Source organism: Synechococcus sp. BIOS-E4-1, assembly GCF_014279995.1.
GTDB lineage: Bacteria > Cyanobacteriota > Cyanobacteriia > PCC-6307 > Cyanobiaceae > Synechococcus_C.
The window spans coordinates 1-55955 of the sequence record NZ_CP047935.1 but is presented as its reverse complement, the minus strand read 5'-3'; the positions used below and the strand labels follow the sequence as shown (position 1 = coordinate 55955).

Annotated in this window: 58 protein-coding genes and 1 tRNA gene; 27 read left to right on the top strand and 32 right to left on the bottom strand. The window is 58.1% G+C overall.

Features of this window, described 5'->3' with window-relative positions; all coding sequences use genetic code 11:
* The first annotated feature begins 106 nt into the window (after nucleotides 1-106).
* From rpmI to SynBIOSE41_RS00285, 3 genes are all read left to right on the top strand, one after another.
* Entirely contained in the window at nucleotides 107-304 is a 198-nt protein-coding gene (gene rpmI / locus SynBIOSE41_RS00295) for a 50S ribosomal protein L35 (RefSeq protein WP_066908876.1), read from the top strand.
* A 68-nt stretch (nucleotides 305-372) separates the two neighbouring features.
* Complete coding sequence (rplT, locus tag SynBIOSE41_RS00290; protein ID WP_186539187.1) at nucleotides 373-720, top strand: 50S ribosomal protein L20; 348 nt, start codon at nucleotides 373-375, stop codon at nucleotides 718-720.
* Nucleotides 721-754: 34 nt separating this feature from the next.
* A complete protein-coding gene (locus tag SynBIOSE41_RS00285) occupies nucleotides 755-1345 on the top strand; it encodes a tetratricopeptide repeat protein (RefSeq protein WP_067327115.1) in 591 nt (196 codons plus the stop codon).
* Here SynBIOSE41_RS00285 and SynBIOSE41_RS00280 read toward each other — a convergent pair.
* Nucleotides 1313-1948 carry a hypothetical protein gene (locus SynBIOSE41_RS00280; RefSeq protein WP_370594161.1) on the bottom strand — a complete coding sequence of 212 codons (636 nt, stop codon included), beginning with the start codon at nucleotides 1946-1948 and terminating at the stop codon, nucleotides 1313-1315. The genes SynBIOSE41_RS00285 and SynBIOSE41_RS00280 overlap by 33 nt on opposite strands.
* Between SynBIOSE41_RS00280 and SynBIOSE41_RS00275 the strand changes: the two genes are divergently transcribed.
* The 4 genes from SynBIOSE41_RS00275 to SynBIOSE41_RS00260 all read left to right on the top strand — a co-directional run bounded on the left by SynBIOSE41_RS00275 (nucleotide 1926) and on the right by SynBIOSE41_RS00260 (nucleotide 5408).
* On the top strand, nucleotides 1926-2735 hold the full coding sequence (locus tag SynBIOSE41_RS00275) for a thiazole synthase (RefSeq protein ID WP_186539186.1): 810 nt from the start codon (nucleotides 1926-1928) through the stop codon (nucleotides 2733-2735). The genes SynBIOSE41_RS00280 and SynBIOSE41_RS00275 overlap by 23 nt on opposite strands.
* Nucleotides 2736-2822: 87 nt before the next feature.
* Complete coding sequence (gene psb34 / locus SynBIOSE41_RS00270; protein ID WP_186539185.1) at nucleotides 2823-2990, top strand: photosystem II assembly protein Psb34; 168 nt, start codon at nucleotides 2823-2825, stop codon at nucleotides 2988-2990.
* A 58-nt stretch (nucleotides 2991-3048) separates the two neighbouring features.
* Nucleotides 3049-4245: an NAD-dependent epimerase/dehydratase family protein gene (locus SynBIOSE41_RS00265; protein WP_066908885.1), complete on the top strand. Its 1197-nt coding sequence runs from the start codon at nucleotides 3049-3051 to the stop codon at nucleotides 4243-4245.
* Between the two features lie 14 nt (nucleotides 4246-4259).
* Nucleotides 4260-5408 (top strand): glycosyltransferase family 1 protein, encoded by a 1149-nt coding sequence (locus SynBIOSE41_RS00260; RefSeq protein WP_186539184.1) that lies wholly within the window; start codon nucleotides 4260-4262, stop codon nucleotides 5406-5408.
* Between the two features lies 1 nt (nucleotide 5409).
* Here SynBIOSE41_RS00260 and mrdA read toward each other — a convergent pair whose 3' ends face one another.
* The 6 genes from mrdA to cbiD all read right to left on the bottom strand — a co-directional run bounded on the left by mrdA (nucleotide 5410) and on the right by cbiD (nucleotide 12269).
* Nucleotides 5410-7215 (bottom strand): penicillin-binding protein 2, encoded by a 1806-nt coding sequence (gene mrdA / locus SynBIOSE41_RS00255; protein ID WP_186539183.1) that lies wholly within the window; start codon nucleotides 7213-7215, stop codon nucleotides 5410-5412.
* A gap of 5 nt (nucleotides 7216-7220) precedes the next feature.
* Nucleotides 7221-7601 carry a hypothetical protein gene (locus SynBIOSE41_RS00250; RefSeq protein WP_186539182.1) on the bottom strand — a complete coding sequence of 127 codons (381 nt, stop codon included), beginning with the start codon at nucleotides 7599-7601 and terminating at the stop codon, nucleotides 7221-7223.
* Nucleotides 7602-7619: 18 nt separating this feature from the next.
* Nucleotides 7620-8231, bottom strand: a complete 612-nt coding sequence (locus tag SynBIOSE41_RS00245) for a hypothetical protein (RefSeq protein ID WP_186540620.1) — start codon at nucleotides 8229-8231, stop codon at nucleotides 7620-7622.
* A gap of 167 nt (nucleotides 8232-8398) precedes the next feature.
* On the bottom strand, nucleotides 8399-9136 hold the full coding sequence (locus SynBIOSE41_RS00240; RefSeq protein WP_222930559.1) for a histidine phosphatase family protein: 738 nt from the start codon (nucleotides 9134-9136) through the stop codon (nucleotides 8399-8401).
* A 322-nt stretch (nucleotides 9137-9458) separates the two neighbouring features.
* A complete protein-coding gene (guaA, locus tag SynBIOSE41_RS00235) occupies nucleotides 9459-11045 on the bottom strand; it encodes a glutamine-hydrolyzing GMP synthase (protein WP_186539180.1) in 1587 nt (528 codons plus the stop codon).
* Nucleotides 11046-11096: 51 nt separating this feature from the next.
* Nucleotides 11097-12269, bottom strand: a complete 1173-nt coding sequence (gene cbiD / locus SynBIOSE41_RS00230; protein WP_255476075.1) for a cobalt-precorrin-5B (C(1))-methyltransferase CbiD — start codon at nucleotides 12267-12269, stop codon at nucleotides 11097-11099.
* A 54-nt stretch (nucleotides 12270-12323) separates the two neighbouring features.
* Between cbiD and SynBIOSE41_RS00225 the strand changes: the two genes are divergently transcribed.
* Both SynBIOSE41_RS00225 and SynBIOSE41_RS00220 read left to right on the top strand, forming a co-directional pair.
* On the top strand, nucleotides 12324-13475 hold the full coding sequence (locus tag SynBIOSE41_RS00225; RefSeq protein WP_186540619.1) for an alanine--glyoxylate aminotransferase family protein: 1152 nt from the start codon (nucleotides 12324-12326) through the stop codon (nucleotides 13473-13475).
* Between the two features lie 53 nt (nucleotides 13476-13528).
* A tRNA-Gly gene (locus tag SynBIOSE41_RS00220) sits at nucleotides 13529-13600 on the top strand.
* Between the two features lie 417 nt (nucleotides 13601-14017).
* Here SynBIOSE41_RS00220 and SynBIOSE41_RS00215 read toward each other — a convergent pair.
* Nucleotides 14018-14263: a hypothetical protein gene (locus SynBIOSE41_RS00215; protein WP_186541441.1), complete on the bottom strand. Its 246-nt coding sequence runs from the start codon at nucleotides 14261-14263 to the stop codon at nucleotides 14018-14020.
* A gap of 38 nt (nucleotides 14264-14301) precedes the next feature.
* A complete protein-coding gene (locus SynBIOSE41_RS00210; RefSeq protein WP_255475878.1) occupies nucleotides 14302-14619 on the bottom strand; it encodes a chemotaxis protein in 318 nt (105 codons plus the stop codon).
* Nucleotides 14620-14737: 118 nt separating this feature from the next.
* Here SynBIOSE41_RS00210 and SynBIOSE41_RS00205 point away from each other — a divergent pair, with 118 nt between their 5' ends.
* The 3 genes from SynBIOSE41_RS00205 (at nucleotide 14738) to SynBIOSE41_RS00195 (ending at nucleotide 16164) form a co-directional block, all read left to right on the top strand.
* Complete coding sequence (locus tag SynBIOSE41_RS00205) at nucleotides 14738-15253, top strand: AbrB family transcriptional regulator (protein WP_066908559.1); 516 nt, start codon at nucleotides 14738-14740, stop codon at nucleotides 15251-15253.
* 63 nt (nucleotides 15254-15316) lie between these two features.
* On the top strand, nucleotides 15317-15733 hold the full coding sequence (locus SynBIOSE41_RS00200) for a DUF6554 family protein (protein ID WP_186539178.1): 417 nt from the start codon (nucleotides 15317-15319) through the stop codon (nucleotides 15731-15733).
* 5 nt (nucleotides 15734-15738) lie between these two features.
* Nucleotides 15739-16164, top strand: coding sequence for a hypothetical protein (locus SynBIOSE41_RS00195; protein WP_255475877.1), 426 nt, complete (start codon nucleotides 15739-15741; stop codon nucleotides 16162-16164).
* Here SynBIOSE41_RS00195 and SynBIOSE41_RS00190 read toward each other — a convergent pair.
* Nucleotides 16119-17627 (bottom strand): DEAD/DEAH box helicase, encoded by a 1509-nt coding sequence (locus tag SynBIOSE41_RS00190; RefSeq protein WP_186540617.1) that lies wholly within the window; start codon nucleotides 17625-17627, stop codon nucleotides 16119-16121. The genes SynBIOSE41_RS00195 and SynBIOSE41_RS00190 overlap by 46 nt on opposite strands.
* 250 nt (nucleotides 17628-17877) lie before the next feature.
* On the opposite strand from SynBIOSE41_RS00190, the gene SynBIOSE41_RS00185 reads away from it, so the two are divergent.
* The gene (locus tag SynBIOSE41_RS00185) at nucleotides 17878-18309 is read left to right on the top strand and encodes an HNH endonuclease (protein WP_255475876.1); all 432 of its coding nucleotides are present in this window, start codon (nucleotides 17878-17880) and stop codon (nucleotides 18307-18309) included.
* A 22-nt stretch (nucleotides 18310-18331) separates the two neighbouring features.
* Here SynBIOSE41_RS00185 and SynBIOSE41_RS00180 read toward each other — a convergent pair whose 3' ends face one another.
* Nucleotides 18332-18568 (bottom strand): serine protease inhibitor, encoded by a 237-nt coding sequence (locus tag SynBIOSE41_RS00180; protein ID WP_255475875.1) that lies wholly within the window; start codon nucleotides 18566-18568, stop codon nucleotides 18332-18334.
* Nucleotides 18569-18598: 30 nt separating this feature from the next.
* On the opposite strand from SynBIOSE41_RS00180, the gene SynBIOSE41_RS00175 reads away from it, so the two are divergent.
* A complete protein-coding gene (locus SynBIOSE41_RS00175; protein WP_186539177.1) occupies nucleotides 18599-19525 on the top strand; it encodes an SDR family oxidoreductase in 927 nt (308 codons plus the stop codon).
* Here the strand turns inward: SynBIOSE41_RS00175 and SynBIOSE41_RS00170 are convergent.
* Entirely contained in the window at nucleotides 19491-19694 is a 204-nt protein-coding gene (locus SynBIOSE41_RS00170; RefSeq protein ID WP_231857105.1) for a 4-hydroxythreonine-4-phosphate dehydrogenase, read from the bottom strand. The two genes, SynBIOSE41_RS00175 and SynBIOSE41_RS00170, sit on opposite strands and share 35 nt — an antisense overlap.
* Here SynBIOSE41_RS00170 and pdxA point away from each other — a divergent pair.
* A complete protein-coding gene (gene pdxA, locus SynBIOSE41_RS00165; protein ID WP_186539176.1) occupies nucleotides 19681-20715 on the top strand; it encodes a 4-hydroxythreonine-4-phosphate dehydrogenase PdxA in 1035 nt (344 codons plus the stop codon). The two genes, SynBIOSE41_RS00170 and pdxA, sit on opposite strands and share 14 nt — an antisense overlap.
* Here the strand turns inward: pdxA and accB are convergent.
* Together accB and efp are read right to left on the bottom strand one after the other, a co-directional pair.
* A complete protein-coding gene (gene accB / locus SynBIOSE41_RS00160; RefSeq protein ID WP_186539175.1) occupies nucleotides 20702-21187 on the bottom strand; it encodes an acetyl-CoA carboxylase biotin carboxyl carrier protein in 486 nt (161 codons plus the stop codon). The genes pdxA and accB overlap by 14 nt on opposite strands.
* A 2-nt stretch (nucleotides 21188-21189) precedes the next feature.
* Entirely contained in the window at nucleotides 21190-21753 is a 564-nt protein-coding gene (gene efp, locus SynBIOSE41_RS00155; protein ID WP_066908590.1) for an elongation factor P, read from the bottom strand.
* Nucleotides 21754-21785: 32 nt separating this feature from the next.
* Here efp and SynBIOSE41_RS00150 point away from each other — a divergent pair, with 32 nt between their 5' ends.
* Together SynBIOSE41_RS00150 and thiL are read left to right on the top strand one after the other, a co-directional pair.
* The gene (locus SynBIOSE41_RS00150; RefSeq protein WP_370594160.1) at nucleotides 21786-22904 is read left to right on the top strand and encodes a peptidylprolyl isomerase; all 1119 of its coding nucleotides are present in this window, start codon (nucleotides 21786-21788) and stop codon (nucleotides 22902-22904) included.
* 5 nt (nucleotides 22905-22909) lie between these two features.
* Complete coding sequence (thiL, locus tag SynBIOSE41_RS00145; protein WP_186539174.1) at nucleotides 22910-23911, top strand: thiamine-phosphate kinase; 1002 nt, start codon at nucleotides 22910-22912, stop codon at nucleotides 23909-23911.
* 52 nt (nucleotides 23912-23963) lie between these two features.
* On the opposite strand, the gene gap is transcribed toward thiL, so the two are convergent.
* Nucleotides 23964-24989 (bottom strand): type I glyceraldehyde-3-phosphate dehydrogenase, encoded by a 1026-nt coding sequence (gene gap, locus SynBIOSE41_RS00140; RefSeq protein ID WP_114990516.1) that lies wholly within the window; start codon nucleotides 24987-24989, stop codon nucleotides 23964-23966.
* 167 nt (nucleotides 24990-25156) lie between these two features.
* Between gap and murC the strand changes: the two genes are divergently transcribed.
* Genes murC through SynBIOSE41_RS00125 form a run of 3 tightly spaced genes read left to right on the top strand, consistent with a single transcriptional unit; the run spans nucleotide 25157 to nucleotide 27882 of the window.
* A complete protein-coding gene (murC, locus tag SynBIOSE41_RS00135) occupies nucleotides 25157-26608 on the top strand; it encodes a UDP-N-acetylmuramate--L-alanine ligase (protein ID WP_255475874.1) in 1452 nt (483 codons plus the stop codon).
* Nucleotides 26584-27516 carry a UDP-N-acetylmuramate dehydrogenase gene (murB, locus tag SynBIOSE41_RS00130; RefSeq protein ID WP_186539172.1) on the top strand — a complete coding sequence of 311 codons (933 nt, stop codon included), beginning with the start codon at nucleotides 26584-26586 and terminating at the stop codon, nucleotides 27514-27516. The genes murC and murB overlap by 25 nt, the downstream gene beginning before the upstream one ends.
* Nucleotides 27517-27540: 24 nt before the next feature.
* Nucleotides 27541-27882, top strand: coding sequence for a YbaB/EbfC family nucleoid-associated protein (locus SynBIOSE41_RS00125; protein ID WP_066908605.1), 342 nt, complete (start codon nucleotides 27541-27543; stop codon nucleotides 27880-27882).
* On the opposite strand, the gene rsgA is transcribed toward SynBIOSE41_RS00125, so the two are convergent.
* From rsgA to grpE, 4 genes are read right to left on the bottom strand one after another with little or no spacing between them, the layout of a single operon-like run.
* The gene (rsgA, locus tag SynBIOSE41_RS00120; RefSeq protein WP_186540615.1) at nucleotides 27857-28738 is read right to left on the bottom strand and encodes a ribosome small subunit-dependent GTPase A; all 882 of its coding nucleotides are present in this window, start codon (nucleotides 28736-28738) and stop codon (nucleotides 27857-27859) included. The genes SynBIOSE41_RS00125 and rsgA overlap by 26 nt on opposite strands.
* Before the next feature lie 19 nt (nucleotides 28739-28757).
* Complete coding sequence (locus SynBIOSE41_RS00115; RefSeq protein WP_066908608.1) at nucleotides 28758-29000, bottom strand: sulfurtransferase TusA family protein; 243 nt, start codon at nucleotides 28998-29000, stop codon at nucleotides 28758-28760.
* Nucleotides 29001-29002: 2 nt separating this feature from the next.
* Nucleotides 29003-30133 carry a molecular chaperone DnaJ gene (dnaJ, locus tag SynBIOSE41_RS00110; protein ID WP_186539171.1) on the bottom strand — a complete coding sequence of 377 codons (1131 nt, stop codon included), beginning with the start codon at nucleotides 30131-30133 and terminating at the stop codon, nucleotides 29003-29005.
* A gap of 42 nt (nucleotides 30134-30175) precedes the next feature.
* A complete protein-coding gene (gene grpE, locus SynBIOSE41_RS00105) occupies nucleotides 30176-30913 on the bottom strand; it encodes a nucleotide exchange factor GrpE (RefSeq protein WP_186540614.1) in 738 nt (245 codons plus the stop codon).
* A 95-nt stretch (nucleotides 30914-31008) separates the two neighbouring features.
* On the opposite strand from grpE, the gene SynBIOSE41_RS00100 reads away from it, so the two are divergent.
* From SynBIOSE41_RS00100 to SynBIOSE41_RS00090, 3 genes are read left to right on the top strand one after another with little or no spacing between them, the layout of a single operon-like run.
* Nucleotides 31009-32745, top strand: a complete 1737-nt coding sequence (locus tag SynBIOSE41_RS00100) for a GspE/PulE family protein (protein ID WP_186539170.1) — start codon at nucleotides 31009-31011, stop codon at nucleotides 32743-32745.
* Between the two features lie 10 nt (nucleotides 32746-32755).
* A complete protein-coding gene (locus tag SynBIOSE41_RS00095) occupies nucleotides 32756-33829 on the top strand; it encodes a type IV pilus twitching motility protein PilT (protein ID WP_186539169.1) in 1074 nt (357 codons plus the stop codon).
* 16 nt (nucleotides 33830-33845) lie between these two features.
* Nucleotides 33846-35123: a type II secretion system F family protein gene (locus SynBIOSE41_RS00090; protein WP_186539168.1), complete on the top strand. Its 1278-nt coding sequence runs from the start codon at nucleotides 33846-33848 to the stop codon at nucleotides 35121-35123.
* Here SynBIOSE41_RS00090 and SynBIOSE41_RS00085 read toward each other — a convergent pair.
* Both SynBIOSE41_RS00085 and msrB read right to left on the bottom strand, forming a co-directional pair.
* Nucleotides 35117-36322 (bottom strand): NAD(P)/FAD-dependent oxidoreductase, encoded by a 1206-nt coding sequence (locus SynBIOSE41_RS00085; protein ID WP_255476072.1) that lies wholly within the window; start codon nucleotides 36320-36322, stop codon nucleotides 35117-35119. The genes SynBIOSE41_RS00090 and SynBIOSE41_RS00085 overlap by 7 nt on opposite strands.
* Nucleotides 36323-36356: 34 nt before the next feature.
* Entirely contained in the window at nucleotides 36357-36866 is a 510-nt protein-coding gene (gene msrB / locus SynBIOSE41_RS00080; RefSeq protein ID WP_186539166.1) for a peptide-methionine (R)-S-oxide reductase MsrB, read from the bottom strand.
* Nucleotides 36867-36935: 69 nt separating this feature from the next.
* Between msrB and dusA the strand changes: the two genes are divergently transcribed.
* Nucleotides 36936-37940: a tRNA dihydrouridine(20/20a) synthase DusA gene (gene dusA, locus SynBIOSE41_RS00075; protein ID WP_186539165.1), complete on the top strand. Its 1005-nt coding sequence runs from the start codon at nucleotides 36936-36938 to the stop codon at nucleotides 37938-37940.
* Between the two features lie 25 nt (nucleotides 37941-37965).
* Here the strand turns inward: dusA and SynBIOSE41_RS00070 are convergent, their stop codons facing one another.
* From SynBIOSE41_RS00070 to SynBIOSE41_RS00040, 7 genes are all read right to left on the bottom strand, one after another.
* Nucleotides 37966-38532, bottom strand: coding sequence for an RNA-binding protein (locus SynBIOSE41_RS00070; protein ID WP_186539164.1), 567 nt, complete (start codon nucleotides 38530-38532; stop codon nucleotides 37966-37968).
* 119 nt (nucleotides 38533-38651) lie between these two features.
* Nucleotides 38652-40064: an argininosuccinate lyase gene (gene argH / locus SynBIOSE41_RS00065; RefSeq protein ID WP_186539163.1), complete on the bottom strand. Its 1413-nt coding sequence runs from the start codon at nucleotides 40062-40064 to the stop codon at nucleotides 38652-38654.
* A 32-nt stretch (nucleotides 40065-40096) separates the two neighbouring features.
* Nucleotides 40097-41506: a PP2C family protein-serine/threonine phosphatase gene (locus SynBIOSE41_RS00060; protein WP_186540613.1), complete on the bottom strand. Its 1410-nt coding sequence runs from the start codon at nucleotides 41504-41506 to the stop codon at nucleotides 40097-40099.
* An 82-nt stretch (nucleotides 41507-41588) separates the two neighbouring features.
* Nucleotides 41589-43214, bottom strand: a complete 1626-nt coding sequence (gene ftsY / locus SynBIOSE41_RS00055; protein WP_186539162.1) for a signal recognition particle-docking protein FtsY — start codon at nucleotides 43212-43214, stop codon at nucleotides 41589-41591.
* Nucleotides 43215-43231: 17 nt separating this feature from the next.
* Entirely contained in the window at nucleotides 43232-43858 is a 627-nt protein-coding gene (gene nusB / locus SynBIOSE41_RS00050; protein ID WP_186539161.1) for a transcription antitermination factor NusB, read from the bottom strand.
* A 28-nt stretch (nucleotides 43859-43886) separates the two neighbouring features.
* Nucleotides 43887-44624 carry a DUF502 domain-containing protein gene (locus SynBIOSE41_RS00045; protein ID WP_067093790.1) on the bottom strand — a complete coding sequence of 246 codons (738 nt, stop codon included), beginning with the start codon at nucleotides 44622-44624 and terminating at the stop codon, nucleotides 43887-43889.
* Between the two features lie 49 nt (nucleotides 44625-44673).
* Nucleotides 44674-45333, bottom strand: coding sequence for an HpsJ family protein (locus SynBIOSE41_RS00040; RefSeq protein ID WP_186539160.1), 660 nt, complete (start codon nucleotides 45331-45333; stop codon nucleotides 44674-44676).
* Nucleotides 45334-45373: 40 nt separating this feature from the next.
* Between SynBIOSE41_RS00040 and queG the strand changes: the two genes are divergently transcribed.
* Genes queG through SynBIOSE41_RS00025 form a run of 3 tightly spaced genes read left to right on the top strand, consistent with a single transcriptional unit; the run spans nucleotide 45374 to nucleotide 49807 of the window.
* Entirely contained in the window at nucleotides 45374-46336 is a 963-nt protein-coding gene (queG, locus tag SynBIOSE41_RS00035) for a tRNA epoxyqueuosine(34) reductase QueG (RefSeq protein ID WP_186539159.1), read from the top strand.
* A gap of 59 nt (nucleotides 46337-46395) precedes the next feature.
* The gene (locus tag SynBIOSE41_RS00030) at nucleotides 46396-47250 is read left to right on the top strand and encodes a tetratricopeptide repeat protein (protein ID WP_369813435.1); all 855 of its coding nucleotides are present in this window, start codon (nucleotides 46396-46398) and stop codon (nucleotides 47248-47250) included.
* Between the two features lie 55 nt (nucleotides 47251-47305).
* Nucleotides 47306-49807, top strand: coding sequence for a DNA topoisomerase (ATP-hydrolyzing) subunit A (locus SynBIOSE41_RS00025; protein WP_186539157.1), 2502 nt, complete (start codon nucleotides 47306-47308; stop codon nucleotides 49805-49807).
* A gap of 44 nt (nucleotides 49808-49851) precedes the next feature.
* On the opposite strand, the gene purF is transcribed toward SynBIOSE41_RS00025, so the two are convergent.
* From purF to dnaN, 4 genes are all read right to left on the bottom strand, one after another.
* Nucleotides 49852-51309 carry an amidophosphoribosyltransferase gene (purF, locus tag SynBIOSE41_RS00020; RefSeq protein ID WP_066908656.1) on the bottom strand — a complete coding sequence of 486 codons (1458 nt, stop codon included), beginning with the start codon at nucleotides 51307-51309 and terminating at the stop codon, nucleotides 49852-49854.
* Nucleotides 51310-51448: 139 nt separating this feature from the next.
* The gene (gene purL / locus SynBIOSE41_RS00015; protein ID WP_186540612.1) at nucleotides 51449-53791 is read right to left on the bottom strand and encodes a phosphoribosylformylglycinamidine synthase subunit PurL; all 2343 of its coding nucleotides are present in this window, start codon (nucleotides 53789-53791) and stop codon (nucleotides 51449-51451) included.
* 51 nt (nucleotides 53792-53842) lie between these two features.
* Nucleotides 53843-54613: an RNA methyltransferase gene (locus tag SynBIOSE41_RS00010; protein ID WP_186539156.1), complete on the bottom strand. Its 771-nt coding sequence runs from the start codon at nucleotides 54611-54613 to the stop codon at nucleotides 53843-53845.
* A gap of 2 nt (nucleotides 54614-54615) precedes the next feature.
* Nucleotides 54616-55782, bottom strand: a complete 1167-nt coding sequence (dnaN, locus tag SynBIOSE41_RS00005) for a DNA polymerase III subunit beta (protein ID WP_066908917.1) — start codon at nucleotides 55780-55782, stop codon at nucleotides 54616-54618.
* Nucleotides 55783-55955: the final 173 nt, after the last annotated feature.

The following is a 55955-nucleotide window of genomic DNA, read 5'->3' as shown; positions in this document are numbered from 1 at the left end:
GCAGCGAGCTTGACAGCGGATCTGAGCATGAAGCTGGACAAAGGGTTTGGCTGAAGGGGGGGGTGAGGTTCTATGTTTGTCGTTTGTGCAACGCGCCGCCAGAGAAATGCCCAAGCTCAAGACCCGCAAAGCAGCCGCCAAGCGGTTCAAAGCAACAGGCACAGGCAAATTCCTGCGACGTCGCGCATTTCACAATCACCTCCTGGATCACAAAAGTCCGAAATTGAAGAGACACCTGAAAACGAAAGCTGTCGTTGATCGCACTGACGAAGAGCGCGTGGCCCTGATGATGCCCTACGCCTGAGTCCTAGCTCGCTTCCAGAGCAGTGACGGATCTGAACACATCTCCCTTAACTCCCTTTCTCAAGACCCATGGCACGCGTTAAAAGAGGCAACGTCGCCCGTAAGCGGCGCAACAAGATCCTCCGCCTGGCTCGCGGCTTCCGCGGCAGCAACGGAACCCTCTTCCGCACCGCCAATCAGCGGGTCATGAAGGCTTTATGCAATGCCTACCGTGACCGGCGCCGGCGTAAGCGTGATTTTCGCCGTTTGTGGATTGCCAGAATCAACGCTGCAGCTCGCTTGAATGGGGTGAGTTACAGCCGTTTGATCGGTGGCCTCAAAAAAGCGGATGTACGCCTGAACCGCAAAATGCTGGCACAAATGGCAGTGGTGGACCCCTCCAGCTTCGCCAATGTGGTGAATGCAACTCAGGCTTGAATAGCGTCCCTTCACGGGCGCTTAACCAGCCTTCATGAATTCCTTCCTGCCGCAGACCTACCTGCTTGGGCTGATCGGCTTGCTTGCAATTGCTGCCGTCATTGCAGGTCGTCAGCTTCTACGAGTGCGTCGTGATGAATTGGAGCTCATTCGTCTCGAGCAGTCCGAAGCCGGATCCTCCAAAGATGCCGGTGATCTTTATGAGCTCGCCTGTGTCCAACTACGCAAGCGTTTGTACCCGAAGGCCACAGCGACATTGCGTCAGGCCGTGAAACGCCTGAACCAAGAACCTCAGGAAGCACGGGCACTGATCCAGAACGCACTGGGATTTTCTCTGGCTGCTCAGAAGGATTTTTCTGGCGCTGTGCGTCATTACAAATTCGCTCTGCAGGCGAAGCAGGATTATCCAGTGGCCCTCAACAATCTCGCCTTTGCACAGGAGCGACTTCTCAACAGGGAGGAGGCAGCTGAGCTGTACCGCAAAGTGCTAACGCTTGACCCCGCGAACAAAACAGCAAAAAACCGACTGAAACGTTTGGAGCGGACAGCCAAAGGTCGAACAAGCAGCTCATTCATTGAACCGCAGAAGAACTCACCAGAGAGCCCTGACGGCAGGGGCTTCTGAACCAGGGCAGCTTGGAGCCAGACTGAGGCTGCCACCACGATTGGTGATTCGTGGAGCCTGCCAACTCGAAAGAGTCATCCCTTGAAGACCGAGGTAACTGCCACCCGGCTCGAGTTCATCCGTGAGCTGGCTAGCGAGAGGCAATAAATCCACCTGATCAGATGAGGCATTGAGATTGCCCTGCACCGGAGTGCTGATCTCGCCGATCTGCATGTTTCCCCTCAGATCAACCATCTGTCCGATGGGCTGAACACTCGCCAAGGTGAGCTTCACATCCACGCTGTTGCCGCTTGTGAAAGACAGATAACTGCCGCACCACTCTCTGGGCATCGACGTTGCGATATTGGCGGCCCTGGCGATCGGATCAAAACGCTGAACCAAACCTTCAATCTCAAGGGGATCCTCCAAGGTGGAGGCATCAAGAGGTAAGGACGGTTCGAACGTCGCCGGAATCTCGATCGGCGCGTTCATGTCCATAGTGATGGGCATGACGAGAACGGATGATTGCCGCAGGGTAGGTCCCTCAACCATGGCCTGTTCGACTTCCGATCCGGTTCCCCACCAGTCCGCAGCTCCTTCAATGGCATCGACCCCGCCCAGCACCGACCCACTTCTGATCGGTGGTCGGCAGTTCAACAGCAGGCTGTTCACCGGCACGGGCAAATATCCCAATCTGGAAGCGATGCAGCAAAGCCTCGTTCGCTCCGATTGCGACATGGTGACCGTGGCCGTCAGGCGCGTGCAAACCGTGGCAGCCGGACATGCCGGCCTGATGGAGGCCATCGACTGGACACGGATCTGGATGCTGCCCAACACCGCAGGCTGTGCCAATGCTGATGAAGCCGTGCGCGTAGCCAGGCTGGGCCGCGAGCTGGCCAAGCTTGCAGGTCAGGAGGACAACACGTTTGTGAAGCTGGAGGTGATTCCTGACAGCCGTCACCTGTTACCTGACCCCTTCGGAACTCTTGAGGCTGCCGAACAGCTTGTGAAGGAAGGATTTACGGTGCTGCCCTACATCAATGCCGATCCGCTGCTTGCACAACGGCTGGAGGAGGTGGGCTGCGCAACAGTGATGCCTCTGGGCTCACCGATCGGATCCGGTCAGGGGCTGCGCAACGCTTCCAACATTGCACTGATCATCGAAAATGCTGGTGTTCCAGTCGTGGTGGACGCAGGGATCGGGGTACCGAGTGAAGCCGCTGCGGCCCTGGAAATGGGTGCTGATGCGGTCTTGGTGAACAGCGCCATTGCCCTGGCGGGCAACCCAGCGGCCATGGCTGAAGCGATGGGTCAGGCCGTTCAAGCGGGTCGCACGGCTTACCTTTCAGGCCGACTTCCGAAACTCGAACAAGCCAGTGCCAGCTCTCCGACCACCGGTCTGGTGAAGTAAAGAGTGGTGAAGTGACATGAAGCAAGCGACATAAAAGAGGTCGTTAAGCAATTGCACTCATAAGGTCCGTCCAGTCACAAAGGACCCATGCAGGTCACAACCGAAGACGGTGGACGTCTGAATGCCTTCGCCAAGGAACCGCGCATGGACGTGATTGCCAAGGAAACCAGCCGCAGCAGTGCCTCCAGAGTGTTGATCATCAGCGGCTCAGTACTGGTGGTGGCACTGATGGCCCTGACCGTGGCGATCAGCTGAAAACCCTGTAGTAGCTTGCACCTCATTGGCGGCTCGCACGCTTCAGCAGGAGTTTGGGGTGAAAGTTCTCGTTCTCGGTGGTGACGGCTTCTGCGGCTGGCCCTGCGCCGTGAATCTGGCGGATCAGGGCCACGATGTTGTGATCGTGGACAACCTGAGCCGGCGCAAGATCGACATCGATCTGGAGGTTGAATCACTCACACCAATTGCGAACATCGGTGATCGCCTCAAAGCCTGGCAGGAGACAGGCGGCAAGCCCATGCGCTTCGTCCATATGGACATTGCGCATGAATATCAGCGCCTGGTGGATCTGCTCAACCAGGAAAAACCCGAAGCTGTGGTGCACTTCGCGGAGCAGCGCGCAGCTCCCTATTCGATGAAAAGCAGCGCAACCAAGCGCTACACCGTTGACAACAACGTCAATGGCACCCACAACCTGCTGGCCGCCATCGTGGAATCCGGCCAAGACATTCATGTGGTCCACCTGGGCACCATGGGCGTCTACGGGTATGGCTCGCACAGAGGCGCCACCATCCCTGAGGGCTATCTGAAGGTGGAGGTCCCCCAACCCGATGGCAGCCGCTTTGAGGAAGAAATCCTTCATCCAGCCAGCCCCGGCAGCGTCTATCACATGACCAAGACGCTGGATCAGTTGCTCTTCCTCTACTACAACAAGAACGACAAGGTGCGCATCACGGACCTGCATCAGGGCATCGTCTGGGGCACGAACACAGAGGCGACGGATCGCGACCCAAGGCTCACAAATCGTTTTGATTACGACGGCGACTACGGAACCGTGCTCAATCGCTTCCTGATGCAGGCGGCCATTGGCTATCCACTCACCGTGCACGGCACAGGAGGCCAGACCCGTGCCTTCATCCACATCCGCGACTCCGTGCGCTGCGTCCAGCTGGCCCTGGACAATCCCCCCGACCAAGGCGAACGGGTCAAGATCTTCAACCAGATGACTGAAAGCCATCAGGTGGGCGAGTTGGCCAACAAAGTGGCCGCACTCACCGGAGCCAAGGTGAACAACCTGCCCAACCCTCGCAATGAAGCTGTTGAAAACGACCTGATCGTGGACAATCGTTGTTTCATTGAGCTGGGGCTCAACCCCACAACACTCGACGACGGTCTGTTGAAAGAAGTGGTGGAAATCGCCACTCGTTACGCCGATCGCTGCGATCGCAACCGCATCCTCTGCACCTCTGCCTGGACCAAAACCCAGGCACAAGCCATCGGCTCCGCCTCCTGAATCAGGCCCTTCCCTTGAAAATCGCCTTCTTCACCGAAACCTTCCTGCCCAAGGTCGACGGCATCGTGACCCGCCTCACCAAAACGGTGAAGCACCTGGTGGACGCCGGCGATGAGGTGATGGTGTTCTGCCCGGAAGGCTGTCCAGAGGACTACATGGGTGCCCGCCTGATCGGTGTGCCCGCGATGCCTCTGCCGCTCTATCCGGAGCTGAAGCTGGCTCTGCCGCGGCCGGCTGTCTCCGAAGCGATCGACAATTTCCAGCCTGACCTCATCCACGTTGTCAATCCAGCGGTGCTGGGGCTCGGGGGAATCTGGCTGGCCAAGACCAAATCCATCCCGCTGGTTGCCAGTTATCACACCCATCTGCCCAAGTACCTCGAGCACTACGGCATGGGCATGCTCGAACCACTGCTGTGGGAACTCCTGAAAGCCGCTCATAACCAGGCCCTTTTGAATCTGTGCACCTCCACCGCCATGGTTCAGGAGCTGAGTGACAAGGGCATTCAGCACACGGATCTCTGGCAGCGAGGGGTAGACACCGAACTGTTCAGTCCTGAACTGCGCAGCAATGCCATGCGTCAACGCCTCACGGGTGATCAAGACGACCGCGGTGCTCTGCTGCTCTACGTGGGCCGGCTTTCCGCCGAGAAGCAGATCGAGCGCATCAAACCCGTGCTCGAAGCACTTCCCGATGCTCGTCTGGCGCTGGTCGGCGACGGACCCCACCGCCAGCAGCTGGAAAAGCATTTCGAAGGCACGGCCACCACATTTGTGGGCTATCTCGCCGGTGAAGAGCTGGCCAGCGCCTATGCAAGCGGTGATGCCTTCCTCTTCCCCTCCAGTACGGAGACTCTCGGACTGGTCCTGCTGGAAGCGATGGCAGCCGGTTGCCCTGTGGTAGGAGCCAATCGCGGCGGCATTCCCGACATCATCACCGACGGCGTCAATGGCTGTTTGTATGAACCCGACGGCAATGATGGAGGTGCTGCCAGCCTGATCACAGCCACGCGTCGCCTGCTAGGCAATGACATCGAACGCCAGTCGCTGCGAAGAGCTGCCCGGGACGAAGCGGAACGCTGGGGCTGGGCTGGTGCAACTGAGCAGCTGCGCGGCTACTACCGCAAAGTTCTCCAGAAGCAGCAAATCAGCGCTGCCGCCTGAATCATGGCTTGCCGCGCGTGCGGTTCCAGACCTCCATCACCTTTTTGGCCATCGGCAGTGCGTGCACTGATCCGCCGCCAGGTGTGTTCTGAGCGAACGCCACGATCACGATCTTCCCCTCCGGATAGGGCGCATACGTAGCGAACCAGGCATGGTCCGGTCCGCCGGTACTGTCTTCAGCTGTACCCGTCTTGCCCCCGGCCGGTGGAATGCCAGGACCATTCAATCCGTAACCGGTGCCATCAGACACCACCTTGAGCAAACCCTCGCGGATCTTGTTGAGGGTGGATGGTTTGATATCCACTTTAGAGCGCCTGGCAGGGTCAGTCCAGTCCAGCCCCTGATCAGCCAGATGAGGCGTGACCAGCCAGCCACCATTCGCGAACACCGAATAAGCCCTGGCCAGCTGCAGGGGAGTGATCTGCACCACCGACTGGCCGATGGAAGCACTGGCCATGTCCTCAGGAATCCACGGGGTTGTTCCGGGGTCGGCCCAGCCCCGACCCGCCGCCGCCCAAGCTTCGTCACCCACCAGGCCCACACTTTCCTCCCAGCCGATCTCGATTCCGGTCTTTTGTTGGAAACCGAGTGCGTCTGCAGCTTTCTTCAGCGCAAGGGATCCCGAGCCAACACCAACTTGGTAGAAGAAGGTGTTGCTGGAAAAACGCAAGGCATCGGCATAGCCAATACGACCGAAGCCTGCACCGTTGTGATCAGGGAAGCAATGACCTCCGTAGGTAATGCAGGCGGTGGTGTTGAGTTTCGTATCGGCAGGAAACTTACCGGACTCCATGCCGGCCATCGCCGTAACGGCCTTCCATGTGCTGCCGGGGTCATAGGCATTCATGGACCGGCTGAGCAGGGGCTTTTTCGGATTGGAAAACAGTGCGTCGTACTCCTTCTGGGTGGTGACGAGCTTGGAAAAGAAATTGGGATCGAACGTGGGTTTGCTGGCCAGAGCAAGAATGGCGCCATTTCTGGGATCCATGGCGACGATCGCGCCACCAGGCTTGTCAGCTAATGCCTGCTCCGCAGCCTTCTGAAGATCCAGATCAAGAGTGAGCTTGAGGTCCTTGCCTGCCACCGAAGGACGATCCCCGAGATGACGCTGCACCTCGCCCATGGCATTCACCTCCAGCATCTGCCCACCCCAGGCACCGCGGAGATGACTTTCATAGGCCGCCTCCACGCCGATGCGTCCAATGCGATCTCGAATTTTGTATCCCTTTTCAGCAAGGGTCTTGTACTCCTCCTCCGTGATTGGCTGGGTGTAACCCAGGGCATGGGCTGCCAGGGTTCCGTGGGGGTAGAAGCGCAGAATGTCCACATCCACCTGGGCACCCTTCAATCCCAGCGACTGCTCACGGAAACGCAGAACCTGTTCAGGCTTGAGGTCCGTAGCCAGATTGATGCGATAACCGTCCCGCGCCTGGCCGCTGCCACGGCGCTGATCCAGCACGGCCGCATCAAGGCTGAGCAAACGGGCCAGACGATCACGCAGGTCGGGCCAGCTGGCATCATCCACCAAACGTGGCTCGACATAGAGGGAATAGGTCAATTTGCTGGAGGCCAAGACCCGCCCTTTGCGATCCAGCAGTCGCCCTCGCGTGGGTGAACGAGGGACAAGGCGAATGCGATTCTCATCAGCCAGTTGGCGGTAGCGGGAACCCTCAAGCAGCTGAAGCCACACCAGACGAGAGACCATCGCCGCACTCACCAACAGCACGAGCGCCAGAAGCACCAGTGGCTGCTGGCGCAAACCAGTTTGACGCTGACCATCTCGTTGCGAGAAACCGGAACCCGCCATCCCAGTCAACTCACCTTGTTCATCAGCGCATCCAACCGCTGGAGACGCCCATCAATCCTTTCCAGGACGTCCTGCAACTGCAAAGAGTCACCCTGATCCGACTCCAGCCGGACCTGCGGCTCCACAGGATCATCCACCTCCACCTGCACTGACACCACAGGATTGCCCAACCCAGGGCTGATCTGATCCAGACGTTCACGGACCTCCCGTGCCGCTGCTTCACCCTGCTGGCGCAGATCACCAAGGGGATCATTGCCCCTGGCAACAGACTCCACCGCCTTGGCAGGACCATCTCTGCGGACGCGATCGACAAACGCCAGTCCCATCGGCAGAACCTCCTGCATCAGCGCCAGGCGCAACGAATCGAGTGGTTGGCTTTCAGCCATAGAGGCAAGCCTGATGATTCAACGCAGTCCAGTCTGCTCCGCAGGGAGAACAAGTGTCGGACAGGCTGAACGAGATGATCCCAATGTCCAGCCGATCACACCTGACAACACAACGATCGCCACGATCGGTACCAAAGCATGATGCGTGGTGTCGAGGGCAATCCACTCGGACCAGCCGCGCCAGAATCGATCGCGTTCGAACCGCCGTTTCTCCCTCGTTTGAAGTCGAGAGCGCCTTCGGTACGACTTCTCCACCCAACGTTCGAAGGAGCGCTTTTTGGTGATCGCCATCTTGCGCTCGACCTCAAGCAGTTGACCGGAAGTGAGCTCGGGATGAAAGGTTCCGATCAGTTCCAGGCTTTTCAGGAACATCTCCACGGCGCCATCCTTGATCTCCTGATCTGTGGGATCCAGCAGAGACCACTCCAACTCTGGATAGAAACGACCACGGTTCTGCTGGATCTGATCCTCATTCAGCTGTCCGGGTTCTCGCAGCCAACGGTCCGTGTTGCTGTCAAAACGTCGCCAGTAGAGGAAAGGGTTGATGTAAATGGTCTTACCAGCAAGCTGGATGCTGTCCTGCTGTAGACGTCGCTGCAGTTGCTGGTCCTGCTGTTGGGCAGCGGTCACATCCTTGATGCCGGGGGCCAAGGATATCGGTGCTGGCATCGACCTACCAGCCCCCTGAAGGGACTCATTGACACTCCACTCTCCAGCCAACGTTGAATGGCATGAAAAAGCGTTGGCTCTTTTCAAAGAACCAACGCTGAACTGATCAGATCAACGCACTGTCTGACTCAGAATTGAGACAGTGCTCTCCACTGCGTGGGAAGAAGTTTGGCCACCAGTTCAAACTGACCGTTGCCCATCGGCTTCACCACATAGGAAACTCCCATTGGATCGGGATAAATCCCATCGGGCGGCACCACTCCCATAGTGACTCCCTGGAAGGGATCGTCATGACCAACGAGAAATGTATTGGTGCCTGAGGCCGGCTTTGCCGAAAGGAGCGGAGCCACCCTGTTGGCATATTCCTTGTAATCCTGAGGCGTGCAATCCACACACGGCAGGAAATTCAGATTTGAATTTTTTGAGTATTTACCAAAGGCAAGCTGAGCGGTGTTGTATGCACGGCAGTAATCGCTGGAAATCACATCGCCAACTGGAACTCTTGCCGCCTTGACGCCCCGACCAATCTCAACAGCCTCTTTTTTGCCGTCCGGGCTCAGACGACGCTGCGTGTTGCAATCAGCGAGATTCAAATTTGGACTGACCTGATCACCCCAGTCCTTGTTGGTTCTTGCGTGACGCAAATAGATCACATATCCACCGCGGCGCAGATCATTGACAAGCTGTTTTGCACCAACACGATTAATGAAATCGGTGTTTCGCTGATCTCCAGAGATCGTCGCGGCATTAATTTCGTAATCCTCAACGGCCGCTTTCGCCGAATGGGTGTTCGTCACGAGTGATGTTGCCAGAAGACCTCCGGCGACCAGAGCCGCAGAAGTCGAAACAAGACGAATGTTCTTCAAGTAATTCATTGCAGAAAGCAATATCAACTTGAACGTAGACATGAGGCCATGCCAGGACAAGTAAAATAAATTACATCAACCCAGGGGAAGACTAGAATGTATCAACAAGCCCTCGATTGATATTAATTTGATACATTTGATCCTTATTCTGCCTGGAAACAAAGTTGTCGAGCAAATAAAAACCATCCCGATCGGAAAATAAATCTGACAAAAGCAGCTTTCAGGCAGTGATCCTCAGATCACAACCGTCTTTCGACCATTACAAATCTAGGGATGGCATGAACAAAAAACATCCAGAGAGCGATTCTCTGGATGTTTTGCACTATTCCCACTCGATGGTGCCAGGCGGTTTGCTGGTGATGTCCAGAACCACACGGTTCACACCTTTCACCTCATTGACAATGCGATTGGAAATGGTCTCCATCAGGTCGTAGGGCAATCTTGACCAGTCTGCGGTCATACCGTCTTCACTGGAAACGCAGCGGAGCACAATCGGCCAGGCATAGGTGCGCTTGTCACCCATGACTCCCACTGACCGCACAGGCAACAGAACGGCGAAGGCCTGCCAGATGTCGTGATACAGACCGGCTTCCTTCACCTCTTCGCGCACGATCAGGTCCGCGTCACGCAGGCAATCAAGTTTCTCCGCTGTGACTTCACCAAGGATGCGAATCGCCAGACCCGGACCAGGGAAGGGATGACGACGCACGATCTCCTCAGGAAGTCCGAGCGAGCGACCGACTTTGCGCACTTCGTCTTTGAACAACTTGCGCAGCGGTTCCACCAGCTTGAACTGAAGATCCTTGGGGAGGCCACCCACGTTGTGGTGGCTCTTGATCTTCACAGCCACCCGCTCACCGGTCTTGGGATCGACATTGGTCCCAGCACTCTCGATCACATCGGGATAGAGCGTGCCCTGGGCCAGATAATCAAAGGGACCGAGGCGACGGCTCTCCTCTTCAAAAACACGGATGAATTCGGTGCCGATGATCTTGCGCTTCTGCTCCGGATCTGTGACGTCCTTGAGTTTGGTCAGGAACCGTTGCCGGGCTTTGATGTACTCAACGTATATATTGAACTTGCGGTCAAAGAAGTCCATCAGGAACTCAGGCTCGCCCTTGCGCATGAAGCCCTGATCAATGAACATGCAGGTGAGCTGATCACCAATGGCCTTCTTGAGCAGAAAGGCCAGGGTTGAGGAATCCACGCCACCTGAGAGAGCAAGCAACACCCTCTTCTCGCCGACCTGGTCGCGAATCTGTTTGACAGCTTCCTCAATGAACGTTGCTGTAGTCCAATCAGGCTCACAGCCACAGATGTGATAGACGAAATTGCGGAGCATCGCCATGCCGCAGGTGGAATGCACCACCTCGGGATGGAACTGCACCCCATACAACTGGCGCTCATGGTGAGCGACGGCCGCCTCAGGAGTATTCGCCGTATGGGCAAGGCGCACGAAGCCCTCCGGAAGAGCTTCCACCGAATCCCCATGACTCATCCACATCGTGGAGCCGTTATCCACATTGGTGAGCAAGTCCGTGGGATCGTCCACCTCGAGCGGTGCTTTGCCGTACTCCGCTTTACCGGTGGCTGCCACCACACGTCCGCCCAACTGCTGCACCATCAGCTGCATGCCGTAACAGACGCCGAGCACCGGAATCCCCATCGACCAGATCTGTGGGTCACAGAGAGGAGCACCATCGGCATACACCGAACTGGGGCCGCCGCTGAGGATGATCCCCTTGGGCGCAAGTTGGCGTAGCTCTTCAACAGAGGTGCTGTATCCCAGCACCACGGAAAACACTTCGGTCTCTCGCACCCGGCGGGCAATCAGTTCGGAGTACTGGGAGCCGAAATCAAGAATGACGATTGCCGGCTGTCGCTGACCTTCAATCGGAACCTGGGACATCTCACACGAAAGCCGTGGAACGGTAGGCCGCGGAAATCGGCCGCCAATAGTTCAGCGTAGAGAAGGGCCTTGACCTGAATCAGCAGCGACGGGATGGAGTTGAAGGCCGCAATGCCGAAGCATCAGTCGTCCTTCAGGGCCTGCCCAATGCAGCTGACGCTCACGATTGAACAGGGCTGCCCCAACGTGCATGCCGGTGCAGCCATAGCGCTTCAGATAAGCCTCACTCCGCCCTTCAACCGCCTCAGCCACCGCCATCCAGAGCGCCATGGCCTGCTCACGATCATGGGCTTGCAGCCAACCCCAGGCCTGTTCGATCGAGGCGGCTTGAAGCAGGGCGCGAATGGATTCCAGACTGAGATCCTGCTGCACGGCCAGAGCAGCCAACACCTCCAGGCGTGCATCAGCGAGGTGGTGGTGGGTGTGAAAGATCCCTCCTGCCAATTTGATCAGTTTTCCGTGGTAACCGAGCACGAGCAGCTGCTGTACTCCGGATTCAGCAGCAGCCACCAACAGGGGCCCGATCCAGTTTCCTGACTTCAATAGCGGCTGCTGATCGGACAGTCCCAGCTGCTGCGCCAGATCCAAACCGTTTTCACCGATGACAAGCGTCAACCGACCTGCGAAACCGGTCTGATCCGTGAGCTCACGCAACCGCTCACGAGCCAACTGCAACTGATCAGGGGAAGCACTGGTCTGCACCTCCGCCTGGGTGCCAATCAAGGCGAGACCCTCAACCACACCGAAAGCGGAATTGCTGGTTCGCAGTGCCAACTCCCGACCACGCGGCAACACCACCTCCACGTCCAGGCCGCCCAAAACCGGCAACAGATCGCTGAGATTGAGCTCAAGCAACTCTCGGGCGAAACCAGAAATACAAAGTGAACCGTCGTCCTCCAGCCGACCAACGCCCTCGCCGGCGCGGATCTGCAATCCCTTTCTGGAGGAGCTTCGGCTTACAAGCACCCAGATCTCCAGGCCGCGGGTGAGATCCAAACCAGCACCGGGATCACAGATGCTGATCGCCAGTGCCTTCTGACTGCCATCCAGCAGCGATGCCGCATGCACCTCCACCCGACGCACTCCTTGCTCAGAAGGGATCCTGAGGTCAACACTTTCGGGTACGGCAGACCCAGCCAGTACAAGCGCCGCAGCGCGCGCCGCCGCCGCCACCCAGACAGGCAGAGTCAACCCGGTTCCGGGAAAGGCGGATGTTGTGGCGATGGGAGGCCATGCAGATCATTTTTTAGAATGAACGATTGGCACCCCCTTGCGCCCGTGCAGGAAAAGCTCACCCTGATGATCCCGGGACCCACTCCGGTGCCCGAAACAGTGCTCAAGGCCATGGGCCGTCACCCGATTGGCCATCGCAGCAGCGAATTCCAGGCCGTGGTGGAACGCACCAATGCGCAGCTGCGCTGGCTGCATCAGACCAGCAGCGATGTGCTCGTGATCACCGGTAGCGGCACTGCCTCAATGGAGGCGGGCATCATCAACACGCTCAGCCGTGGAGACAAGGTGCTCTGTGGTGATAACGGCAAGTTCGGTGAACGCTGGGTGAAAGTGGCAAAGGCCTACGGCCTGGATGTGGAAGTGATCAAAGCCGAATGGGGTCAACCCCTCGATCCAGACGCATTTCGCAGCGCACTGGAAGCCGACACTGCCAAATCGATCAAGGCTGTGATCCTCACCCACTCCGAAACCTCCACCGGAGTGATCAATGACCTTGAGACCATCAGTGGCCATGTAAGAGCCCACGGCACGGCCCTCACCATTGCTGACTGCGTCACCAGTCTTGGAGCTGCCAATGTTCCGATGGATACCTGGGGCTTGGATGTTGTTGCCTCCGGATCCCAAAAGGGCTACATGATGCCCCCCGGCCTGAGCTTCGTTGCCTTGAGCGAACGAGCCTGGAAGGCCTACGAACGTTCCGATCTGCCGAAGTTCTATCTGGACCTTGGCCCTTACAGGAAAACGGCCGCCAAAAACAGCAATCCCTTCACCCCAGCAGTGAATCTCTATTTCGCTCTGGAAGCAGCATTGGAGATGATGCAAGCCGAAGGTCTGGAATCAATTATTTCCAGGCATGCAAAGCACAGCAATGCCACCTTGGCAGCCATGAAGGCCATCGGTCTGCCGCTGTTCGCCGCAGAAGGCCACAGCAGTCCTGCCATCACCGCAGTAGCACCCGATGGCATCGATGCCGAACAGTTACGCAAGGCTGTGAAAGAGCGATATCACATTCTGCTCGCTGGTGGCCAAGACCATCTCAAAGGCAAGGTGTTCCGTATCGGACATCTTGGATTTGTCTGCGACCGGGATTTGCTGATGGCGGTGGCAGCAATCGAATCAGTTCTGCAATCGCTCGGCCTGCATAAGGGATCCATGGGTGCTGGATTAAGCGCAGCCTCGGAAATCCTGAGTCAGTGAGATGCCAGAATGACTTCCGGAAAACCGTAGAGTTAGGATAACATTATTAATATGCGGGTGTAATTCAGTGGTAGAATGTCAGCTTCCCAAGCTGAACGTCGCCGGTTCAAATCCGGTCACCCGCTTGAATTGATTGATCAACAATGATCAGTAGATGATCAACTTCGATTACCCCAGCTTGACGTTGAAGCCCTGGGTTTAATCAGTTGAACCACCTGGGGCCCAACACTCCCAGCCCTGCGTTCGTGATTGAGAGCCTTCAAGATCAGTTGAGCTGATCCAGCGGTGTTTCCTTCACTTGCCTGGGCGCGAGCTTGTTCAAACCATTGTCTTGCGCGACTGAGCAGTTGCTCTCGGTCAGGCTCCACGGATTGAAAAGGTACAGGAGATTTCAACAACGCCGTCACAGCAACAAATAAACCATTGCATTGATATTAACAAATGACCGCGGAAAATATCAATCCATAAAAAAGCTCACATAAGAATTATGAGACCTCAAGCATGCATTTCAACAGCGCTCCATTCAGCGATCAAATGACACCTCAGGTGCCTGGTTCTTCGATATTGCCGCCCAGGTCAGCAATCTGAGCACGCAACTGATCAGACTTGGATTGATCGCCGCGGGTGATGGCTACGGCCAAGGCGAATTCAAGCTTTTCAAGCTGATGACCACCCTCGAAGAAGCCGCTGGAGCCGGCTGACGACAATCCCGATGAGCCTGGAGCAAGGGAACAACGGCTCTTGCCGGTCTTGCGAGGACCAGAGGTTGAGAAAGTGGTGGCTGCCATGGTCGACTTTCTTTTTATTTTGCCACCTCCGACCAGCCTTATGCGGCCGCAGCCTCGTGTTCAGACTCACTCATTGAAGGCTGAGACAACATTTCAGCTGAATTGGAAACCGCATCCGAACAAAGCTCAGTGCTGTTCAACAACTCCTGGCAATCGAGCAGCAGTTGATCCACGTCATCCAGACGCTGCCGTTGTTCAGCCGGCATGGTTTCGGCCTCACTGCGCTGCTGACGCACTTGCAGCTCCAGGCTCTCCAGGCGCTGTTCAAGCTTGACCAGACGCTGCGACAGGGCGTTGAGCATCTGGGCGACATCTTCCGCCGTACGAGTGATGCGGAAGGATACGGACTGAGTCATCCGAAGACGGGCGAGTGCTGGCCTGATGACAACACATGGGTGACCAAGTCTCAAGAGCTGTCAATCGAAGCGATCCCGCTCTGGCCTCAAACTGAGAGATCTGCTGCCTGCGGCTGCCATGCCTTCTCTGATGATCCTGCTGGTGTATGCCCTGGCCGGAACTGGAATGGGACTACTCGCTCTGAAAACTGGGATTCCAGCTGCACCGCTTGCGGGCGCACTGATCGGTGCTGCGGTGGTGAGCATGAGCGGGCGTCTTGAGCTTGCCGAATGGCCGCCCGGTACGCGCACTGCTCTTCAGATAGGAATCGGAACGGTGATCGGCACCGGACTGACGCAAACATCTCTCGAGCAGCTGCAAAATCTCTGGAAGCCAGCGGTGCTGATCACGCTCACGCTGGTGATGACAGGTCTGGTGGTTGGTCTATGGGCCAGTCGTCTGCTTGGCGTTGATCCTCTGATCACCCTGCTGGGAGCAGCGCCCGGTGGAATCAGCGGCATGAGCCTTGTCGGAGAGGATTACGGCGTCGGCGCCGCTGTTGCGGCACTGCATGCAGTGCGACTGATCACCGTGCTTCTGGTTCTGCCACTGGTGGTGAAACTGCTCACACCTCTCGGGCTTGGCAATTCCTGATTCCCCTCTGGACAGCCAAACACAAGCCGATACGTTGACGCAGATCGCCTTTTCTGTCCATCGATGGCCAGCCTCCGCACCCGCCTCGCCGTCCTGCTGCCACTGGCTGGGATGCTGCTCGCAGCTGCACCTGTTGAGGCTGCGAGCGCCGACTCCAAAAAGGGCGCTCAGGTGTATTGCTACATGCGCAGCAACGGCAATGATCACTCTGTGAGCTTCAAAGCCTCCTATGCCCTGATCAAACGTCAGAGCAGTGGCGTGTTCAAGACATCTCCAGAGCATGCGGCTGTGATGATCACCGAAACAGTGGTTGAGGAACCCGGCAGCTATCCGGATTGCGGTCGATATCTGGGGGATCTGTTTGGACGCAAAAGCTCCAAGAAGTCTTCAAGCGCCAGCAGTGCCAGCTCAATCACGAACAGCAGCTCCAACGGTGCAACTTCAACAGACTGGGATGCTGATGATCGATACAGCTACTGAAACCGTTGACATTGCTTAGGCCTGCGCGAGCCGATTGGAGGTCCAGATGGCCGCATTCGCTTCTCCTGATCGGCGCTCTGCTACTCACGATCCAGGCCTGCAGGAACGCCAAGAGTCCCCAAGCTGTTTCAGCCGATGCCCAGGTGAAAGCATCCAGCTGCCTTGAAGATCTCAATTTGCAGCGACTGGACAAAGCCCTTGATCATTGCAATGCGGTTGTGGTGAGTCACCCTGGCAATCCAGTGCCGCTGACCGACAGGTCACTGATCCAGACACTGATGGGGCGTGATGAAGAGGCCTGCGCTGATGTGAGCCAGGCCTTATCCCTGCTCAAAGACCAGAACAAATCCAGAGATCCTCTGCTCGAGCACGAGCTGGACGTGCGTCAGCAATCCTGCAAACAACGGGACACCATGGCTGGTAACGGCTGACGATCCACGCTGATACGACGTGGGCCCAGCAGCAACTCGATCTTGTCAGCCTTGCTGGCCACAAGACCATCCACAAGCTGATCGGCCAGACCAAGCTGAAGCCAATGGCTGGTCAGCCCGCCATCCATGCCGATGCGGTGGCAACGATCCTCCGCCTGGTCAACATCGCCCGGGGTCCAGGGCCTCTCCAGAAGCACGACCTGACGTGCCCGATGCAGTGTGAATCCCAACCCTCCGCAGCCGTAGGTCGCCAAAAGCAGATCCGTTCCACCAGCCTGAAAATGATCCACAGCAGCCTGTCGCTGTTCCGGTTTTTGCCGACCGGTTAACAGTTCACCACCCAGCCGCTGCTGCAGGAGCTGAAGCGGTGACACGAAGGAGCTGAACAGCACGATCGCCTGACCATCAGCACGCAACTGCTCCACCAGCGCCTGAGCAGCTGGAAGCTTAAATTCCGCCGCAATCATGCGCAGGGAGGTGAGCACGGCAAGTGATTCAGCATCCGAACGCACTTCACCGATCTGCACACGGCGGCGATAGTCCTCCACCACAAGACGCAGGCGGTGATCGAATCCAAGCGCCTGATCAGCAGCCAGTGAAACGCCATGGCAGCGACGCTGCTTGGCCGGAAGACCCAGCACCTGCTGCTTGCGTCGATGCAGAATCAATGGTCTGGTGAGGCGCCGCAACTCCTCCAGACGACTTGCACCATCAGCACGCCAACGGCGCCGACCACCCTGTTCACTCCAGTGTCCCTGGCAAAAAATCTCCTCAAATGAACGCTGATCGCGAGCCAGTGGATGATCCATGGCAGCCAGCAGCGGAAAAAACTGAATCGGTCGACCATTGCGGACGGGTGTGCCCGTGAGCATCCAGACCGCCCGCAGCCGCGGATGGCGGGCCAAGCGCAACAGGGCCTGGGTCCGCTGAGCCTGAAGTGACTGGGCGTAATGGGCTTCATCAACCACCAGAAGTGTTCCCGCTTCCGGAAGGTCACCCGGTAAGCGGGCCCAGCTGTGCAGTGTGCACTCGAGATCAAGAGACTTCGCTTCACGCTGCCAGTGCGGGTGAAGTCCCACAGGAGCGATCACCATCAGGCGCAGAGGCACTACACGCAGCAAGGCGCGAGCCGCCAGAAGGGATGTGAGCGTCTTTCCCAAACCCATCTCATCAGCCAACAAGGCTCCACGACGAGCCAGCAGCCAGCGCGCACCCGAACGTTGATGAGGAAGCGGTGTACGACCATCAGCAAGAGGCCGATCCAGGTCGGCACTGGCCATCAGCTCCCGGTGATGAGGAAGAGGCGGCAATGGATGACGGTGCCAGTCCAGCCAACGCACCAGTTCCTCTTCAACCCGAAAACGTGAGCCCAAACGGTCGAGCAGGCACTCTGCTGCGGCCAGGGGAAATTCCCAGCCATGCTTCGAGCCTTTCCAGAGTCCCCGAGGCCTGATCCGACCCATCTGCGCGTGGGTCACGGCATCAAAGGGGTAGGTGACCCTCACAAGTCCTGAAGGGGTGAGCCCAAGGCTGCAGCTGGACGTTGATGAAGCCGTAACGACAACTCAGCAAATGGAATTGTATTGCTTCTTCTGAGCACCACAAGGGGCTTGAACCTCAAATATCACACTTGAAAAAGTGCCAAAAATGCAGCGAAGAACACATTGACGAAGCCAGCGAAAGCGACAGAATTATCACAACCGAACCATTCGGATGCATAACAGGGACGCGGTTTTCCTTGAAGATCTATGCCCTAAACTGCGAGTCCGAAGATGGCGTCAATCGCTACACACTTACACCGGCAAAAGCTGTATTTACTGCGGTAAACAATCAGAATCGATCGACCATATTCTTCCAAGAGCTAAGGGTGGTTTAAGCATTACAGAAAATTGTGTTCCCGCCTGCCTCTCATGCAATGGGCACAAATCAGATTCCGATGTTTTTGATTGGTATCGACGCCAGCGCTTTTACGATCCGCGCCGAGCCATGGCGATCCGTGCCTGGATGGATGGTGATTTGCGCCTTGCACTGAGACTTCTGCAATGGGCACAACCGGAACTGAATCAAACCACCAATGCATCGATGGCACCGGATGCATCCCTCAACAATCAGGGACATCAGGACTGGGGCTTTGAGGCTGCCTGAACCAACGCAGCCCGATCCCTGATCACCAGACTCTGCAAGCCTCTGCTGAATGATGCTGCTGACAGATTGATGCCTGCTGTTGAGGCTGCTCAGGTGCCAGCAAAAAGGCCGCACTCACCAAGACCGAGGCAAACAAAGTCGCAGCCAAGCGACGCAACGCAGCATTCTCGCCAGTCGAGATCACAATGCTGCGATTATCGGCGCTTCGAGGCAGCATGGACGCCGGATAGGACATCAGGGGAAGACAGGAACTGGTCACGGCTGCATTGCCACTGATACGTTTGTACTCATGCCGGAATCGCTTGTCAACCGTTGCCGATCGCTGCCCACTGGATCCACGCTGTGCATCCTTGGAGCTGGCTTCAGTGGACGTCGGGTCGCGGCCCTGGCGGAAGCCCTGAACATCAGGGTGCTCACCACTCGCAGAAACCCCGATCCCAAGAGCAGAGCTCTGCGCTTTGACACTGACCAGTACGTGCTGCCATCGGACTCAGAGCTGCATGGTGTCACCCATCTGCTGAGCACCATTCCCCCAGGCCGTGATCAGACCGACCCTGTTTTGCGGACACTGGGGTCTCAGCTCAGTCGACTGCCCCTTCGCTGGGCCGGCTATCTGTCCACCACCGGCATCTACGGCGACACAGGAGGGGCCTGGGTCAGTGAAACGGATGCACCGCGACCAGGCCAGGATCGCAGCCGCAGACGTCTGATCTGCGAACGAGAGTGGCTGAACAGCGGACTCCCCGTACAGATTCTGCGCTTACCGGGGATCTACGGACCGGGTCGCTCACCTCTGGCCGCAGTGAAGGCTGGCACCCTGAAACCCATACACAAGCCAGGACAGGTGTTCTGCAGGGTGCACGTCGACGACATCGCCGCGGCCTGCCTGCACATGATGCACTGCTCTGCCGCAGGGCAGCACCCTCCGGTCGTGAACATCTGTGATCACGAGCCAGCTCCGAGTCATGTGATGCAGCGTCATGCCGCAGACCTTTTGGACTGCGATCTGCCGGAAGCTCGCCATTACGAGGATGCCGAGGCAGACATGAGTGCCATGGCCCGTAGCTTCTGGGCCGAAAATCGCAGGGTGAGCAACGATCTTCTCTGCAAGACACTTGGCTACACCCTGATTCATCCCAACTTCCGCAGCGGACTCTCCCACTGCCTGGAAGCGGAGAGACTCACGGAGGATCCGACTCGGTGCGCTCCGGACTGAGCAGAGGAATCCGATCCAGCCTCAAGGGCTGATCAGGATCAATGAAGTTCAGACCTGCATCATGCAGCATGCGACTCCACTGAACTTCCAGCCAGCCCTGGCGAAGAGCCGTTCCCAGGCCGTAGAGCAACAGGCCGATCACCAGCCAACGCAGCATGACCTCATCCATCGAATGCCATGACGCTAAACAGCGCCTTGTGATCGCACTCGGAGATCCTGCTGGAATCGGCATGGAAGTCACGCTGAAAGCCCTGGCTGATCCCAGGCGACCAGCGGACATGCCGATGCCCGTGCTTGTGGGCTGCAGGGCCAGCCTGCAACAGACCGCTGACCATCTGAGATTGCACACGCCAGACCCCATCGCGGATCCAGATGCACTGACGATTGAGGATCTACCGGTACCTGGAGGGCCTCTGCTTCCCGGCGATGCAGGAGTCAGAAGCGGAGAAGCCGGGTTCCGATGGCTGAGCAGAGCTGTGGAGCTGGTCCAACAACAACAAGCACGGGCACTGGTGACAGCACCGATCGCGAAACATGCCTGGCATCAAGCCGGACATCACTATCCCGGTCAGACCGAACGTCTGGCGGAACTCGATGGACGCAAAACTGCCTCCATGCTGTTCACGGCTGTCTCCCCGGCAACCGGATGGAGGTTGAACACTTTGCTGGCCACCACGCACATCCCGCTTGGTCAGGTTCCAGCAGTGCTCACGGCAGACCTGGTTGAACGCAAGCTCGATGAACTGGCAGGGTTCTGCCTGCGCTTCAATCCTGCTCCTCAATTGCTGGTGGCCGGCCTCAACCCGCATGCCGGAGAGCAGGGGCAACTCGGAGAAGAGGAGCAGCTGTGGTTGAAGCCGTTGCTGGAGCGGTGGGCGAGCGAGCATCCCTGCTTTCAGCTGAAAGGCCCCTTACCGCCAGACAGCTGCTGGCTGAGTGCGGCCAAGGCCTGGAGCAACGATTCTGGTCAGATCGGACCTGATGGAATCCTGGCCCTTTATCACGATCAGGGCCTGATTCCGGTGAAGTTGCTGGCCTTCGATCAGGCCGTGAACACCACTCTGGGCTTGTCTTTTCTGCGAACCTCTCCAGACCACGGCACAGGCTTTGATATCGCCGGACGAGGAGTGGCAAGGGGAGCAAGCATGCTGGCCGCCATCCAGGCGGCCTGGGAGCTCAGCCGGGCTTGACGCGCATCAGCACCTGACCGAATTCCACCGGAGTGCCGTTATCCACAAGGATTTCCACCACCTCGCCTGCAACCTCCGCTTCCAGCTCGTTCATGAGCTTCATCGCCTCAAGAATGCAGATCGTCTGACCGGCATTGATCCGATTACCGATCTCCACGAAGGGAGCTTCCCCCGGAGCAGGAGCGGTGTAGAAAGTCCCGACCATCGGTGCCGTGACATCAACCAGATCAGAACGGGAACCCGCCGCAGGCGGTGGGGCTGCTGAAGCTGTTTCCCCCTGGGCAGGGACATCAGCGACAGGGGCCGGGGGCACAGCCTGGACAACAGGGGCCACCGGGGCAGCCACCGCTGTGACCGGCAGGTTGCGACGAACCTCCAGGCGAAAGTCGTCGCCTTCAAGGCGGAACTCCTGGATATCACTATCACCCAGGACATCCAAAAGCTTGTGCAGCTGATCGTGATCGAGTTGCATGATCAGCTGCTCTCCCGACCCAGGTAGGAATCGTTGCGGGTATCCACCTTGATCTTCTCGCCAATCGAAAGGAACAGAGGAACCATCACCTGAGCACCGGTTTCGAGGATCGCAGGCTTGGTTCCACCAGTGGCAGTGTCACCTTTCACGCCAGGGTCGGTCTGGGTGATCTCCAGCACAACGGAGTTGGGCAATTCAACTTCAAGGGGCTTCTCGTTCCACGAGACCACACTCACTTCCATCCCCTCCTTGAGGTATTTGCGGCTGTCACCAATCTGCTGAGCGGTGAGCCGGGTCTCCTCATAGCTCGACATGTCCATAAAGACATAGTCCTCACCTTCCATGTAGGTGTGCTGGAGGGTGGTTTTCTCCAACAAAGCCTGAGGCACCATCTCTCCGGCGCGAAAGGTTTTGTCAACAACGCTGCCGGTCTGGACAGCCTTGAGCTTGGTGCGAACGAAGGCCGAACCTTTGCCAGGCTTCACGTGCAGGAACTCGACCACGCGCCAAACGGCACCGTCGAGCTCAATCGTGGTGCCGGTGCGAAAGTCGTTGCTGGAGATCATTCCCGCCGAACGGTTCAGGGGATCATACGGCTGTGCCAAAGTCCTTTCAGCACCTGGGGTTCTCCTTGGCGATTCGGTTGGGATTTCAGCGCTTGAGCGCATGGCTTATCAGCCTGCTGATGCTGGTTGGGGTGACCTGGACCCCAGCGGCCTGGGCGGGACTCCCCCAAGGAAACGCCGTGCAGGATCCAGCGGCGATCCTGCGCGATTCATTACCCATGAATCAGCAGGACCTGCGCGATCTTCAGCATCAGCTTGAAGGCACCAGTGATGACCTGCGTGCCAAGCGCTGGAGCGCTCTCGGACGCGGCCTCAAGCGCACCCAGTCCCAGCTGAGCGATAGGAGGAGCGCAATCATCGCCGCGATGCCCAGCGACGATCAATCAAAGGCTGAACAGATCCTTGATGCGGTAGCTGATGACCTGAACGTTCTGCAGGAACGCGTTGAAGACAAAGACAAATCGGGATTTATCCAGTCACGGCGCCAGACCCTCAGCCAGATCGGTGATCTGGAAGCACTGCTGATTGATGACCGACTGCCAGCGATCCCTTCGGAATTCGATGCCCTGCCAAGGCTGGCCGGCCGAGCCACTGTGGTGATCGAAACCACGGAAGGCGATCTCACTGCCGTGGTGGATGGTTACAACGCACCGCTCACCGCCGGTGCCTTCATCGATCTCAGCCTGAAGGGCTTCTATGACGGATTGCCTTTCAACCGTGCCGAAGACTTCTACATCCTGCAGAGCGGCGATCCCAAAGGCCCTGACATCGGCTATGTGGATCCAAAAACCAAGCAGGAACGTCACGTGCCCCTCGAAATCCGTGTTCCCGATGAGCCGGAAACCCTCTACAACCAGACCTTCGAAGACGTGGGTCTGTTCAAAGCCACTCCAGTGCTTCCCTTCGCCACCCTGGGAACGTTGGGTTGGGCACACTCCGATCAGGCCCTCGATGACGGCTCATCCCAGTTCTTTCTGTTTCTCTACGAAGCGGAGCTGACGCCAGCAGGGCTGAATCTTGTGGATGGGCGCAATGCAGCCTTCGGCTATGTCGTGGACGGGTTCGATGTACTCGAAGAACTGGGCGTCAACGATGAGATCAAGAAGATCAGAGTTGTCGAAGGTGCAGATCGACTCCAGCAGCACGCCTGAGCTCCGTGACGCTCACACTGGCGAAGCTGGGTGAAGCGGAGCTGCTCAGGCGGCTGGCCTGCTTTGCTCCACCGGGCCAGCTGGCTGATGACACGTGCACCCTGGCCGCCGACACCCGGCAGCTGCTTGTGAACACCGACGTTCTGGTGGAAGACATTCACTTCAGTGACCGCACGACTAGCCCTGAGGATGTGGGCTGGCGGGCCGTCGCGACCAACCTGTCGGATCTGGCAGCCAGCGGTGCCATTGCTGTGGATGGGATCACGGTTGCTCTGGTGGCACCTGGAAACACTCACTGGAGCTGGGTGGAGGATCTTTACCGCGGGATCAACGAAGCTCTCAGCTGCTTCGGAGGCATCCTGCTGGGAGGGGATTGCTCCGCAGGCAGCCAAAGACTGATCTCGGTCACCGCACTGGGCCGTGTCGGCCCTCTGCGTCTGCACCGCGCTGATGCCTGTCCAGGTGACTGGCTTGTGACCAGCGGAGCCCATGGCCTGAGCCGGCTGGGGCTTGCACTTCTGCAGGGCGATCCAGCACTTGATGAGAACGAGACGCTGACGGTCGGCCTGCGGGACCTGGCCATCTCCCGGCATCAACGACCCATTCCGCGGCTGGATGCCTTGAACACTCTGTTGGATCAAAAACCCAAGGACATGCCCTGGCGAGCCGCCGGCACAGACAGCAGCGATGGCCTTCTGGCAGCGGTTCAGGCACTTTGCAGCAGCAGTCATTGCGGTGCTCAGCTGACGCGGGAATGGCTGCCAAAGTCAACGGACTGGCCTTCAGGCAGCCGATGGGACGAATGGTGCCTCAACGGCGGCGAGGATTTCGAGCTGGTGCTGAGTCTTCCACCGGCCTGGGCACAACGCTGGATTGACCATCAACCGGGCAGCCACCGGATCGGCTCGATCACGGGCGACAGCAATGCAATTGTGTGGAGTGACACCAGACGTCCTGTTGCCGCTGCAGGATTTGATCACTTCGGCTCCTCACTGAATGATGCATGACCAAAAAAAATCCCTCCCGCAGGGAGGGATGAGCCATCAGATCAGATCCTGATCATTTCCAGTTTCTGGCCACCACCTCGGCGAGGTCCACGACTCTTTGGCTGTAGCCCCACTCGTTGTCGTACCAGGCAACGATCTTGAAGAAGTTGTCGCCCATGGCAAGGGTCAGATCCGCGTCAAAGATGGTCGACTGATTGGTACCCGCGTAGTCGCTGGACACCAGGGGCAGATCGCCGTACTTGATGATCTTGCTCATGGGGCCATCAGCAGCAGCCTTGAGGATCGACTTGATCTCATCGACGGAGGAGGCACGGTTGGACTCAAACACCAGGTCAACGGCTGAAACGTTCGGAGTGGGAACGCGCATCGCGATACCGGTGAACTTGCCCTTCACAGCGGGATAGACCAGAGCAACAGCCTGGGCTGCACCGGTAGAGGTGGGAACCATGTTCACAGCAGCAGCGCGGGCACGGCGCAGATCGCGATGGTTGTTATCGAGAATCCGCTGGTCGCCTGTGTAGCTGTGAATGGTGGTCATCAGGCCACGATTGATGCCGATCGACTGATCGATCACTTTCACCAGGGGAGCGAGGCAGTTGGTGGTGCAACTGGCATTGCTGAGGATGTCGAAATCTTCATGACGGTATTGATCCTCATTCACGCCCACCACGAATGTGCCGACCTTGGGGCCTTTACCCGGAGCGGTGAGAATCACCTTCTTGGCGCCGGCCTGGATGTGCATGCTGGCCTTCTCATCGGTGTTGAAGACACCGGTCGACTCCAGAACCAGATCGACCCCCCAGTCCTTCCAGGGGCAGTTGAGGGGATTGCGATCGGAGAAGAACTTCACCTGCTTGCCATTGACGATCATCGAGTCGTCAGTGGTTTCGATCTTCACGCTGGGATCAAGCTTGCCCAGGATGGAGTCATAAGTGAGCAGGTGAGCACTGGTCTTGGGGTCTGAAGTGGCATTCACACCGACAATCTCGATATCGGTGTCTGCGCCACGGCTGATCCAACCCCGCATCACATTGCGACCGATTCGGCCGAATCCATTGATCGCAACGCGCAGGGTCATAACAGAAGCGGACAATCCGCAGGATGGCCGCTGATCATACAGAAATCGCTAATTTCCAATGAATGAGCTTCTTCATCGAATGATTGAGGGAGCGAGCGCGACAGTCTGCGCCAATTAGTGGTCAGCAGGAAATGCTGATTTATGGTGCGCGTCCATGGCATTTGTTTTTGAGCAGATCGCTTGACAGCCCTTCCTCAGTGCACTTCATCGGTGCGGGCGGAATTGGCATGTCTGCCCTGGCTCGAATTCTGCTCAGCCGCGGTCACAGAGTGAGTGGCTCCGACCGCAGGATGTCTCCCGCAATGGAAGCGCTGCAGTCGCTTGGGATGGTTGCTTTCTCCTCCCAGACGGCACAGAACTTTGATGAACTGAAAAAACGAGGTGTAGCAACGCCGTTGGTGGTGATCAGCAGCGCCATCCCTGACAGCAATCCGGAACTGGCTGCAGCCCGCCAATCGCAACTGACTGTCTGGCACCGCTCCGATCTGCTCGCTGCCCTGATCGATCAACAGCCTTCAATCGCGGTTGCGGGCAGTCATGGCAAGACCACCACGAGCACGGTGGTTACCTCACTTCTTCACAGTGCTGGAGAAGATCCCACCGCTGTGATCGGTGGCATCGTTCCCTGCTACGGAAGCAATGGACATGCAGGTTCAGGCCGTCTGCTGGTGGCAGAAGCCGATGAATCCGACGGCTCCCTGGTGAAATTCAACGCAACCCTGGGCGTGATTACCAATCTGGAACTGGATCACACTGACCATTACAGGGATCTGGATGATCTGATCACCACCATGCGGCGCTTCGCAGCCGGTTGCGGTCGACTGCTTGCCAATCAGGACGACCCGATCCTGAGCGAACACTTCCAAGCTGATGCCTGGTGGTCAGTGCAACGCAGCGACAACGTTGATTTCGCCGCTCTGCCGGTAGCCCTCGAGGGCGACCACACGGTTGCAGATCTCTATGAACAATCCGAGTACGTCGGTCAAATTACGTTGCCGCTGCCAGGCATTCACAACCTGAGCAATGCCCTGGGAGCTCTCGCTGCCTGCCGTTTGGAGGGAATCCCTCTCGAGCGTCTGGTCAAACACCTCAACGAGCTCAAGACACCTGGTCGCCGCTTCGACTATCGCGGCGACTGGCAGGGACGTCTGGTGGTGGACGACTACGCCCATCATCCCAGTGAGGTGGCTGCGACCCTGGCGATGGCCACTCTCATGGTGTCCAGTGGGCGAAGCCCGCTGCCACGCAGCCCGAAACGACTGATGGCCGTGTTTCAACCCCATCGATACAGCCGCACGCAGGAATTTCAGAATGAATTCGCGCTGGCGCTCTCCAACGTCGACATCGTTGTCTTGGCTCCGGTGTTCTCAGCTGGTGAAGCCCCCATCCCCGGTGTCAGCAGCTCAGGCCTGGCGTCATGCATTCAGCAACATAGTTCCGATCAGACGGTTCTGGTGGCCGAGACCATGGACGAGCTGGCTGATCTGGTTCGGGAACACAGCTGTGCTGATGACCTCGTTCTGGCGATGGGAGCCGGTGATGTGAACAGTCTCTGGTCGCGGCTTTCACCGAACTCATTTCAGGAGCAGACGTCATGTCAGTCGACACTGACAGCTTGAGAGACCTGAAGGACATGGGAATCCTGCAGGAGCGGGTTTCCCTGGCCCACTACACAACATGGCGAGTGGGCGGACCGGCGCAATGGCTGGCCGAACCGAATGAGGCCAAGCAGATTCCCACCCTGCTTCATTGGGCAACCAATGAAGGGTTACCCCTCCGCGTGATCGGTTCAGGCTCCAATCTGCTGATTGCTGATGCAGGGCTTCCAGGACTCACGCTCTGCCTGCGACGGTTGCAGGGACTTGATCTGGATGCCCAGAGCGGCAGGGTGCGGGCAAGCTCCGGTGAACCGATCCCAACCCTGGCAAGGCGTGCCGCGAGAAAAGGATTGCAGGGGCTTGAATGGGCCGTGGGCATCCCTGGGACGGTGGGCGGAGCCGCTGTGATGAACGCCGGTGCTCAGGGTGGCTGTACAGCTGAACGATTGATCAGCGTGGATGTCGTTCCTCTGGAAGGCAACGATTTCAGGATCAGGAGGCTTGAGCGGGAATCGCTCGATTTCGCTTACCGCCACAGTGCTCTTCAAACCCAGCCGTTACTGGTCGTGGCCGCTGAATTTCAGCTTGAAGCAGGTCATGATCCGGTCGAGCTGCAACAACGCACCAGCGGAAATCTCAACCATCGCACCAGCACCCAGCCCTACAAACAACCGAGCTGTGGCAGCGTCTTTCGCAATCCAGAACCTGCCAAGGCCGGTCGTTTGATCGAGGGCCTTGGCCTGAAAGGCCGACGTGTCGGTGGGGCGCAGGTCTCTGAAGTGCATGCCAATTTCATTGTCAACACCGGTGGAGCCCGAGCTGCCGATATCCGTAACCTGATCGGCTTGGTGCAACGGGAGGTGGCCGATGCCCACGGCATCCAGCTCCAGCCTGAAGTGAAACGACTGGGATTCGAGATGGCGGCCTAACCTTTCTGTTCCTTCAGCGATGCCATGGCCGGGTTCGGACTTCCCAATTTTGGACAGCTCACCGAAGCCTTCCGCAAGGCACAGCAGATCCAGCAAGACGCTCAGAAACTGCAGGAAGAGCTCGATGCCATGGAGATCGAAGGCAGCAGCGAAGACGGACGAGCCTGCATCTGGCTCTCCGGCAACCAGCAGCCACTGCGTGTGAAATTGGATCCCAGTCTGCTTAGTGAAGGGCAGGAAGCTGCTGAAGCCGCCACACTCGCAGCGCTTCAATCGGCCTACGAACGCTCAACTGGCACCATGAAGGAGCGGATGCAGGAACTCACCGGCGGCCTCGACCTCAACCTGCCCGGAATGGGCGGCTGATCTCAAGAAGCTCCTCCACAGCTTTGCGATACTTGGGATAACGCTCCCAGTCGCGGGTCACACCACAGCCCGGTTCATCGCGGTGCAGGCAGTCACGGAAACGGCAGGGATGTTGGTCAAGCTGGACACGCAGCTCTGGGAACAGCACCTCCAGATTGGAGACATCATCCGGTAACTCCGGGCGGTTGAACCCCGGAGTGTCGGCAACCCTGGAGCCAGGGGAGAACGCATGCAATTCCACATGACGCGTGGTGTGACGCCCCCTCTGCAGGCGACCTGACACCTCACCCACCCGTAACGCCAGTCCTGGCAGGAGACCATTCAGCAACGAACTCTTTCCCACCCCCGAGGGGCCGCAAAGCACAGAGATCGGAACGGTCGCCAGGTGCGCGCGCAGCTCCTCAAGCCCCATGCCAGAACGCGTGGAAACAAGAATCGGTTCATAGCCCCATCCCTGCAGACGTTGGCGTAGTTGTGACAGAGCATCGGCATCCAGCAGATCGCACTTGGTCAGCACCAGCAGAACCTGCAATCCGGTCTTCTCAGCCGTGAGCAGAAACCTGCTGACCTGATCGGCATCAAGAGCAGGTTGCTCAACGGCAACCGCCACCAGGATGCAGGAGGCGTTGGCCACGGGAGGACGAACCAGAAAACTGCTCCGAGGTTCCACATCGGCAACCACGGCCCTGGCGTGATCACAATCAATGGCTTCCACCCGTACACGATCACCCACATGGACCGCTGCACCACGATGGTTGAGTCGGGTGCGACGTGTGCAGAGAAGACGGGGAGGAACATCGACAGGCGGGGCCTCAAGCTCCACCTCGAGGTAGTTGGCCTGAAGTGCAACAACCATGCCCGGATGCAGTTGATGGCTAATCACCGGCACAGATCACCTTCAGCCGCACCTGAGCATCGGAGAGGCGCTCCACATGGACCTGATGGCCATCACGACGCAGTCCCGGAACCACCATCTCTTCAGGTTCACCAGGATCAAGATCCACCTGAAGGCACTGACCGGAGGTCATGCTCTCAAGCGTGAGCCGACAGCGAATGAAATTGAGCGGACATGGCGTCCCACAGAGATCGAGCTGACGATCGGGGAGACGTTCCGTCATGGTCAACGCTGTCCGAACAGACGTGCAAACAGACCGCTCTTGTGGTGGTGATGCTGCTCTCCCCTGGCGGAGTGATGACCGGCAAGCTCCTCAAGCAGTCCCCTTTCTTCATGATTGAGACGGGTGGGGAGCTTCACATTGACCGTGATGCGCTGATTGCCGCGGGCCACAGGATTACCCAGCTTGGGAATGCCTTTGTTTTCCAGAGTCAGAACAGCATTGGGTTGAGTCCCAGCAGGAATCTCAAGGCTGGTTGGACCATCCACGGTGTCCACCTCGATGGTGTCTCCAAGGATCGCCTGGAGGTAGCTGACCTTCACCTCAGAGTGGACCGTCAATCCGTCCCTCTGCAAGGAGGGGTGTGGTTTGACAGTCAGGAACACGTACAAGTCGCCAGAGGGACCTCCGCGAAGACCGGCATTGCCCTCACCGGTCACCCTCAGACGGGTACCGGTGTCAACACCGGCTGGAATGTTGATGCGCAGCTTCTTGCGCACCTGAGTCACGCCCTGACCGCCGCAGGCATTGCAAGGATCAGCAATCACCTGACCACTGCCATTGCAGCTGGGACATTCAGCCACCTGGGTGAAACTGCCGAAAGGGGTCCGGGTTGCCCGGCGCACCTGGCCGACTCCACCACAGGTGGAGCAGGTGGTGGGACCACTGCCGCTCTTGGCACCACTGCCGGAGCAGGTGCTGCAGGTCTCCAGATGAGGAACACGAATCTCCCGCTCCTGTCCGAACACCCCCTGCTCGAAGTCGATCGTGAGGTCATAACGAAGGTCATCCCCTTGCTGAGGGCCACGGCGACGTTGCTGACGACCACCACCGGCGGCCCCACCGAACCCACTGAAGAAGGTTTCAAAAATATCAGCGAAACCACCCATGTCGCCCATGTCGGGCATGCCAGCAGCACCCCCGAGCCCAGCCTCACCGAATTGGTCGTAGCGGCCTCGGGTCTGGGGATCGCTGAGCACCTCGTAGGCGCGACCGATCTCCTTGAAGCGATCCTCTGCGCCCGGATCCTTGTTGATGTCGGGGTGGTACTGGCGAGCCAATCGCCGATAGGCCCGTTTGAGGGTGTCGGCATCGGCATCCCTGCTGACACCGAGCAGCTCGTAATAATCGGCCATCAGCTGGACGTCCCGAAGATCACAGTAAAAGCAGATGTCTGATCAACTGTTGGCATCTCCCGAAGCCTCCCCTTCAGACGCGACCTCGGCATCAGAGGTGGACGTCTCGCTGCCGGCAGCCTGTTGCGGGCCAGGCCCCATTGACACCTTGACCATGGCGTGACGCAGGACGCGGCCGTCGAGGTGATAGCCGCGCTGCAGCTCCTCAATCACCACGTCTTCTGGATGCTCCTCACTGGGCTCACGCAGCACGGCCTCGTGCAGGGTTGGATCAAACTCCTGGCCGACCACTCGCATCGGAGCAACACCCAGCTGTTTGAGCACCTCAACCAGCTGTTTATAGAGCCCCTGGTAGCTGCGGTGGAGCCCCTGGGCTTCCTCCGTCTGAGGATCGAGCTGCTGACGAGCACGCTCGAAATTATCCACGACGGGAAGGATTTCACTGAGAGTGCTGCAGATGAGCTGAAGCTTGAGATCGTCCTGGTCACGACTCTGACGCTTGCGAAAGTTGTCGAAGTCGGCAGCGATGCGAACGTACTGACCGCGCAACACCTCATGCTCCTCTCTCAGAGCGGAGTGTTCCTTCTCGAGCTGCTCAAGACGGGCCTCGTTGTCCACGGACTGGGAAGCTGACTCCGATGCGGCTGCGCCTTCAGCAGACGATGCCTCATCCACGGCTGGTGTCGTGTCCAAAGTTTCGGTTGGATTCACTGCAGGTTGCTGGCCGTCGGAACCAGCCGATGACGGATCCTGCGCTGGGGTGGAAGCATCGCCACTCATGCTGACCGGTTGCGAATTCACGTCTAGACATGTTGATAGGTGAGGCAGTCCTCCCACAAGCGGGGGAAGCCCGCACCTTTCTGCGAATTTGATCCGTGAGCGACAAAAGCCGGCCTCTGGAACTGGAATTGCTCCTTCAGAGGACCCTTCCAGGCAATCTTGGCATCGCTGATGAACCGGTTCTGCTCGAAGAACTGGAGACCATGGGATTTGATCCCATTCGTCATGCCGCGCTTGCAGAGAGCCTGACGGAGCTGCTCAGCAGGAAACCCACTGTCAGCGAGGAAGCTGCTGCGCCCTACCAGGAACCGGCAATCACGGAAAAGTCGCAGCAATCCAACGCTGAAGTGGCGACCAACAGCCAGCCCACGGATCCGGAAAATTCAAAAACCGAAACCGTGGCGGAGACCGCCACCTCCTACCTCAAAGATTTCAGCGTCGACGGGGTGCTGGAAGCCGATCCAAATGAGGATGATGCCGACTCCTCGAAACCGGTCGATCTTGAATCCGGGCTCAACGATGCAGAACGCTCACCGGTGATCGATCTGGTGGATCGCATCCTGATGCAGGCCCTTGAACTGGGTGCCAGCGACATCCATGTGGAACCTCAGCAGGCCGGCCTCCAACTGCGCTTTCGTCAGGACGGCGTGCTGCAGAGACAGATCGAACCGCTTCCGAGCCGGCTGGTGCCTGCCGTGACCTCCAGATTCAAGATCATGGCGGAGCTGGACATCGCCGAACGCAGGCTCCCCCAGGACGGCCGCATCCGACGCCGCTTCCAGAACCGGACCGTGGATTTCCGGGTCAACAGTCTGCCGAGCCGCTACGGGGAGAAAATCGTTCTGCGGCTTCTGGACAGCTCCGCCACGCAGCTGGGGCTCGACAAGCTGATTTCCAATCCGGAAGCTCTGACGCTGGTGCGCACCCTGGGGTCCAAGCCCTTCGGAATGATCCTGGTCACAGGACCGACCGGATCAGGGAAATCCACAACGCTGTACTCCCTGCTGGCGGAACGCAACGAACCGGGCATCAATATCTCCACGGTGGAGGATCCGATCGAATACGCCCTGCCGGGGATCACCCAGTGTCAGGTGAACCGGGAAAAAGGCTTTGACTTCAGCCAGGCACTGAGGGCCTTCATGCGTCAGGACCCGGACGTGCTGCTGGTGGGTGAAACGCGCGATCTGGAAACGGCGAAAACAGCCATCGAAGCGGCACTCACCGGTCACCTGGTGCTGACCACCCTCCACTGCAACGATGCTCCCAGCGCCATCGCCCGCCTTGGTGAGATGGGCGTGGAGCCGTTCATGGTCAGCGCCTCACTGATCGGGATCGTGTCCCAGCGTTTGCTTCGGCGGGTCTGCTCCATGTGCCGAATCGCCTACCGGCCAGATCCAGAGGAGCTCGGTCGCTTCGGGCTGATGGCAAGCAGTGAGGCAAACGTCAGTTTCTTTAGAGCCAACCACCATGAAGGCGAGGCCAATCCCTGCCCCCAGTGTCAGGGCAGTGGTTACAAAGGGCGAGTGGGGGTCTACGAAGTGCTGCGTATGAACGAGGAGCTGGCGACCACCGTGGCCAAAGGTGCCACCACTGACATGGTGCGCCAGCTGGCCCTTGAGGGAGGCATGAAAACCCTGCTGGGCTACAGCCTCGATCTGGTGAGAGAAGGACACACGACCCTGGAGGAAGTGGGCCGCATGGTGCTCACCGATTCCGGCCTGGAATCGGAGCGACGGGCCAGAGCCCTGAGCACACTCACCTGCAGCAGCTGTGGTGGCGGACTCCAGGAAGGTTGGCTGGAATGTCCGTACTGCCTGACCCCACGTCACTGAGGAGCGAGCGATGGAGCTGATGATTGAAGACCTGATGGAAGAGCTGGTCAAAGGCGGAGGCAGTGATCTGCACATCGCCAGCGGCCAGCCCCCCTACGGACGCTTCAGCGGTCAACTGCGAGCGATGCGTGATGAAGCTCTGCCCGAAGAGAGCTGCAACCGGTTGATCTTCTCAATGCTCAACAACAGCCAGCGCAAGACGTTGGAGCAGACATGGGAACTCGACTGCGCCTACGGCCTGAAGGGAGTGGCCCGCTTCAGGGTGAACGTCTATCGCCAGAAAGGCAGCTACGCGGCCTGTCTGCGGGCACTGGGCAGTTCCATCCCAAGCATCGAGATGCTGAACCTGCCACCGGTGGTGGTCGAAACCAGCAAGCGACCACGGGGGCTGGTGCTGGTCACCGGACCCACTGGCTCAGGCAAAACCACCACCCTGGCGGCTCTTCTGGACCACATCAATCACACCCGCGCCGAGCACATCCTCACGATTGAGGACCCGATCGAGTTCGTCTACAAAAGCGACCAAAGTCTCGTCCACCAGCGCCAGCTCAATGAAGACACCCGCAGCTTTGGCAATGCGCTCAGGGCAGCACTGCGAGAAGACCCGGACGTGATCCTGGTGGGTGAGATGCGCGACCTGGAGACGATTCAACTGGCGATCAGCGCAGCAGAGACAGGTCACCTGGTGTTCGGAACTCTGCACACCAGTTCCGCAGCGCAGACAGTGGACCGCATGGTGGATGTGTTCCCGCCCGTACAGCAGACCCAGATCCGCGTGCAACTGTCCGGAAGTCTGGTGGCGGTCTTCTCCCAGACGCTCTGCCGTCGCAGCAATCCCGAGCCTGGCCAGTTCGGCCGGGTGATGGCTCAGGAAATCATGATCAACACACCGGCCATCGCCAACCTGATTCGCGAAGGCAAGACCGCCCAGCTCTACTCACAGATTCAGACCGGCGGTGAACTGGGCATGCAGACCCTGGAGAAAGCATTGGCAGATCTTGTGACAGATGGCGATATCAATCTGCGGGAAGCACTGGCTAAAGCCAGCAAGCCCTCAGAGCTGGAACGACTTGTGAGCAGCTGAAGGTAAGAGCAACGCCATGGCCACCTTCACTGCCACCTACACCACAGCGACCGGTCAGGAGCGGACCATGACGGTCCAAGCCAACGATGTGACCACTGCGAAACGTCAGTTGAGACGAAGGGGCATCAAAGCCACCGAGTTGCGTACCAGCAAAACCGGTTCCGGACGAAACAGAAAAAAAGGTACTGCTGCCAAAGCCGACGGGACATCCGGCGGGAGCTTTCTCTCCATTGATCTGGGAGAGGCCTTCCAGAAACCCCCTGGAGTGAAGGAGAAAGCGGTCTGGGCCAGCAAGCTTGCGGCGCTCGTGGATGCAGGGGTGCCGATCGTGCGCAGTCTCGATCTGATGGCCACGCAGCAGAAGCTACCGATGTTCAAGAAAGCGCTCACCGCTGTTGGCATGGAGGTCAACCAGGGAACAGCCATGGGAGCAGCTATGCGCCAGTGGCCGAAGGTGTTCGATCAACTGACGGTGGCCATGGTGGAGGCCGGAGAAGCTGGCGGAGTACTCGATGAATCCCTGAAACGGCTGTCCAAACTTCTGGAGGACAACGCGCGTCTGCAGAACCAGATCAAAGGTGCATTGGGCTACCCCGTGGCAGTGCTGGTGATCGCAATCCTGGTGTTCCTGGGCATGACCATTTTTCTGATCCCGACCTTCGCAGACATCTTTGAAGATCTGGGCGCAGAGCTGCCTCTGTTCACCCAGCTGATGGTGGATCTGAGCAAGCTTCTGCGTTCTTCAGCGTCCCTCGTCTTCGCCGGTGGGCTGCTTGTGGCTGTCTGGTTGTTCAGCCGCTACTACGCGACTGATAAAGGCCGACGAGTTGTGGATCGCTTGACGCTGAAACTGCCGCTGTTCGGTGATCTGATCATGAAAACCGCAACCGCCCAGTTCTGCCGGATCTTCAGCTCACTGACCAAAGCCGGGGTTCCGATCCTGATGTCACTGGAAATCTCCAGTGAAACAGCGGGAAATTCGATTATTTCCGATGCCATCCTCGACTCCAGAGCAATGGTTCAGGAAGGCGTTCTGCTGAGCGCGGCACTGACGCGGCAGAAGGTTCTGCCGGACATGGCCCTGAGCATGCTCTCGATCGGCGAGGAGACCGGCGAAATGGACCGGATGCTTAGCAAGGTGGCCGACTTCTACGAAGACGAGGTGGCCACATCCGTTAAGGCACTCACATCAATGCTGGAACCGGCAATGATCGTGGTGGTGGGAGGCATTGTTGGCTCAATCCTGCTGGCGATGTATCTGCCGATGTTCAGTGTGTTTGATCAGATTCAGTAGCGAGCTCCTGCGGTTTCGACAGCTGCAATGGCCTGTCCCGCCAGCCAGCCGCCGCTCCAGCAGGCCTGGAAGTTAAATCCACCGGTGACACCATCCACATCCAGCAGTTCGCCTGCGACATAGAGCCCTGGACAGCGACGACTTTCCATCGTGGCCAGGTTCACTTCGCCCAGGGCCACTCCACCAGCAGTGACGAACTCCTCACCAAATGGGCCCCGGCCCTGAATCAGCAGCCGCTGAGCGCAGAGAATGTCGACCAGATGACGCTCAGCCTTCAAGGGCAGATCCGCCCAACGGCGCTCAACATCCAAAGCAACGGAAGACAGAAAGGCTTGCCACAAGCGACGCGGCAAGTGTTCAAACGGATTGGCCGCAATCAAGGTGCGTCGAGCCTTGTCCAACCGCCACTGCCGCAGCCTCTGCTCAACACCCTGGCGGCCCAGGCCGCCACTCCAGTCCACCTTCAGTTCTCCCTTGTAGTGGCTTTGATGAAGTGCCCGGGCCGCAAAAGCGGAGAGGCGCAGCGTTGCAGGACCACTGAGTCCGCGGTGAGTGATCAGCACCCGACCGGTCTGCCGGAAGCGCTGATCCCCGAGCTTCAGATCAAGGTTCACGTCATCAATGGCAATGCCGCTGCAGGCAGCAAGTGTTTTGGTACTCAGCGACAGGCTGAACAAAGAGGGAACAGGCGGCACCACTTGATGACCGAGGGACTCCGCAAGCTGTCGACCACTGGGATGACCACCGGTGGCCAGCATCAGCTTGCGAGCCTTCAATGGCTGCTCCAGCCCACGCCCCTCAACCACAAAACCACCATCCGTCTGCGCCGCAACCTGCTGCACCATCACTTTGGTCCGCAGCTGCACACCCGCCGCAGTCGCAGCGTTCTGCAGGCAGTGGATCACCGCCTCCGAACGGTTCTGCTGCGGAAACATGCGTCCGTCAGGTTCCTCAACAAGGGTGAGGCCATGCTCATCAAACCAGGCAATCGCATCACCACAGGCAAAACGACTGAATGGGCCACGCAAAGGCCTACTGCCACGGGGGTAATGGCTGGACAGTTCCGCCGGATCCCAGCAGGCATGGGTCACATTGCAGCGGCCTCCACCACTGATGCGAACCTTCTGAAGTGGCTCCGGCGTGGCTTCCAGAACCACAACCTGGCGCAGACCCTGCTCTGCCGCGGTGATCGCTGCCATGTAGCCGGCCGGACCACCGCCGATCACAATCAGGTCAAGCGGCCTGGAAGCGCAGTGCGACGCCGTTGTTGCAGTAGCGCTTGCCGGTGGGCCTGGGACCGTCATTGAACACATGACCCTGATGGCCGCCGCAGCGGCTGCAGTGGTATTCCGTGCGCGGAACAATCAACTTGAAATCTACTTTCGTGTCGATGGCACCTGCCAGAGGCTGCCAGAAGCTTGGCCAGCCAGTGCCACTGTCGTACTTGGCCTGCGATGAGAACAGCGAAAGATCGCAACCAGCACAGTGATAGATGCCCGACCTCTTCTCGCTGTTCAGCGCACTGGTGAACGGGGGCTCGGTGCCTTCCCTGCGAAGCACCTGATAAGACTCTGGCGACAAACGTTTCTTCCACTCCTGATCGGAGAGATTCCACTGGGAATCCGACGCATCAGAGGCTGCGGAAACCTGCTTCGGAGCACGGAAAACACCAACCAGACCTGAAACCGTGGCAACCAGCATGGAGCGTCTGCTCAACAGCCACTTTTCGATAGTGGAGGGCATCACTGATGGCGGGTTATTGATGAAACCGTTCTAGACAACTAGGAACCAGGAACCAGGCAGCATGGAGGGATGGATTCCCACACCAGAACCGATCGGGAACCTTGCTGGCGCTTCAGCATCGCTCCAATGCTGGACTGCACAGATCGGCATTTTCGCCAGCTGATGCGCCAGATCAGCTGTCATGCACTGCTGTACAGCGAAATGGTGGTGGCCCAGGCGCTTCACTACACCAAGAGAAGGGAACGCCTGCTCGACTTCGATGTGGAGGAGCATCCGATCGCCCTCCAAGTTGGCGGTGATCAGCCACAACTGCTCGCAGAGGCCGCTCGCATGGCAGCGGACTGGGGCTATGACGAAATCAACCTCAATGTGGGCTGCCCAAGTCCACGGGTTCAGGCTGGCAATTTCGGAGCTTGCCTGATGGCAGAACCCGAACGCGTGGCGCGCTGTGTGGAAGCGATGGTGTCCGCCACTGGCCTGCCGGTGACGGTGAAACACCGGGTGGGTATCGATGATCTCGATAGCGACACCCTGCTCACTGCTTTTGTGGATCAGGTGGCCGCGGCCGGTGCCAGCCGCTTCAGCGTGCACGCTCGCAAAGCCTGGCTGGATGGCCTCGATCCCAAACAGAACCGCACGATCCCTCCGTTACAGCATGAGCGGGTGATCGCGCTCAAACAACGAAGGCCCGAGCTCATGATCGAGCTCAACGGCGGACTCGACACCCCGGAGCAGTGCCTGTCTGCTCTGCATCATTGCGACGGCGCCATGGTTGGCCGGGCCGCCTATGCCCATCCTCTGCGCTGGGCAACCATGGATGCCCTGATCTATGGCGAGGCTCCACGGGCCGTGAAAGCCTCGGATGTAATCAAAGGCCTGATGCCCCATGCCGAACGCCACCTGGAACGGGGTGGCCGTCTGTGGGATCTCTGCCGCCACCTGGTGCAACTGGTGGAAGGAGTCCCAGGTGCCCGCCACTGGCGACGCGAGCTCGGTGAGCAAGCCCAGCGGACAGGGTCAGACCTCAGGGTGCTGGAACGTTCAGCCCGGCAACTCACAGATGCCGGGCTTTAAAAACTGAACTGAACAAATCGGTGAATCAGCCTTCGGCGCCGCCATAGCCGCCGTAGTCATCTCCACCACCGCCATAACCGCTTCCACCACCATCGGTCTGGGAAGCACCACCACGACGACGACTGCGGCGACCCTCTTCAACACCACCTCCGTAAGCAGAACCGGACTGGTCGCCACCGCCAGCAGCTCCACCACCGGACGAACCGCCTCCATAGCTGCGATCTTCCCAACCACGTGCACCGGAGCGACGATCGCCGCCGCCACCGCCGTAGCCGCCACCACCGCCGCCGCCGTAGCCGCCACCACCACCACCGCCGCCGTAGCCGCCACCACCACGACGAGGTGCACTTCCGCGGGGCTCAGCCTTGTTGATGCGGAGGGGACGACCCATTAACTCAGCGCCCTGGAGAGCTTCGATCGCCGCGGCTTCAGCCGCTTCATCGACCATCTCCACGAAGGCGAAACCACGTTTGCGACCGGTGTCACGCTCAAGAGGAAGGGCACAGTTCGTGACCTCTCCATGAGCGGCAAACAGTTCGATTACGTCCTCCTGCTCAGCGCGGAAGGGCAGATTGCCGACAAAAATGCTCACTTGACTGCTGGACCTGAAGAAAAAGGACCCAATCGGATCAGACAAGCCATCGGTACAGGATCCAAAGAAGGATCAATCACCTCTGGCTTACTCAGCGTAGACCCGGTCTCGCGAAATGATCATTGATTCGCTAACCCGAGCCTTTCGCTCCAGAGCGCCAACTGCTCCTCGACCCGCTCAAAGCCAGTGCCACCTTCACTCAGACGAGCGGCAACAACCTGACGGGGCGCCAGGGCATCAAAAAGGTCGGCGTCAATGGAGGGATGAAACTGCTGCCAACGTTCAAGGCTCAGATCACGCAGCAACAGTCCATCACTCAGACACTGCTTCACCACCGAACCAACGATCTGATAGGCCTCGCGGAACGGGACCTGTCGGGACACCAGATAGTCAGCCACATCAGTGGCATTGGAAAAATCAGAACCAACGGCGGCTTCCAGCCGATCAGGACGAAAACTCAGCCCTTCCTCGATCAGGATCGTCATCGCCTCGATGCACTGAACGCTGGTGTTCACCACATCAAACAGCGCTTCCTTGTCTTCCTGAAAATCCTTGTTGTAGGCCAGCGGCAGGCCCTTGATCATGGTCAGCAGCCCCTGTAGATGACCAAAGACCCGACCGCACTTGCCACGGACCAGTTCAGGAACATCAGGATTCTTCTTCTGCGGCATGAGGCTGCTGCCAGTGGCGCAACGATCACTCAGGCGCACAAAGCCGCATTCCTCTGAGGCCCAGAAGATCACCTCCTCGGCCAAACGGCTGAGGTGCACCATCAACAAGGATGCAGCAGCTGAGAACTCCACAGCGAAATCGCGATCACTCACAGCATCAAGGCTGTTGGCATAAATATCCTCGAATTCCAAGGCTGCGGCGGTGCTGCGCCGATCAATCGGCACCGGCGTTCCAGCCAGAGCTGCGGCACCCAGCGGTGAGCAGTTGACACGCTTGCGCACATCCTGAAACCGTTGACGATCCCGCTCGAGCATCTCCACGTAAGCAAGCAGATGGTGCGCCAAACAAACGGGCTGCGCCCTCTGCAAGTGGGTGTAACCAGGAATCAGCGTGTTGCGGTGCTCAAGCGCCTGACGCAGAAGAGCCGTCTGAAACATCCGCACCTGCGGGTCGAGCTCATCGATTCGACGACGAAGCCACAAACGCAGATCCGTGCCCACCTGATCATTGCGACTGCGGCCGGTGTGGAGCTTTTTTCCCACCGGCCCCAGAAGAGCAATCAGCCGGCGCTCGACAGCGAAGTGCACATCTTCATCGTCGAGGCCGGGATTGAAGCTGCCGGCAGCCGCCTCTGCGCGGATCTGTTCCAGACCACTGCAAAGCTGATCAGCCTCCTCCGACTCAATCACGCCGCACTCGGCCAACATGCAGGCATGGGCCACTGAACCATCCAGATCCTCCTGAAGGAGATGGATGTCGAAACCAATCGAGGCATTAAACCGTTCGATCGCGGGATGCAGTCCCTGTTCGAACCGATCACTCCAGGTGGCGGAGCCTCCGCCCGTCACTCCACCGGCCATGGACGACCCTCAACACAGATTCATTCAGCTTGTCAGGCCGGAGACCGTGGAACCGATGGCAACATCACCTCTTCCCGAACCTTGAGAACCACCATCGAGGCATCATCCTCGAGCTGTCTGTCTGCTCCTACAAAGCGATCAAGACGACCGAACAACTGATCAAGGATTCCCTGCGAACCGGTACCCGAACGACAGGCGGTCTCAAGGTTACGGATCAGACGCGCTTCATCGAAACGATCACCGGTCAACCCCGGAGCCTCGGTGACGCCATCGGTGTAATACAACAACACATCGCCGGGTTCGAGCACCGTGGAACCACTTCCGTATTCCGCCTCAGGCTGCAGACCGATCAACAGACCCGGTGCATCCAGACGACTGATGCAGCGTTGCTGAGCCCGCCAGATCAACGGTGGATTGTGGGCAGCATTGGCAAAGCGAAGTCGACGCGTTCGCGGATCAAAGTCCGAATAGAACAGCGTCACAAAGCGATGCGACTGGGACAGATCCTCGAGCGCGAGCTGGTTGAGGTCATGAAGGATGCGGTCCGGCGGTAATCCGCTCAGCACTTCCGCACGCAACATGCCGCGCAGCATCGTCATCAACAGACCGGCTGGAACACCCTTGCCCATCACATCGCCCATCACCAGTGACCAGCGACCACGCTCACGACGACGACCGATCAACTCCGGACGCGTGGGGATGAAGTCGTAGTAATCACCACCCACCTGAAAAGCCGGACGGCAACGGGCCGCCAGTTCGACACCCTCAATCACCGGACAATGATCCGGCAGCAACTGGGCCTGAATCTCGGCACCAATGCTGAGCTGGCGATCCATTCGCTCATGCAGACGGGCCTCCTGGAGCATCTGATCGTTTTCGATCGCAACCCCTGTGAGATCTGCCACCAGCTGCACATTGCGCCGATGGGCGTCACTCCAGACCAGCGAGCCAGACGTGTTGAACACATAGAGACGTCCGCGCTGGCGACCTCGAGCCACCAGAGAAGTGGCGAAAACACCGGCCGATCCGAGGTGACTCTGCACCAGTCGATCCAGGCCAAGCACAAGGGCATCATCGGAGCCAAACCCGGCCGAACGTCCAGGCTCATGGTTGATCACCGCCTGAAGCAACGTCTCCGAGCGCAGCACGGACAGCATCTGCAACTGGTCAGTCCACAGCCGCCCGTCGGCCTGAAATGGGATGAGCAGTGCTCCATCAACCCCCACCAGACGAGCAGCCACCACGGGGACAAGCTCAAGAAACCGATTGAGGTTGGTGAAACTGCGCAGAGCAAAACCAATCGAAACCAGCAGCTCCTGATTGGCGCACTGTTCCTTGGACAGACTGTCCAGCAACTGACGCAGTGATGTTGTCGCTGTCAGAGACGAAGGCCCAGGACGAAGCGGGGAAGCCGGATGGCGCCGTGATGGATTGCTGCTCACGGCAACCCCCGGCAGGAACCGCAAGGTAGCAACTCTGACCCGAGAAAGCTGAACCCCTCAATCCGCCGTTGAGGGATGAACGTCAGCGACCCGCCAGCAGGGCTTCAACAAACTCGAAACTATTGAACGGACGCAGATCCCGGATCCCCTCACCGGCTCCGATAAAGCGGATCGGCAGACCAGCCTCAGAGGCCACCGCCAGAGCCACCCCGCCTCGGGCCGTGCCGTCGAGCTTGGTGATCACCACCCCTGTGAGTCCAGCGGCTTTGGCAAACGCCATCGCCTGTTTAAGGCCATTCTGTCCCTGGCTGGCATCGAGCACGAGCAGAGATTCCACATGAGCTTCTGGAGCCAGTCGATCCACAACACGACGAATTTTCTCCAGTTCCTCCATCAGGTTGTGCTTCGTCTGCAGGCGACCGGCCGTGTCCACCAGCACCAGGTCAGTGCCCTTGGCACGGGCGGCTCCAATGGCATCGAAGACCACAGCTGCCGGATCAGCGTTGGATGAGGCATTGGCAATCACTGGCACATCACTGCGGTCTCCCCAGACCTGCACCTGCTGAACCGCCGCAGCCCTGAAGGTGTCGGCTGCGGCGATCATCGCCGAGTAACCACTACGGACCGCGAGGTTGGCGAGTTTGCCGAGCGTGGTGGTCTTGCCGACACCATTCACACCAACCATCAGCCACACATTGAGCTGATCACGCTGAGGAGCCAGCAACTTCACGCCACTGTCAAGCGTGGGCTGGTCGAGCAGATCACGCAATTGTTCCTTGAGGAAGCGGATGCCTTCAGTGGGATCCACCACCTGTTCATTCATGCGCCGTCGCAAAGCATCAAGCACCTGATCGGTGGCCTGAACTCCAGCATCTGCGCGCAGAAGCAACGTCTCGAGGTCGTCAAGTACCTCCGGTGAGAGCGGGTCGTCACCAAGATTTTCCAGCAAACCTGTGACAAAGCCCTGACGGGTCTTTTCGAGACCCTGACGCAGACGGCCAAGCCAGTCGATCTCTTCGAGGGTGATCTGATCAGCCCGAACCCCTTGGGCAGCAAGGACCTCTGCTGACCAGGTGAACGTTTCATCGAACTCACCAAGACTGGGTTCATCGGACTGATCAGCGGTCTGCTGAGGCTGAACAGAATCGGCCTTTGCTGGTTCAGCAGCAACTGGGGCTGAAGCCTGCTCCAGCTGCTGCTGTCGTTCCTGCCGCTGAGCCGCAGCCTGCTCAAGCAGAGACAGTGCGGGTACAGGCGTTTCAACAGGAACAGCAACTGGTGCAGACGGCTGTTGTTGAGCAGAAGACTGTTGTTGAGCAGACGGCTTGGGCGAATCGGGTTCCGATGCGGGAACCGCAGAGTCGGACGCAGGTGGCTCGGGAGACACCGCAATCGGTTCAGCACTGACGGATGATTCCGGCGCCACTGACTGCGTGGTCTTTTCAAGCTCCTTCTGGGCTTTCAGACGGGCATAGGCCTGCCGTGCCCACTCAAGCGGGTCATCCTCAGCGGAAGCATCGGCGGACTGATCCGTTGACTCCTGAGCGGATTCAGCTGGCTCCAGTTCGGACTGGGATAATTCTTCGACCGATGCGGTCTCTGCTGAGCTGTCCTGAGTGGTTGCAGGGTCGATGGTCTGCTCAGACTTCGATGGCTGCTCAGGAGGCTGAGGAGCCTCGGGGCTTCGATTGAACCAGTCGTAAACCATTCGAATAAAGGCAGCGCCTAAGCGGTGGCGTTCTGAAGACGCCGCAGAACTCCATTGATCATGCGACGGCCCTGTTCATCGCTGTAGCGATTGGCCAGCTCCACGGCTTCACTGCAGGCCACGGAAGCCGGCGTGTTCATGGAACGGAGATCGACCACTGCCAGGCGCAGGATGTCGCGGTCAATGCGAGGCAGTCGGCTGAGTCTCCAACCCTCCATGACTCCATCCAGTTGATTGTCGATGTCCTGCCGAGACTTCAGGACGAGCTGAATTCGACGCATGGCTTCCTGTCGAACCTGTTCTTGATCAGCAAGCGCCAGAAGACGAGGCAACTCAAGACTGGCCGAAAGACCATTGAGCACCTGTTCGGCGCCAGTGAGCGTGTCGCGCAGATGGGTACGCACAGCGGCGATATCAGTGGAGGCACTGCCGTCCTGCAACTCGCTGTCGAGCAGTGACTGCTGAGCCTTTTCCAAATCCCCAGCGCAATGATCAAGCACCTCGCGCCAGTGCTGCATCAGGCTGTCGAGGGCTTTCTGAAGCAGTGTCTCAAGATTGTCCTGCGCCGCCGAGGAACGCTCTCGCTCAGCGCACTGACCGAGAACAAACAGTGCAAGCTCACGGGAGAGGGTTCGGGTTTGCATAAGCAGCGAAAAGTATCGAACGAACGACTCAGGACGATGAGGGTGCCACAGAAGCTCTGAGCTGAGCGATCAAACTGGAAAAACTGCGATTCACCGGTGCTTCGCGTTCATCCGGATTCACAATGCCAGCGGAGATGATCGTTCTGAAAGCATCCTCAACGGAAATATCGAGTTCTCTGACGGACGCTTCGGGCACAAGGGTGTACCAACCTGTGGTGGGGTTGGGTGCCGTCGGGATGAACACACTCAGCAGGTTCTGACCAAGATCTGACTGAAGGGAAGGTCCAACCTGGCCTGTGACAAAACCGACGCTGTAAAGACCTTCTCGCGGGTACTCCACCAGCACAACGCGACGAAAGCGCCGTGAGTTATCGCGGAGAAACGTTTCCAGGAGTTGCTTGAGGGTCTTGTAAACGGAACCGGCTAGAGGGATGCGCTGCAGAGTTCCCTCTCCGAATTCGAGCAGCCATCGACCAACGATGTTTCGCGCCATCAGCCCGATCAACAGAATTCCCATCAAGGGAACGGTCAGCCCGAGCGCCAGATTGATCAAATCCTGCAGCAGAGGATTGAGATTGATGAATGGATTGAACTGTTTTGGAATCGATGTGACGAAAGCCAGCACGAATTTGCTGACAATCGTGGACAGCCAGATGGTGGTGGCAAGCGGAATGACCACCAGAAGACCCGCAATCAGGTCATTCTTGAGATCATTCTGAAGCCTGGCGCTGAGCGGCAGGTCAGGTCTTGGATTGGACTGAACCAAGGAACGCCGGGGGCCGAGAGCCAACGAGTCCCACCAACCTAACCAGCGGTCAGAGGACAGCGCCGAGAGCAAGCAAGACCAGTGCCACTGCAAGCACTGCAGCACTGATGGTGCCGCCGAAGAAACGCTGATTGATCGTGAGATCACGCTGGCGTTCAGCCTGCTGAATCTGCTCAGTCATCTGTGACAGCTGTTTATCAATGAACGTCTGGGCAGCCTGAATCTTGTCCTCCTCGGTGGCATCAGCTGGAAGCTGACCTGCCTGGGCCAATTGCTCACCGAGAACCTTCACATTCTCTGGATTCGCCGACTGCTGACGGGCCATTTCCAACTGACTGCGCCTTTGCTCAAGGGTCTGATCGGCCTCTCCCATCAAAGACTGATTCCCTGTGATTCCAAGCGGAACCACTGCGATCATCACCACGGCGAGAACTGCGGAAATGATGCAGACGACCCAGCGAATCGGTGTGCGGAGCTGCTGCGGGTGATCCAGACGGGACCCAATCAGCATCAACAGCAAACCGACGAAACCCATCGGAGCCTGGCTCACAAGGCGTTCAATCAGTAGCTGTTGAAAAACACCATCGCTCCAATCCGCCGCACTGAGAACAACTCCGATCTGTAATGCGAGCAGAAGCACCAACGTGATTCCCAACCAGCGCAACAAGGGCGCGGCACGCAAAGAGGAGTCTTGGGAGGGAGCTGACACGGCACGATGCCAAAAGGTTGCCCACTTTAAGGTCAGGTTTTTGAATGATCCAGCCAACGTTGCAGAGCTGAGCCTGGCCCTCAAGCAGCGGGCCAGGGAAGAGGGATTCGACCCCGTTGGCATCGCCTCACTGCCAGGCAGCCAACGGTTGCAAATGCGGACCGCCGCATTGCAGCGCTGGCTGGAAGCGGGCCACCAGGCGGATATGAACTGGATGGCGGCACCGCGGCGGCTTTCAGCAGCAAGCCTGCTGGAAGGCGCCCAGAGCATCCTGGCGGTGGGCTTGAACTATCACGTTGCTGCCGAGCGCCAACCAGAGCGTCTGGCGGTTGCCCGCTACGCCTGGGGAAGGGATTACCACAGGGTGGTGAATCAGCGACTTCGACGGGTCGGCCGCTGGCTGGAAACAATCCGACCTAATTGTCTCTGGCGCGTCTGCGTGGATGCTGAACCACTGCTTGATAAAGCCTGGGCGGAAGAGGCAGGGCTTGGCTGGATTGGCAAACACAGCAACGTGATCCATGCCAGAAGAGGCTCATGGATGGTGATCGGTCATCTGATCACGACGGAACAACTCCAGGCCGATCAACCAGCCAAAGCACGATGCGGGCAATGTCGCGCCTGCATCGAAGCCTGTCCCACCAGTGCGATCACGGAACCCTTTGTTGTGGATGCACGGCGCTGCATCGCTTTTCACACTCTGGAAAACCGCAATCCGGACCTGCCCGCTGCCATGGTCGAAGCCATGGGTCCCTGGGTCGCAGGATGTGACATCTGCCAGGACGTCTGCCCGTTTAACCAGGGCATGATTCCATCCAGCGATGATCCCGATGTGCAACCGAGACCCTGGTTGCTGGACCTCAAAGCCGAGCAGATCCAGAGCTGGACGGATGAAGACTGGGATGAGCGGCTGCGGGGATCGGCTCTGCGCCGGATCAAACCCTGGATGTGGAGACGCAATGCAGCTGCAGCTAGTCCAGACAATCCCCCTAGTGTGAGCTGATTCTTGGATCAGTGATGGGAGTTCAAGCTCGTAGGGGACGGAGCTGGCATCAAGCTCTGATGATCACGATGCTGACAGGAACCGTTGGAGCTCTGAGTGCTGCACCGGTCAGGGCTCTGACTCCCTATGTGTACACACCCAGCTCCCAGGAACTGGAAGGTGCCGGCGTCGGCATCGGTCGTACGGCTGCCCAATTGCTGCGCCTGGGGCAACCGGAGGAAGCAGCAAGTCTCGCTGCGCTGGCCGTCAGGCTCCAGCCCAATGACGAACGACTGTGGTCGGTTCTGGCTGAAGCGCAGCTGCGCAGTGACCAGCTCAAAGCGGCCGCTGGATCGCTGGCCAAGGCCAAAGCACTGAAACCTGGAAAAGCAGGACTGTGGTTCGCAGAAGCTTCGATTGCGCTGCGCGACGAGCGTCCGGAAGACGCCATCTCACTTCTCGATGAAGGTCTGCGACTGGACCCCAAAAATGCCGGTGCCTACTTTGATCTCGGTAATGCCCACGTCATGCAGTCGGACCTGAGAAAAGCTCTGAAGTCTTTTGAACAGGCCACATCGATCAAACCCAGCTTCTGGGAAGCCCTGAACAACCAGGCTCTTGTGCTGTTCGAAATGGGCAACACACCCGAAGCCATCAAACGCTGGCGTTCTGTGCTGTCGATCAAACGCAACCCAGAGCCAATGCTGGCTCTGGCCGCTGCACTGAATCAACAGACTCCCGGCGATGCTGAGTCGATTGAACTGGCACGCAAGGCGCTCTCTGAAGACCCCAACTATGTGCTTCCAGGGCATCAGGAGAATCAACTCTGGGGCCCCAAACTTCGCCAGGCGACTGATGTTCTGCTGACGACACCCAGCCTCAGAGCAGCCGTCGAACGCGCTGAAGCCAACGCCGATCCCAAATCGGCTGAGTGATTCTGAAGGAAGATCTGTAGGCTAAGCGCCTTCTGCCTTCTTGATTCCGGAGCGGATGGCCGAGGAGCGCGTTCAACCGATCGCCCTGCATCACGAGATGCAGCGCTCCTATCTCGAGTACGCGATGAGCGTGATCGTGGGCAGGGCATTGCCGGATGTCCGTGACGGTCTCAAACCGGTGCAACGCCGCATCCTTTACGCGATGCACGAGCTTGGCCTCACACCGGATCGCCCTTACCGCAAGTGCGCCCGCGTCGTCGGCGACGTTCTCGGCAAATATCACCCCCATGGTGATCAGGCGGTCTACGACGCCCTTGTCAGACAGGTCCAGACCTTTTCAAGCCGCCACCCGCTGCTGGACGGCCACGGCAACTTCGGTTCCGTGGACGATGACCCTCCTGCAGCCATGCGTTACACCGAAACACGACTGGCACCAATCGCCCACGAGGCACTACTCGATGAGATCGGCGACGACACGGTCGATTTCGCTGCCAACTTCGATGGATCCCAACAGGAACCGACGGTCCTGCCGGCACAGCTGCCGTTTCTGCTCCTGAACGGCTGTGCCGGCATTGCGGTGGGGATGGCCACGAGCATTCCTCCCCACAACCTGGGTGAAGTGGTGGATGGCCTGGTGGCGCTGGTGCGAAAACCGGACCTAAGCGATGAAAAATTGCTGGCTCTGATCCCAGGTCCTGATTTCCCCACAGGCGGAGAGGTGCTGCTGGGCAGTGGAATCCGCGACACCTATCTCCGTGGTCGAGGCAGCATTCCGATGCGCGGCGTCGCCCATGTGGAGGAGGTGCAGCCAGGAAAAGGCAAACACAAGCGCAACGCGGTCATTGTCACTGAGCTGCCCTATCAACTCAGCAAGGCTGGCTGGATCGAAAAGCTTGCTGAACAGGTCAACGACGGAAAGATCGGTGGCATTGCCGACATTCGCGATGAAAGCGACCGCGAAGGAATGCGGATTGTGGTGGAACTGAGGCGAGACGCCGAGACGGACACCGTTCTGAAAGACCTGCAACGCCGCACGTCCCTGCAAAGCAATTTCGGGGCGATCCTGCTGGCACTGGTGGACGGTCAACCACGGCAGCTGTCACTGCGGCGAATGCTGCAGACCTTCCTGGAATATCGGGAACTGACGCTGATTCGTCGGACCACCCATGCCCTGCGCAAAACAGAAGACCGGCTCGAGGTCGTGGAGGGCCTGATCACAGCGCTGGCTTCCTTGCAGAAGGTCATCGCCATGATTCAGGAGGCGCGTGATGCATCCACAGCACGAGCGAGCCTGATGGTGCAGCTGGATCTGAGCGAGCGTCAGGCTGACGCGGTTCTGGCCATGCCATTGCGGCGGCTGACGGGCCTGGAACAGGAGAGCCTGCGCCAGGAAGCTGAGGAACTGCGAGCTGAACGGCAGAGACTGAGGCTCTTACTGGACAATCGTGAGCAGCTGCTGGATGCCCTGGTTCAGGAGCTCCGCCAACTGAAAAAACGTTTTGCCACTCCACGCCGAACACGTCTCGTGGAAGGAGGCGATCACCTGCTGGCGGAACGAGCTGCAAACCAGCGCCCCAATGCCGAACTGCAACGCCGTCAAGCCCTTGACGCCCTGCCACCTGAATCGCGGATCCTGATCCAGACCGACGGTCAGGTGAAGGTCGTGAGCCCCCAGCTGCTGGGCCGCTTGCATCTGAGCGAACCGGTTGGTTTGGGCGATGAACCTTCTCCGGCACGACTGATCCTGCCGATCAACCCTGCACCGAGACTTCTTGCACTCACCGCCAGTGGTCGCATTGCCCTTGTGCGCTGGGAGTTTGCAGGTCAGCAACCTGGTGGACTGGAGCGTTTCCTGCCCACCGCCCTGGAAGGCGAAACAGTGATCAACCTGCTTCGGCTTCCCCAAGTCGATGACCAAGAAACCAACAGCCGCATGTCTCTAGGTCTGCTGACCACGGATGGCCGTTTCAAGAGACTTCCTTTGGATGAGATTCAGGAGCTCTCAGGTCGTGCCGCCACCATCCTGAAACTGAAGGAAGGCGTATCTCTGCTTTCAGCAGCCATCTGCGAGCAAGGCGGAACGGTGGCTTTGCTGAGCGACATCGGTCGAATTCTCTGCCTGCCGGTTGAAGAGCAATGCCTGCCCTTGATGGGCAAGTTGGCCCAGGGTCCAATGACCATGCGCATGCTCCCCAGAGAAAACCTTGTGGGAGCCGTTAGCCAACCGGCCGCAAGCAGCAGCTCCGAATCAACAAACAGCGGAGAAGTGCTGATCGGAACCAACAACGGAGATCTGATTCGCCTCTCCCTCAATGACCTGCGCAGATGCAAACGCGGGGATCTTGGAGAGATCGCTGTGAAAGTGAGTGGCGACGGCAAGGAAAATGTTCGCCTTGTCTCAGTCTGTGAAAGCGCGGATCTGGTCGGTGTGGTCACCAACAAAGGACGGCATGCCCGGATCCAGAACACAACTATCAGCACGGATTGCAATCAACCCACGCAGCTAACATTCAAAGGAGACGAAACACTGGTCCAGCTTGTTCCTCTTCTTAGTTGAATGCTTTCAGGGCTTAAACTCAGAGCTGAAATTAAATTTATATTTCAGGAACTGCAGTTTCCTTCCAACCACTCAAAGTAGTTCTCATCAATATCTCCAGTCACATAGTAACCGTCAAAACAGGACATCTCAAGATCCTCGATATTAGTCCCTTGAACAATACTTTTCTTGAGATTATCAACGCTCTGATAAACAACATGGTCCGCAGCAAGCACATCTGCAATTTGGTCGATCGTACGACCATGGGCCAAGAGTTCACCTCTTGTGGGCATGTTGATTCCATACACATTGGGAAAGCGAACAGGGGGTGCAGCCGATGTGAACGTGACCTGATTCGCTCCAGCATCTCGTGCCATCTGCACAATTTCCCTCGAGGTCGTGCCACGAACAATTGAATCGTCCACGATTAGAACATTTTTTCCGGCGAATTCAGTACCTAACGCATTCAGTTTTTGACGGACTGATTTTTTCCTTTCTGCCTGTCCTGGCATGATGAATGTACGACCCACATAGCGGTTCTTATAAAAACCTTCGCGATATTCAATACCAAGCTGTTTAGCAACCTGCATTGCAGAAGGCCTTGCTGAATCGGGTATAGGCATCACAACATCAATGTCACCAGCTGGTAATGCGTCAGATATTGTTTTTGCAAGCAGATCACCCATACGCAAACGAGTTTCGTAAACAGAAATTCCGTTCATAACAGAATCTGGCCTTGCCAGATAAACGTATTCAAAAGCACAGGGAACAAGCTGGGAAGACCGAGCACACTGACGTTGATGGAGATTAAAATCAAAATCAATAAAGATCGCTTCTCCAGGTTCAACATCACGAACAATTTCATAACCACTGTTTTCGATCACGAGTGATTCACTCGCAACAATCCATTCATCCCGTCCATTTTTTGCAGACCTGCGACCAAGAATCAAAGGTCTGATTCCAAAAGGATCACGAAAAGCAAGAAGGCCACGGCCTGAAATCAGAGCAATCGCTGCGTATGAGCCCTTCACCCTGCGATGCAGAGATGACACGGCATCAAACAGCTGATCTGGAGAAAGATCAGGACCAGTGAGATGGGATTGGATCTCAGTGGCAAGAACATTCACCAACATCTCCGTGTCGCTGGACGAGTTGGTATGTCGTCGATCAATCTTGAAAAGATCTTGTTCGAGCTGACTTGTGTTGGTCAGATTGCCATTATGGACAAAGGTGATTCCATAAGGAGCGTTGACATAAAATGGCTGAACTTCATCTTCAGCTGCAGCAGCCCCACTGGTGGCGTAGCGAACATGTCCAATGCCGACATTGCCAAGAAGTTTGCGCATGTCACGCGTTCGGAATGCTTCGCGAACCCTGCCACGTTGTTTATGGACGTGAAATGTATAGTTATCCATCGTGACGATTCCCGCAGAATCCTGTCCACGATGCTGAAGCAGCAGAAGGTTGTCATAGATCTGCTGATTAACAGAATCAGCAGAAAAAACTCCGATAATTCCACACATAACTACGCCCCGCCAACCAAGTCATGAAATGAATTCAACATGCCCATTGAATTCACTATTAAAATACTAATCCGCTCGCCGGAAAAGATAAACAAGACAACAAACAAAACCATTTCAACATTAGCAAAGCGGCGGATGATCATTCACCAACCTCCGCGACGCCATCCATTCGACGAGGTAGTGCACTGTTGTAGGCAGAACGACATTGCTCAATGTCCAGATTCAGGCAAGGGTCCTGATCAACACAAACCCGCAGGCCAGGATGTTCAGTCACAACACCAATCCGAGTGATTGGCAGATCGTCCGCCTCAGCTAACAGCGCTTCCCATTGCCCAACGCAATCGACCTTCACCGACACCACGATCCGACTCCCGCCTTCCGCAAAGAGAACGCGATCCAAACGCACACCCTGAACACTGAGGTCGATCTCGATTCCGAGACCCGAAGCAATGGAAGATTCCGCCAAAGCCACGCCGAGTCCGCCATCGCTGCAGTCATGGGCTGAGCCCAGCAGACCGCGAGTGATGGCCTCACGCACGAGGCGGCCAACCTTGGCCTCCATCGCAAGATCCGTCAGAGGTGGGCGACCAGCCAGAGTCCCTGTCATCAGTTGTTGATAGGCACTACCTGCCAGGCCCAGGCAAAGAGACTCGGCATCATCAGCGCCGACACCAATCAGATAGATGGGATCCTGAGCCTGTCGCCATCCCAGACCAATCACGGTCGCGATGTCGTCGACACCACCCACCATGCCGATCACGGGCGTGGGGTGGATCGGCTGAAGGCTGCCGTCATCTTGTTTGATCTCGTTGTACAGCGAGACATTGCCACCGGTCACGGGAGTGTTGAGAGCTCTGCAGGCATCCGAGATACCGCGGCATGCCTTGGCAAGCTGCCAGTAGCCCCTTGGGGTTTCAGGAGAAGGAAAATTGAGATTGTCTGTGACGGCAAGAGGTTCAGCGCCAACACAGCTCAGGTTGCGTGCTGCTTCGGCGACAGCGGCCTGAGCACCCCGTTCAGGATCCAGTGCAACCCAGCGGTTGGGACAATCCACCGTTGCAGCCACTCCCTTGGCTGAGGCATCCAGTGATCCTTCACCCTGCTGCGGGCGCAGTCTGACCACAGCTGCGTCTGCAGATCCGGAAGACACCACGGTGTTCGCCAGAACCTGCTGGTCGTACTGACGATGCACCCAGCGTTTGCTCGCAATCGTGGGATCATCCAACAAACGCAAAAGACTCTGGCTCCAGTCATGGCCATGGCTTGGGAGGGGAAGATCCGCTTCCGACCAGCGCCATAGCTCCTGAATCTCAGCAGGGGGCTCACTGAGCAAATCATGGTGATTGATCGGCGTGTCTTCCGCCAAAGCCCTCGAAGGAACTTCAGCAGCCACAACGCCTGCCTGAAGCACCCGAACCACAGGGTCAGCCAGGACGCGACCCACCACAGCCGCCTGCAGACCCCAGCGCCGGAAACGCTCCATCAGAGGCTCTTCGCGGCCAGCACGCACCACGAAAAGCATGCGCTCCTGCGATTCAGACAACAGATATTCGTAGGCGGTCATGCCCTGCTCACGCGCAGGGACCTTGTCGAGATCAAGCTCGATTCCCAGATCTCCTTTGGCTGCCATCTCCGAACAGCTACAGGTGAGGCCGGCAGCACCCATGTCCTGAGCGGCGACCACGTCACCGCTCTGAAAAGCCTCCAAACAGGCTTCAATCAACCCCTTTTCCAGAAAGGGATCTCCCACCTGCACTGCTGGACGATCATCCAGAGAAGCGGAACTCAGCTCAGCGCTGGCAAAACTGGCTCCACCCATGCCATCACGACCGGTGGTGCTGCCCACGTAAACCACGGGATTACCAACCCCTGAGGCTCCTGATTTGACAATGTCGTCGGTCTCCATCAAACCGAGAGCCATCGCATTGACCAGAGGATTGCCGCTGTAGGAGGGATCAAAAGCCACTTCACCACCCACGGTCGGGACACCCACGCAATTGCCGTAGTGGGCAATGCCAGCTACCACACCCTGCATCAGTCCAACGTTGGCGGGATCATCCAGGGGACCGAAACGCAAGGCATTCAGCAGAGCGATCGGACGGGCACCCATGGTGAAGATGTCCCGCAGAATTCCACCAACACCTGTCGCTGCTCCTTGAAAGGGCTCCACGGCTGAGGGATGGTTGTGGCTCTCGATCTTGAAGGCAAGCCGATGACCTTCTCCAAGATCGACCACACCAGCATTCTCACCAGGCCCCACCAGGATGCGAGGCCCCTCCGTCGGAAAACCACTGAGCAGCGGCCTGGAATTGCGATAACAGCAGTGCTCTGACCACATCACTCCGAACATGCCGAGTTCAGCCCGATTGGGGTCCCGCCCCAGCCGACGCTGGATTTCGACGTAATCCTGCTGTGTGAGCCCTTCCTGGCGGAGGGCGGCGGCGACATCAAACGTCTCGGCCACAGAAGAAGACTGGACCACAGTCAACAGGTCATCTGCTCCCAGTGTTGCCGACGGCCCGACCTCACCAGCTCAGATCCAGGGATCTCCATCTGATTCCACAGGCCGGCGGTTTCGCATGGCCGGCTCACGATCGATCCAGTCATCGTCATCCCAATCCTGCAGTGGATCTGAATCCACGGCTTGGGAGCGAACATCAGGCTCATCCAGATCACGCCGAGATAGGTGTTCATCCCATGGGTGTTCCTCCAACCAACCCTCGAGCCGTTCGCCGGCACGATCACCGAAATGCTGCAACTGCTCACGCCAGTGACGGGACCTGCGGACGAGATCCTGACGAACACTGGCGCGTGCTTCGGGAAGATCATCCAGATCACGGAGACCAGTCGAGACCAGTCCTGGCTGCTGATCAACGATGCGATCAGGCGTCAGCCGCCAGCGGCTGCTTCCTGGCAGACGTGGATCGCTGCGAGACACCAGGTAATGCAGAATCTCACCGGTGGAGGGCACAAAAGCAAGGTCAGCAACCTGGCCAAGGCGCGCTCCATCGGCATCAAGCAAGTCTGCATCAAGCAGGGTTGGAAGCCGCTCAAGGGTGAGCTGATCAATTTCTGAAGGTGCCCCCTTCACAAACACCTGCTGATCATCAAGGCCACGACACTGATCAAGTCTCCAGACCGTGCGGGAGTTGCGCAGGGCGGAAGGACGGCTGACCCAACCCAACAGGCGATGCACCGGAGGATGCATCCAGGCCATCACCCCAATGCCGTGATCAAGTCCCTGATCACAGCGCACACGGTGTCTCAGCAGATCACTGAGCAGCAGTGGATCAGGCAGCGTCAAGGTCAGGAGCGAATCTGAACAGGCATCACCAGATAGGTGAGTCCCGAAGCATCATCGGACGGTGAAAGGATGGCTGGGGTTGTTGGGGCGTTGCACTGCAGGCGAACGCGTTCCGAATCCATTGCTTTCAGACCATCCAGCACATAACGCACATTGAATGCGATCTGAACGGGGTCACCCTCGATTTGAGCCGATAGAGACTCTGAACCACTGCCTACATCCTGAGCATCGGCACTGATCTGAACCAGACCCTTTTCAGGATCACTGCCGATGCGAACAACGTTGTTGTGCTGATCAGCCAAGACGGCAATGCGTTCGAGTGAAGCCACGAAGGCCCGACGATCAAGATCCAGCGTGCGGTTAAACGAGTCAGGAATCAGCTGGCGGTAATTGGGATAGGTGCCCTCTAGCGTGCGACTGGTAACCATCTGATCAGCGGCCAGAACCACCACTTGACCGCTTTCGCAAAAGAGACTGACAGCGTCTGTTCCTTTCCATCCCGCCATCAGACGTTCAACCTCCCGCAGAGAACGAGCCGGCAGGGTGACAGCAAGGCCAGGATCTTCGGAAGCTTCCTGGTCGGAAAGAGCAAGAGGATCCTGAAGTGCATCATCAACGCTGAGCACGGCCAGACGATGCCCATCGGTGGAAGCCGCCTCAAGACTGGTCCGATCAAAACGCAGATGCACCCCGGTGAGCAGCTGCTTGGCTTCGTCGGAACTGCTGGCAAACAGCGTGCTGCGCAGTGCCTTGACAAGGGCTGCTGGATCCAGTTTGAGCGCTGTGCCGTTCTCGACCAGAGGCAGCTCCGGAAAATCATCAGCAGGCATGCCGCGCATCTGATAGCTGCCACTCAAACTGGTCAGTTCCACCTGTTCTCCGACTTCATCGGTGACAAGGGTGATGGGTGAATCACTGGAAAGACGGGACACGATTTCGCCGAAAAGTCGCGCCGGCAGGGTCACCGCACCACTGGTTTCAACAGTCGCGGCCAGAGACGTCTGAATACCCAGATTGAGGTCAAAACCAGTGAGGCTCAAACGATCCGTTCCCGCATCCGCGGTCAGCAGCACGTTGGCAAGCACCGGATGGGTTGGTCGTGCGGCAACCGCTCTGCTGACCAGTTGCAGGGCAGCGTTGAGTTCCGTTTGGGAACAAACCAGTTTCATGGCGACGTTGTCCGCTGCAAGGCCTGAGGTCACCCACGGTTTCACAGGGACGCACGAAGCGCAATGGTCCAAACGAACATGCCGTGCTTCCTGCTTACTGGCTGTTTAAGTCTTTAAGAACAAACAACTAAAACAGCCGTAGTAGGCGCTGTGGAAAACGTGGAAAACCATTC

What these genes read in the sequence shown, in the direction of transcription:
- rpmI (WP_066908876.1), top strand. Translation starts at nt 107, where the DNA reads ATGCCCAAGCTCAAGACCCGCAAAGCAGCCGCCAAGCGGTTCAAAGCA.
- rplT (WP_186539187.1), top strand. Translation starts at nt 373, where the DNA reads ATGGCACGCGTTAAAAGAGGCAACGTCGCCCGTAAGCGGCGCAACAAG.
- SynBIOSE41_RS00285 (WP_067327115.1), top strand. Translation starts at nt 755, where the DNA reads ATGAATTCCTTCCTGCCGCAGACCTACCTGCTTGGGCTGATCGGCTTG.
- SynBIOSE41_RS00275 (WP_186539186.1), top strand. Translation starts at nt 1,926, where the DNA reads ATGGCATCGACCCCGCCCAGCACCGACCCACTTCTGATCGGTGGTCGG.
- psb34 (WP_186539185.1), top strand. Translation starts at nt 2,823, where the DNA reads ATGCAGGTCACAACCGAAGACGGTGGACGTCTGAATGCCTTCGCCAAG.
- mrdA (WP_186539183.1), bottom strand. Translation starts at nt 7,215, where the DNA reads ATGGCGGGTTCCGGTTTCTCGCAACGAGATGGTCAGCGTCAAACTGGT.
- SynBIOSE41_RS00250 (WP_186539182.1), bottom strand. Translation starts at nt 7,601, where the DNA reads ATGGCTGAAAGCCAACCACTCGATTCGTTGCGCCTGGCGCTGATGCAG.
- guaA (WP_186539180.1), bottom strand. Translation starts at nt 11,045, where the DNA reads ATGTCCCAGGTTCCGATTGAAGGTCAGCGACAGCCGGCAATCGTCATT.
- SynBIOSE41_RS00215 (WP_186541441.1), bottom strand. Translation starts at nt 14,263, where the DNA reads ATGGCAGCCACCACTTTCTCAACCTCTGGTCCTCGCAAGACCGGCAAG.
- SynBIOSE41_RS00210 (WP_255475878.1), bottom strand. Translation starts at nt 14,619, where the DNA reads ATGACTCAGTCCGTATCCTTCCGCATCACTCGTACGGCGGAAGATGTC.
- SynBIOSE41_RS00205 (WP_066908559.1), top strand. Translation starts at nt 14,738, where the DNA reads ATGCCTTCTCTGATGATCCTGCTGGTGTATGCCCTGGCCGGAACTGGA.
- SynBIOSE41_RS00200 (WP_186539178.1), top strand. Translation starts at nt 15,317, where the DNA reads ATGGCCAGCCTCCGCACCCGCCTCGCCGTCCTGCTGCCACTGGCTGGG.
- SynBIOSE41_RS00190 (WP_186540617.1), bottom strand. Translation starts at nt 17,627, where the DNA reads ATGGGTCGGATCAGGCCTCGGGGACTCTGGAAAGGCTCGAAGCATGGC.
- SynBIOSE41_RS00185 (WP_255475876.1), top strand. Translation starts at nt 17,878, where the DNA reads ATGCATAACAGGGACGCGGTTTTCCTTGAAGATCTATGCCCTAAACTG.
- SynBIOSE41_RS00175 (WP_186539177.1), top strand. Translation starts at nt 18,599, where the DNA reads ATGCCGGAATCGCTTGTCAACCGTTGCCGATCGCTGCCCACTGGATCC.
- pdxA (WP_186539176.1), top strand. Translation starts at nt 19,681, where the DNA reads ATGACCTCATCCATCGAATGCCATGACGCTAAACAGCGCCTTGTGATC.
- SynBIOSE41_RS00170 (WP_231857105.1), bottom strand. Translation starts at nt 19,694, where the DNA reads ATGGATGAGGTCATGCTGCGTTGGCTGGTGATCGGCCTGTTGCTCTAC.
- accB (WP_186539175.1), bottom strand. Translation starts at nt 21,187, where the DNA reads ATGCAACTCGATCACGATCAGCTGCACAAGCTTTTGGATGTCCTGGGT.
- efp (WP_066908590.1), bottom strand. Translation starts at nt 21,753, where the DNA reads ATGATCTCCAGCAACGACTTTCGCACCGGCACCACGATTGAGCTCGAC.
- gap (WP_114990516.1), bottom strand. Translation starts at nt 24,989, where the DNA reads ATGACCCTGCGCGTTGCGATCAATGGATTCGGCCGAATCGGTCGCAAT.
- murB (WP_186539172.1), top strand. Translation starts at nt 26,584, where the DNA reads ATGTCAGTCGACACTGACAGCTTGAGAGACCTGAAGGACATGGGAATC.
- SynBIOSE41_RS00125 (WP_066908605.1), top strand. Translation starts at nt 27,541, where the DNA reads ATGGCCGGGTTCGGACTTCCCAATTTTGGACAGCTCACCGAAGCCTTC.
- rsgA (WP_186540615.1), bottom strand. Translation starts at nt 28,738, where the DNA reads ATGGTTGTTGCACTTCAGGCCAACTACCTCGAGGTGGAGCTTGAGGCC.
- SynBIOSE41_RS00115 (WP_066908608.1), bottom strand. Translation starts at nt 29,000, where the DNA reads ATGACGGAACGTCTCCCCGATCGTCAGCTCGATCTCTGTGGGACGCCA.
- dnaJ (WP_186539171.1), bottom strand. Translation starts at nt 30,133, where the DNA reads ATGGCCGATTATTACGAGCTGCTCGGTGTCAGCAGGGATGCCGATGCC.
- grpE (WP_186540614.1), bottom strand. Translation starts at nt 30,913, where the DNA reads ATGAGTGGCGATGCTTCCACCCCAGCGCAGGATCCGTCATCGGCTGGT.
- SynBIOSE41_RS00095 (WP_186539169.1), top strand. Translation starts at nt 32,756, where the DNA reads ATGGAGCTGATGATTGAAGACCTGATGGAAGAGCTGGTCAAAGGCGGA.
- SynBIOSE41_RS00090 (WP_186539168.1), top strand. Translation starts at nt 33,846, where the DNA reads ATGGCCACCTTCACTGCCACCTACACCACAGCGACCGGTCAGGAGCGG.
- SynBIOSE41_RS00085 (WP_255476072.1), bottom strand. Translation starts at nt 36,322, where the DNA reads ATGGCAGCGATCACCGCGGCAGAGCAGGGTCTGCGCCAGGTTGTGGTT.
- msrB (WP_186539166.1), bottom strand. Translation starts at nt 36,866, where the DNA reads ATGCCCTCCACTATCGAAAAGTGGCTGTTGAGCAGACGCTCCATGCTG.
- dusA (WP_186539165.1), top strand. Translation starts at nt 36,936, where the DNA reads ATGGATTCCCACACCAGAACCGATCGGGAACCTTGCTGGCGCTTCAGC.
- argH (WP_186539163.1), bottom strand. Translation starts at nt 40,064, where the DNA reads ATGGCCGGTGGAGTGACGGGCGGAGGCTCCGCCACCTGGAGTGATCGG.
- ftsY (WP_186539162.1), bottom strand. Translation starts at nt 43,214, where the DNA reads ATGGTTTACGACTGGTTCAATCGAAGCCCCGAGGCTCCTCAGCCTCCT.
- nusB (WP_186539161.1), bottom strand. Translation starts at nt 43,858, where the DNA reads ATGCAAACCCGAACCCTCTCCCGTGAGCTTGCACTGTTTGTTCTCGGT.
- SynBIOSE41_RS00030 (WP_369813435.1), top strand. Translation starts at nt 46,396, where the DNA reads ATGATCACGATGCTGACAGGAACCGTTGGAGCTCTGAGTGCTGCACCG.
- SynBIOSE41_RS00025 (WP_186539157.1), top strand. Translation starts at nt 47,306, where the DNA reads ATGGCCGAGGAGCGCGTTCAACCGATCGCCCTGCATCACGAGATGCAG.
- purF (WP_066908656.1), bottom strand. Translation starts at nt 51,309, where the DNA reads ATGTGTGGAATTATCGGAGTTTTTTCTGCTGATTCTGTTAATCAGCAG.
- dnaN (WP_066908917.1), bottom strand. Translation starts at nt 55,782, where the DNA reads ATGAAACTGGTTTGTTCCCAAACGGAACTCAACGCTGCCCTGCAACTG.